This window comes from Paracidovorax oryzae ATCC 19882, from assembly GCF_000687165.1.
GTDB lineage: Bacteria > Pseudomonadota > Gammaproteobacteria > Burkholderiales > Burkholderiaceae_C > Paracidovorax > Paracidovorax oryzae.
In genome coordinates, this window is the sequence record NZ_JMKU01000033.1 from 1 (window position 1) to 48664 (window position 48664).

42 protein-coding genes and 1 pseudogene are annotated in these 48664 nt (G+C 67.4%); 30 read left to right on the forward strand and 13 right to left on the reverse strand.

Going from position 1 to position 48664, the window contains the following annotated elements:
• From T336_RS0119950 to T336_RS0119960, 4 genes and pseudogenes are all read right to left on the reverse strand, one after another.
• Nucleotides 1-284 (reverse strand): IS5 family transposase (locus tag T336_RS0119950; RefSeq protein WP_026433849.1); only part of this gene is annotated, 284 nt, incomplete at its 3' end.
• Nucleotides 285-460: 176 nt separating this feature from the next.
• A pseudogene (locus T336_RS0119955) lies at nt 461-691 on the reverse strand (transposase); the annotation flags it as partial.
• Nucleotides 692-753: 62 nt separating this feature from the next.
• Complete coding sequence (locus T336_RS26295) at nt 754-1884, reverse strand: protein kinase family protein (RefSeq protein ID WP_084151476.1); 1131 nt, start codon at nt 1882-1884, stop codon at nt 754-756.
• A 189-nt stretch (nt 1885-2073) separates the two neighbouring features.
• The gene (locus tag T336_RS0119960; protein ID WP_051647359.1) at nt 2074-3051 is read right to left on the reverse strand and encodes a ketopantoate reductase family protein; all 978 of its coding nucleotides are present in this window, start codon (nt 3049-3051) and stop codon (nt 2074-2076) included.
• Between the two features lie 298 nt (nt 3052-3349).
• Between T336_RS0119960 and T336_RS0119965 the strand changes: the two genes are divergently transcribed.
• The 7 genes from T336_RS0119965 to T336_RS0119995 all read left to right on the forward strand — a co-directional run bounded on the left by T336_RS0119965 (nt 3350) and on the right by T336_RS0119995 (nt 7547).
• Nucleotides 3350-4285, forward strand: a complete 936-nt coding sequence (locus T336_RS0119965; RefSeq protein ID WP_026433852.1) for a hypothetical protein — start codon at nt 3350-3352, stop codon at nt 4283-4285.
• A 30-nt stretch (nt 4286-4315) separates the two neighbouring features.
• Nucleotides 4316-4813: a DUF1240 domain-containing protein gene (locus T336_RS0119970; RefSeq protein WP_026433853.1), complete on the forward strand. Its 498-nt coding sequence runs from the start codon at nt 4316-4318 to the stop codon at nt 4811-4813.
• 35 nt (nt 4814-4848) lie between these two features.
• Nucleotides 4849-5346 carry a hypothetical protein gene (locus tag T336_RS0119975; RefSeq protein ID WP_026433854.1) on the forward strand — a complete coding sequence of 166 codons (498 nt, stop codon included), beginning with the start codon at nt 4849-4851 and terminating at the stop codon, nt 5344-5346.
• A gap of 94 nt (nt 5347-5440) precedes the next feature.
• A complete protein-coding gene (locus T336_RS0119980; protein WP_035226675.1) occupies nt 5441-5938 on the forward strand; it encodes a DUF1240 domain-containing protein in 498 nt (165 codons plus the stop codon).
• A gap of 11 nt (nt 5939-5949) precedes the next feature.
• Nucleotides 5950-6447, forward strand: a complete 498-nt coding sequence (locus T336_RS0119985; protein ID WP_026433856.1) for a DUF1240 domain-containing protein — start codon at nt 5950-5952, stop codon at nt 6445-6447.
• 83 nt (nt 6448-6530) lie between these two features.
• Nucleotides 6531-7028, forward strand: a complete 498-nt coding sequence (locus tag T336_RS0119990) for a DUF1240 domain-containing protein (RefSeq protein ID WP_026433857.1) — start codon at nt 6531-6533, stop codon at nt 7026-7028.
• Nucleotides 7029-7061: 33 nt separating this feature from the next.
• Entirely contained in the window at nt 7062-7547 is a 486-nt protein-coding gene (locus T336_RS0119995) for a hypothetical protein (RefSeq protein ID WP_035226677.1), read from the forward strand.
• Nucleotides 7548-7591: 44 nt separating this feature from the next.
• Here T336_RS0119995 and T336_RS0120000 read toward each other — a convergent pair whose 3' ends face one another.
• From T336_RS0120000 to dnaG, 4 genes are all read right to left on the reverse strand, one after another.
• Nucleotides 7592-9238: a methyl-accepting chemotaxis protein gene (locus T336_RS0120000; RefSeq protein WP_026433859.1), complete on the reverse strand. Its 1647-nt coding sequence runs from the start codon at nt 9236-9238 to the stop codon at nt 7592-7594.
• Between the two features lie 297 nt (nt 9239-9535).
• Nucleotides 9536-11956: a glucose/quinate/shikimate family membrane-bound PQQ-dependent dehydrogenase gene (locus T336_RS0120005; protein ID WP_035226684.1), complete on the reverse strand. Its 2421-nt coding sequence runs from the start codon at nt 11954-11956 to the stop codon at nt 9536-9538.
• Nucleotides 11957-12111: 155 nt separating this feature from the next.
• Nucleotides 12112-14454, reverse strand: coding sequence for an RNA polymerase sigma factor RpoD (gene rpoD, locus T336_RS0120010; RefSeq protein ID WP_026433861.1), 2343 nt, complete (start codon nt 14452-14454; stop codon nt 12112-12114).
• A gap of 234 nt (nt 14455-14688) precedes the next feature.
• The gene (gene dnaG, locus T336_RS0120015; protein WP_026433862.1) at nt 14689-16731 is read right to left on the reverse strand and encodes a DNA primase; all 2043 of its coding nucleotides are present in this window, start codon (nt 16729-16731) and stop codon (nt 14689-14691) included.
• 249 nt (nt 16732-16980) lie between these two features.
• Between dnaG and T336_RS0120020 the strand changes: the two genes are divergently transcribed.
• Nucleotides 16981-17895 (forward strand): EAL domain-containing protein, encoded by a 915-nt coding sequence (locus tag T336_RS0120020; protein WP_026433863.1) that lies wholly within the window; start codon nt 16981-16983, stop codon nt 17893-17895.
• A gap of 8 nt (nt 17896-17903) precedes the next feature.
• Here T336_RS0120020 and T336_RS0120025 read toward each other — a convergent pair whose 3' ends face one another.
• The 5 genes from T336_RS0120025 to T336_RS0120045 form a co-directional block, all read right to left on the reverse strand.
• Entirely contained in the window at nt 17904-18884 is a 981-nt protein-coding gene (locus T336_RS0120025) for a TRAP transporter substrate-binding protein (protein ID WP_019702198.1), read from the reverse strand.
• Between the two features lie 219 nt (nt 18885-19103).
• Complete coding sequence (locus T336_RS0120030; RefSeq protein WP_026433865.1) at nt 19104-20933, reverse strand: gamma-glutamyltransferase family protein; 1830 nt, start codon at nt 20931-20933, stop codon at nt 19104-19106.
• 103 nt (nt 20934-21036) lie between these two features.
• Nucleotides 21037-22626, reverse strand: coding sequence for an alkaline phosphatase D family protein (locus tag T336_RS0120035; protein WP_051647361.1), 1590 nt, complete (start codon nt 22624-22626; stop codon nt 21037-21039).
• The gene (locus T336_RS0120040; RefSeq protein ID WP_019700522.1) at nt 22610-24160 is read right to left on the reverse strand and encodes a GGDEF domain-containing protein; all 1551 of its coding nucleotides are present in this window, start codon (nt 24158-24160) and stop codon (nt 22610-22612) included. The genes T336_RS0120035 and T336_RS0120040 overlap by 17 nt, the downstream gene beginning before the upstream one ends.
• Before the next feature lie 145 nt (nt 24161-24305).
• Nucleotides 24306-25280, reverse strand: a complete 975-nt coding sequence (locus T336_RS0120045; RefSeq protein WP_019700523.1) for an NADPH:quinone oxidoreductase family protein — start codon at nt 25278-25280, stop codon at nt 24306-24308.
• Between the two features lie 141 nt (nt 25281-25421).
• Here T336_RS0120045 and surE point away from each other — a divergent pair, with 141 nt between their 5' ends.
• The 22 genes from surE (at nt 25422) to T336_RS0120155 (ending at nt 48161) form a co-directional block, all read left to right on the forward strand.
• Nucleotides 25422-26213, forward strand: coding sequence for a 5'/3'-nucleotidase SurE (gene surE, locus T336_RS0120050; RefSeq protein WP_019700524.1), 792 nt, complete (start codon nt 25422-25424; stop codon nt 26211-26213).
• Complete coding sequence (locus T336_RS0120055) at nt 26213-26998, forward strand: protein-L-isoaspartate(D-aspartate) O-methyltransferase (protein WP_026433867.1); 786 nt, start codon at nt 26213-26215, stop codon at nt 26996-26998. Before surE ends, T336_RS0120055 begins: the two co-directional genes overlap by 1 nt.
• Nucleotides 26999-27009: 11 nt before the next feature.
• Nucleotides 27010-27909, forward strand: coding sequence for a peptidoglycan DD-metalloendopeptidase family protein (locus T336_RS0120060; RefSeq protein ID WP_026433868.1), 900 nt, complete (start codon nt 27010-27012; stop codon nt 27907-27909).
• Entirely contained in the window at nt 27906-28925 is a 1020-nt protein-coding gene (locus T336_RS0120065; RefSeq protein ID WP_026433869.1) for an RluA family pseudouridine synthase, read from the forward strand. The genes T336_RS0120060 and T336_RS0120065 overlap by 4 nt, the downstream gene beginning before the upstream one ends.
• A 271-nt stretch (nt 28926-29196) precedes the next feature.
• The gene (gene scpB / locus T336_RS25445; protein ID WP_035226687.1) at nt 29197-30009 is read left to right on the forward strand and encodes an SMC-Scp complex subunit ScpB; all 813 of its coding nucleotides are present in this window, start codon (nt 29197-29199) and stop codon (nt 30007-30009) included.
• Complete coding sequence (locus T336_RS0120075) at nt 30006-31469, forward strand: pseudouridine synthase (RefSeq protein ID WP_026433870.1); 1464 nt, start codon at nt 30006-30008, stop codon at nt 31467-31469. The genes scpB and T336_RS0120075 overlap by 4 nt, the downstream gene beginning before the upstream one ends.
• 92 nt (nt 31470-31561) lie before the next feature.
• On the forward strand, nt 31562-31987 hold the full coding sequence (ndk, locus tag T336_RS0120080) for a nucleoside-diphosphate kinase (RefSeq protein ID WP_011794561.1): 426 nt from the start codon (nt 31562-31564) through the stop codon (nt 31985-31987).
• Between the two features lie 70 nt (nt 31988-32057).
• Nucleotides 32058-33179 carry a dual-specificity RNA methyltransferase RlmN gene (rlmN, locus tag T336_RS0120085; protein ID WP_026433871.1) on the forward strand — a complete coding sequence of 374 codons (1122 nt, stop codon included), beginning with the start codon at nt 32058-32060 and terminating at the stop codon, nt 33177-33179.
• Between the two features lie 26 nt (nt 33180-33205).
• The gene (gene pilW / locus T336_RS0120090) at nt 33206-34048 is read left to right on the forward strand and encodes a type IV pilus biogenesis/stability protein PilW (RefSeq protein WP_019700529.1); all 843 of its coding nucleotides are present in this window, start codon (nt 33206-33208) and stop codon (nt 34046-34048) included.
• Entirely contained in the window at nt 34041-34997 is a 957-nt protein-coding gene (locus tag T336_RS0120095) for a RodZ domain-containing protein (protein WP_026433872.1), read from the forward strand. Before pilW ends, T336_RS0120095 begins: the two co-directional genes overlap by 8 nt.
• Nucleotides 34998-35033: 36 nt before the next feature.
• Entirely contained in the window at nt 35034-36278 is a 1245-nt protein-coding gene (gene ispG, locus T336_RS0120100) for a flavodoxin-dependent (E)-4-hydroxy-3-methylbut-2-enyl-diphosphate synthase (protein ID WP_174270293.1), read from the forward strand.
• Nucleotides 36279-36360: 82 nt separating this feature from the next.
• The gene (gene hisS / locus T336_RS0120105) at nt 36361-37701 is read left to right on the forward strand and encodes a histidine--tRNA ligase (RefSeq protein ID WP_026433873.1); all 1341 of its coding nucleotides are present in this window, start codon (nt 36361-36363) and stop codon (nt 37699-37701) included.
• A gap of 21 nt (nt 37702-37722) precedes the next feature.
• Nucleotides 37723-38388 (forward strand): YfgM family protein, encoded by a 666-nt coding sequence (locus T336_RS0120110; protein WP_019700532.1) that lies wholly within the window; start codon nt 37723-37725, stop codon nt 38386-38388.
• Nucleotides 38385-39542 carry an outer membrane protein assembly factor BamB gene (gene bamB / locus T336_RS0120115; protein WP_026433874.1) on the forward strand — a complete coding sequence of 386 codons (1158 nt, stop codon included), beginning with the start codon at nt 38385-38387 and terminating at the stop codon, nt 39540-39542. Before T336_RS0120110 ends, bamB begins: the two co-directional genes overlap by 4 nt.
• Nucleotides 39543-39573: 31 nt before the next feature.
• On the forward strand, nt 39574-40917 hold the full coding sequence (der, locus tag T336_RS0120120) for a ribosome biogenesis GTPase Der (protein ID WP_019700534.1): 1344 nt from the start codon (nt 39574-39576) through the stop codon (nt 40915-40917).
• 96 nt (nt 40918-41013) lie between these two features.
• On the forward strand, nt 41014-41265 hold the full coding sequence (hfq, locus tag T336_RS0120125; RefSeq protein ID WP_011794570.1) for an RNA chaperone Hfq: 252 nt from the start codon (nt 41014-41016) through the stop codon (nt 41263-41265).
• 61 nt (nt 41266-41326) lie between these two features.
• A complete protein-coding gene (hflX, locus tag T336_RS0120130; RefSeq protein ID WP_026433875.1) occupies nt 41327-42499 on the forward strand; it encodes a GTPase HflX in 1173 nt (390 codons plus the stop codon).
• Between the two features lie 57 nt (nt 42500-42556).
• Complete coding sequence (gene hflK / locus T336_RS0120135) at nt 42557-43921, forward strand: FtsH protease activity modulator HflK (RefSeq protein ID WP_019700536.1); 1365 nt, start codon at nt 42557-42559, stop codon at nt 43919-43921.
• An 18-nt stretch (nt 43922-43939) separates the two neighbouring features.
• Nucleotides 43940-44839 (forward strand): protease modulator HflC, encoded by a 900-nt coding sequence (hflC, locus tag T336_RS0120140; RefSeq protein ID WP_026433876.1) that lies wholly within the window; start codon nt 43940-43942, stop codon nt 44837-44839.
• Nucleotides 44840-45017: 178 nt separating this feature from the next.
• The gene (locus T336_RS0120145; protein ID WP_026433877.1) at nt 45018-46172 is read left to right on the forward strand and encodes an ATP phosphoribosyltransferase regulatory subunit; all 1155 of its coding nucleotides are present in this window, start codon (nt 45018-45020) and stop codon (nt 46170-46172) included.
• Nucleotides 46173-46199: 27 nt separating this feature from the next.
• Nucleotides 46200-47579 (forward strand): adenylosuccinate synthase, encoded by a 1380-nt coding sequence (locus T336_RS0120150; RefSeq protein ID WP_026433878.1) that lies wholly within the window; start codon nt 46200-46202, stop codon nt 47577-47579.
• A gap of 57 nt (nt 47580-47636) precedes the next feature.
• On the forward strand, nt 47637-48161 hold the full coding sequence (locus T336_RS0120155; RefSeq protein WP_013593920.1) for a phosphoribosyltransferase: 525 nt from the start codon (nt 47637-47639) through the stop codon (nt 48159-48161).
• The last annotated feature ends 503 nt before the right edge of the window (nt 48162-48664 follow it).

The following is a 48664-nucleotide window of genomic DNA, read 5'->3' on the forward strand; positions in this document are numbered from 1 at the left end:
CGCGGGCCGCGCCAACCTGTTTTTTTTAAAGCCTGCTCCAGCAGGCTGCCACCCTCGCGCGGCTCGCTCCAGATCGCAAAGTACGAGTGCACGGTTCGCCACTTGGGAAAGTCGCTGGGCAGCGCGCGCCATTGGCAGCCCGTGCGCAGCAGGTACAGCACTGCACAGAACACCTCGTACAGATCCACCCTGCGGGGGGCCGTCTTCCTGCGCGCACTCTCCAGCAAGGGCCGGATCACGTCAAACTGCTCGCGCTTGATATCGCTGGGGTACCCTTTTCTCATCCAGCGAGCTTCTCATATCCGTCAGGCGAGACTTTGAACACGTTCTAAGCCCTGTGGCCGGATGAAACGGGGTGATTTTCGCGATGTGCGAGCTCAGCCTGCCCATCCAGCAGACAGATTTGGCCCGTGCTGCGGCCCCTGGGCGCGTTCTAGGCGCACTCATGCCTGCAGCGGCCGGGTCCGCTCAGGTTCCTCCACAGTTGCAGGCAGTGGATGCGCAGGATCGTCTCCAAGGCAAATGGAGGGCGTCCACCCCGTGCCTGGTGCGTGCCGCGTGCATGCGGCTGGATCCGCCCCACCAGCGCCGCCCACGGCACCACCCGGTTCATCTCTTCAAGGAATATCTCCTTGCGGGTCTTCTTGGGCAGGGGATCGAACCCCAGCATCTGCTGCTGCTCTTGCGTCATGCTCGCCATCTGCCTGCGGCTCCCTTCATGCGCCAGTCAGCGGCAGGTTTGGCAGATCTTCCTCAGAAGGGGATGTCATCCATGTCGTCAAACGAAGATTGCGATTCTTTGATTTTTGGTAGTGCATCAATACGCGCTCGCAAGTTTGCTTCGATGATGTTCTTTTGTTCCTTGCTGCATTTTCTGAGTAATTCGATAAATTCCTGTACGCATTGGACAGGGAATGTTTCTTGACTGTAGTAGCTGTAGAGGCCGTCAATGCAGCACTCAATAACAATCGAACTGCTTGGTGCTTCCGGTTCAAGCATAATTGATTTATAGGCTTCCTCAAGCTTTAAATGTATTTCTTCGATATTGAAGCAAGTTGCTTTCGTGCCAACTTTTGCAGTACGTTCCGCTAGCATTCTTGAAAACCATCGATAGCACTCTATGTCATCTTGTGAGAACTGCGTGGATCGAGGCTGCCCTATCAGCTCTTGTCGTGCTACTGCGAAAGATTTGAAGCGTTTTTCTCTGTTGGGTTCGACCATTCGTCGAAGCACCACTTCGTGCCGAAATTGGACAATTTCATGTTTCTCAATTAGCCATTCGAATAATTTTCCTACAAAATAAATTTCAGTCGCGTGGTCATAGATCCGTTGGGCAAACTCGGGAGGAAGAGCGCACCACCAATTCAAAGAAATACTTTTGTCGAAGTCGGTGCTATTAAGTGCTTGCTTTCCAAATCCGAAATCGATGATCTTAACGATGCCGCCGCCGGAGACGAGAATGTTGGATGTGCGAATGTCTCGGTGAAGAATGCGTTTGTTTTCGAGGTGATCAAATCCTTCAACTACTTGAATGAATAAGCTATTTATATCTTCAGGATGAGCTTTTAGATAATTGTCGATGTCCAAGCCATCGATATATTCCATAAAAATAAAGCCGTTGAAGCTTTCGGGGTAAATGATGTAGTTGAAAACCCGCACCACGTTGACGTGATGGACGGCGTGCATCAGCTTTATTTCTCTCAAAAATCCAGCAAAAAATTGCTCGCGCCAAGCATCTTGTGCTGGTGAATATTTCTTGCATACGAAATATTCGTCAATTGCTTCGTCGTGGAGTAGAACAGTCAAACCACATGCGCCACGCCCAAGCTCCCGTTCCAAGAAAAAACTGCGTCCGTGCTGAAATTTTACTTTTCTTCTTTCCATATCACTTTTGCTTTTAAATTTTTATGATGGGCTGATTCTGCCCCTGCGGCATTGAGTTGGAAGCTATGCGTTTGTTTTTGCCAGGAGTCTTGGGGCTTTAGGGCTGAGTTGGTGATTTTGTTAAAAATTAATGAATTCCATAGTCAGCCCGCGGCAATCCATGTGCAATTTTGGAAGTCGGCGGCAGAATTAGGGGCTAATGATTTCTAATTCCACCACCTTCACCAACACCCACAACGCCCGATTCACCGGCGTCACCACCCCCACCGCCTTCCCCCGCGCCACCACATACCCATTGAGGTGATCGATCTCGCTCGGCTTGCCCCGCGCCAGGTCCTGCGCGGTGGACGACATCTGCCCCGGCATGGTGGCCGCGATGCGGCTCACCGCCGCGCCCACATCGCCCGGAATCTGGATGCCGTCCGCTTCGGCCACCGCCAGGCATTCGGCCACCACGTCGGCAATCACGTCCGCCACGCCGGGCGTCTGCACCAGCCGGCCATAGGGCTGCTGCGCGAGTGCGGAGATCGCGTTGTACGCGCAGTTGAGCACCAGCTTGGCCCAGAGCGCGCCGCGCACGTTGTCTGAAATCTCCGTGGCGATGCCGGCGGCGCTGAACTGCTGCACCACCGTGGCGCTGCGAGGCGAAGGCGCGATCACCAGTTCACCGCGCCCGTGGTGGCGCACGTGGCCGGGGCCGGCCATTTCGGTGGCCACATAGACCACGGCGGCAGCGACGGGGTGGGTATCGCCCAGCACGCCACGCACGCGCTCGTCGTTGTCCACGCCGTTCTGCAGTGTGAGCACCAGCGCGCCGGGCGCGAGGTGCGGCTGGATCTGGCGTGCCGCGTCCTCGGTGTCGGCGGATTTCACGCAGAACATCACCACGTCCGCACCCCGCACCGCGGCGGGATCGGTGTCGGCCGCCATGGGCACCTGTTCGTCGAGCGTGGCGGTCTGCAGGCGCAGGCCGTTCGCGCGGATCGCCTTGACGTGCGCGGGCCGGCCGATCAGCGTGACCGCATGGCCGGCGCGCGCGAGCAGGGCGCCGAAGTAGCAGCCCACGGCGCCGGCGCCCATCACGGCGATGCGCAGGGGTGGGGCTGCCGGATCGAGCGGCGATACAGGCAGGCCTCCGGCAGGGGCTGCCGATGGGGATGCAGTCATGCGGTTTTTTCTCTCTCTATCTCTCGCTTCTCTGTCGAGCATCGTACGCCCGGCGGGAGCCGCTGCCTCCAGGGGTTTGCGAGATGGGGAGGGCGAATGTGTCACTGCCGCTGGTTCGGAGTCGAAAACTGCCGACTTACCCCCTTGTCAAGCAAACTGATCGCCGTCGCGCTTGTTGTTCCGTTAGGCGGAACGATTCCTGGAAAACGTCGTTTTGTTAACGCATTGTTGCAATGAGGCCGAGGGGGCAAAACTAGCATTCGCCCCCATCGAAAACGTGACAGCAAGGGGAGGAAGCATGAGCGCGGAGCTCGCAGCGACGTTTTTCAACATGGGCTATGCCCAGTCCGTGGCGCAGTCCATGGAGCAGAACCGGGTGGATGTGCTGGTGCTCACCCAGGGCCAGTACATGGGCATCCTGCAGGACAAGGCCCGGAACAACCCGGCGCTGGAATTCAGCCTGCGCAAGATCCTCGCCAGTTCAACATTCGGACAGTACTGGCAGCACACCTTCAGCCCCAACGCCAGCGAACCGTGGGTGGGGCCGGCGGCGCAAGGCGCCAACGATGCGATCGCCATCACCCGCACGCTGAATGCGATCGGCATGTCGGGCATCACCACGTATGTGAAGACGACCGCGACCGGCACCTACATCATCATCAAGGGCTACTCGGCGCGCCGCAGTTCCGCGCTGCAAGGTACGCGCTATCTCGCCACGCACCCGAAGATGATCCAGCTGGGGCTGGGCATGCAGAGCCTGCAGGGCATTGCCAAGGGCGGGTTCATGCTGGGCGTGGTCGTCTCCAGCGGCATCGAGTTGATGGACTTCATGTTCAACAACGAGAAGACGATGTATGACCTGGTGGGTGGGATTGGGGTGGAGGCGGTGAAGGGTGGGTTGGGCGGTTTGGTTGCCTATGCCGCAGCCGCGGGTGTTGCTGCCGCAACGACGGTGGCAGTACTGCCCTTGGTCGTTATGGCCTTGGTAGCCGTGTCTGGCGGTGTCGTGCTCAACATGGCGGACAACCACTACGGAATCAAACAGAAGGTGATCGGCACCCTCAAAATGCTGCCAGAAAAAATCGAGCAGGGCGTCTACACCATCGATACCAAGTCACAGGCGTGGCAAGACGATCTTCAAAACGCCATTGAGCGCAAGACGAGGGATGTGACGCATTCAATCGGCAGCGGTGCCAAGGATTGGCTTTGCCGCGTTTCCCGCATGTGCTACTAGGCCAATCGCCATCAACCTACCAGAACCGAAATGCACGACATTCCTGCGCTGCGTAAAACCATGCTGTGGAGCACGCCGCTCTTTATCGGTATCTCGGCGAGCTGCGTGTGGGCCACCTTGCATGGAGTCGTGCCGGTGTTCCAGGGTATCGCGGTAAGGGCTCCAGTCGTCCGGATTGCGCCCGCTGCCCAGCTGGCACCGTTCGTCGCCGTCGTCTGCATCATGGCCATTGTTCTCGGCGCCATGCGCGTCGCGCTGTGCCGTGAAGCCGCGATTGCGAAGTTCGAGCGCGCTTTCACGATCGCCGTGCTCGCCAGCGGCTTGGTGATGCTGCTGATCCCTGTGACCTCGTTCATCCAGCGCCTGTACATGCCGAGCATTGGCTACACGGCGTGCTACGAACTGCAGGGCAACCCGACCCTCTGGTTCACGGATTGGGTGAAAGATCCTGCGTTGTGCGTCAAAGGAAAGAGCCTGGATTGGGTCAACGAGCAGGCGCAGTTGTCCAAGTCACCCGCAACTCCATGAGCCGTGGCGCCGTGCCCTCGCTACCCCGGTCATCCATGCATGACATCCATCACATCCGAAAGCTTGCCCGGTGGGGCATTCCGCTGTATCTCGGGCTCGTGGCAGGAGCGTTGCTGATGACGCGCCATGCCTTGGTGCCGATGGTTCAGGACATCGTGTTGAAAGCACCCGTGGTGCGGATCACGCCGGGTATGCACCTCATGCCGTGCGTCGTCGCTTTCGGCTCACTGGCAATCGTCGTCATGGTGATGCGGGCGATCCCCTGCCGCGCCAGCCTCATCAAGCAATTCGAGCTTGCGGCCAACCTGGCTGTCGCAGCCAGCGCCATTGCGCTCCTGTTGGTCCCCGTGGTCGCTATCGCCCAGCGCTACTACATGCCCAGCATCGGCTACACCCAATGCCATGTCCTGCAGGGCCAGCCCACGCTGTGGTTCACGGACTGGGTTCGCGATCCGGCATGGTGTGTGAAGGGTAAGAGTCCGGAATGGTTGAACGAGCAGGCGCAGCAGTCCAGGTCGATCGCGCCTCTGTGAACAGCCTAATGGTGCCGCTACTGGCTCCTCGCGGCCTGGTGGTGCTTGGTGTGTCAGATCAGGTATCTCACTCGAACACCCGAACCTGCCTTCCATGTTTGATGTCGCCGGAATTCGAAAAACTCTGATCTGGGGTATCCCGCTCTACCTGGCCTTGGCCACAGGTTCGATCCTGATGGTCGCCTACATCCTGGTTCCGACGATGGAGGGAGTTTCCGAGCGTGCCCCAGTAGTTCGCATCGGACCTGCCGTGCTGGTAGCGCCATTTGTCGCTGCGTTTTGTCTCCTCGGCGTCGTCGTCGCTTCCATGCGCGCGATTCCCTGTAGCGACCGCATCATCAAGCCTTTCGAGCGTGCGTTCATCGCCACAGTGCTTGCGTGTGTAGTGGCGATGCTGTTGATTCCGGTCACCGCTGCGTTGGCACGATCTCGGATGCCGAGCATCGGCTACACCCAATGCCATGTCCTGCAGGGCCAGCCCACGCTGTGGTTCACGGATTGGGTTCGTGATCCTGCGTGGTGTGTCAGGGGCAAGAGCCTGGATTGGGTGAATGAGCAGGCGAGGTTGTCCGTGGCGCGCCCAGTTCCTTGAGTCGCGCTGCCATGCACGACATCCGGCAAATCCGTAAATCACTGCTTTGGGGCATACCTCTCTGCGTTCTCGTCGGTGCGGGGTGCCTATGGCTCGGCTTTGAAGCCGTGGTACGAACGATCCAGCAGGTCGCCGCTGGAGCAGCGGGCGTCCGGATTGCACCTGCCGCGCAATTGACACCCTTCGTCGCTGTTCTGTGCATCCTCGGCATCGTTGTCGGGATCATGCGGGCGATACCTTTGAGCGACGGGCCGATCCGGCGTGCCGAGCGTGCCTTCAACATCACGGTCGCAGTCAGTGCCATCGCGTTTCTGCTGGTTCCCGTGACATCCATAGCCCAGCACTACTACATGCCCAGCATCGGCTACATCCAATGCCACATCCTGCAGGGCCAGCCCATGCGGAGGTTCACTGACTGGGTTCGCGACCCGGCATGGTGCGTTAAGGGCAAGAGCCTGGATTGGGTCAACGAACAGGCGAAGGCGCTCGCGTCGCATGGGGTGCGCTGAAGCGAGTAGCGGAGCAAGCGACGGGGCTGGCCTGGTTTCCCGCATGTTCACCGGCCCCTCTGCCGTCAACTACCAGACCCGAAATGCATGACATTCCCGCACTGCGCAGAACCATGCTGTGGAGCACGCCGCTTTTTCTTGGCATCGCTGCCAGCTGCGTGTGGGTCACCCTGCATGGGGTCGTGCCGGTCTTTCAGGGCCTCGCGGCAAGGGCTCCGGTCGTCCGGATTGCGCCCGCTGCCCAGCTGGCACCGTTCGTCGCCGTCGTCTGCACCATGGCCATCGTGCTCGGCGCCATGCGCGTCGCGCTGTGCCGTGAAGCCGCGATTGCGAAGTTCGAGCGCGCTTTCACCATCGCCGTGCTCGCCAGCGGCTTGGTGATGCTGCTGATCCCGGTGACCTCGTTCATCCAGCGCCTGTACATGCCGAGCATTGGCTATGCGGCGTGCTACGAACTGCAGGGCAACCCGACCCTCTGGTTCACGGATTGGGTGAAAGATCCTGCGTTGTGCGTCAAAGGCAAGAGCCTGGAATGGGTGAACGGGCAGGCGCGATTGTCCACGTCACGCGCAACTCCCTGAGCACTGAAACTGTGCCTCGCTACCCGGCCATCCATGCACGATATCCATCACATCCGAAAGCTTGTTTGGTGGGGCATTCCGCTGTATCTCGGCCTCGTGGCAGGAGCGTTGTTGATGACGCGCCATGCCTTGGTGCCGATGGTCCAGGACATCGTGTTGAAAGCGCCCGTGGTGCGGATCACGCCGGGCGTGCACCTGATGCCGTGCGTCGTCGCTTTCGGCTCACTGGCCATCGTCGTGATGGTCATGCGGGCGATCCCCTGCCGTGCCGGCCTCATCAAGCCATTCGAGCTCGCGGCCAACCTGGCGGTCGCAGCCAGCGCCATCGCGCTCCTGCTGATCCCCGTGGTTTCGATCGCCCAGCACTACTACATGCCCGGCATCGGCTACACCCCATGCCACGCCCTGCAGGGCCAGCCCACGCGGTGGTTCACGGACTGGGTTCGCGATCCTGCGTTTTGCGTGCAGGGCAAGAGCCCGGACTGGGTGAACGAACAAGTCCGCCGATCGCCTCCATGAGGCACTGAGCGGCCCCGGAAGGGACCGCCACCGGATCCGCCCACTCAGGCGACGGCCAGCAGGAGACCGTCCCGGGCGCCCGCAGGGGCGCGCCGTGCCGGGGCTGCCGTGGCGCCCGCCACGTCCGCACCCGTCGGCAGCCGGAACTGCGCCACGGTGCGCGCCAGCGTTTCCGCCTGGAACTTCAGGCTGTCGGCGGCCGCGGCGCTTTCTTCCACCAGGGCGGCGTTCTGCTGCGTGACCTGGTCCAGCTGCTGCACGGCATCGCCCACTTGGCCGATGCCGCTGGATTGCTCCGCGCTGGCGGCGCTGATTTCCGCGACCAGGGTGGACACCTCGGCCACCTGGGCCACGATGTCTTCCATCGTGCGGCCCGCCTGGGCCACGAGTTCGCTGCCGGCGTTCACGCGCGACACGCTGGTCTCGATCAGGCCCTTGATTTCCCCGGCGGCCTGCGCGCTGCGCTGCGCGAGGCTGCGCACCTCGGCCGCCACCACGGCGAAGCCGCGGCCCTGTTCGCCCGCGCGGGCGGCTTCCACCGCGGCGTTGAGCGCCAGGATGTTGGTCTGGAAGGCGATGCCGTTGATGGTGCCGATGATGTCGGCCATGCGGTCCGAGCCCTGGCGGATCGAGTCCATGGTGCGCACCACGTCCTGCACCACCGTGCCGCCCCGGGCCGCGACGGACGAGGCGCCCGAGACCAGTTGGTGGGCCCGGCGGGCCGATTCGGCGTTCTGCTGCACGGTGGAGGTCAGTTCCTCCATCGAGGCGGCGGTTTCCTCCAGGTTGCTGGCCTGTTCTTCCGTGCGCTGGCTCAGGTCGGCATTGCCGTTGGCGATCTGCACGGTGCCGGTGGCGATGGAGTCGGAGCCCGCGCGCACGCTGCCCACGATGCGCACCAGGCTGTCGTTCATGCGCGCCAGGGCGGAAAGCAGCTGGCCCACCTCGTCGCGCCGCCCCGTGGGGATGTGCGAGGTCAGGTCGCCGCCGGCCACGGCCTCGGCCACCTGCACGGCGGTGTGCAGCGGGCGGGTGATGGAGCGGGCGATGAGCCAGCACAGCGCCACGGCCAGCACGGCGGCCACCGCGCCGATGGCGATGACGGTGACGCGGCCGGTGCTCACCTGCGCGTCGGCCCGGTCGCTGTCCTCGGCCATCACCTTCTGCTGGTGATCGGACAGGCGGTTGAGGGCATCCAGGTATTTCTGCTGGACGGGCCGCAGGCGGGTTTCCAGCAGGTCCCGGGCCTCTCCCGAGTGGTCCTCGCGCATCAGCTGCAGCAGCCGGTCCATTTCAGCGACGTAGTCCGCGCGTGCCGCCTCGCAGGCCTTGAGCATCTGGACGCCCGAGGCGGAGCGGACCAGCGGCGACAGCTGAGAGAACAGTTGGTTGACGGCCTCGCGGCTTTCCTGGATGCGGCGGGTTTCCTTCGCGCGGCTGTCCGCGCTCTCGAAGATCAGCATGTTGCGCGTGTAGCGCGACTGGGCCTCCGTCTCGTTGGCGATCTGCGTCAGCAGCCTGACCTTCGGGTAGGCGTCGCGCGTGACCTTGGTGAGGGCGCGGTTCACGTCGCCCAGCGCCCCGAGCGACAGGCCGGCCAGCAACGCCAGCACGGCGATCACGGCGAGGAAGGCCAGGCCGATGCGGTGGCTGATCCGCAGGTTGCCGAAGAAGGAGGTGTTTTCGCTCATGGCGGGAGGTAAAGGTGGGGCTGGCAGGAACGGGTGGGCGCCTGCGACACCTCCCGCATGACAGTGCCGGGAGACCGCCTTGCGGTTGTCCCATGGTCGAGCACCTGTCGGGAATCTTATTTTCTTATTGAAACTTTTGAAATCTTTTATTTGCAAATTTAATGAAGTTGACACATGTTTGTGGCAGATGCGCACTGCCGGGCAGGTCGGTCGCCAGACCATGAAAAAAGCCCCGGCCGGCGGGCGCGGGGCTTTCGGTGATGCCAGGGGCGGAACATCCGCCGGCCCGGCACCGGTTCAACGCTGCGCGGGCAGCGCGTAGGCGATGACGTAATCCCCCCGGTCGGGCGACTGGCGCGCGCCGCCGGCGGTGATCACCACGTACTGCTGTCCGGTCTTCGGCGACTGGTAGGTCATCGGGCCGCCCTGGCTGCCCACGGGCAGGCGGGCTTTCCAGGCCTCCTTGCCGTTGCTGCTGTCGAAGGCGCGCAGGTAGTAGTCCTGCGTGCCGGCGATGAACACCAGGCCGCCCTGGGTTGCCAGCGTGCCGCCCAGCGTGGGCATGCCGATGGGAATGGGCATGCGCATCTTGATGCCCATCGGGCCGGTGTCCTGCACCGTGCCCACGGGCACCTGCCAGGCCACCTGGCGGGTTTTCAGGTCGATGGCCGTGAGCGTGCCGTAGGGCGGTGCCTGGCAGGGAATGCCGGCCACGGACAGGAAGCGGTTCTTGTTCACTGCATAGGGCGTGCCCTTGAGCGGCACGGCGCCCATGCCGGTGTTCACGGCCTCGCCGCCGCCGGAAGCGGCACCGCGGTTGGCCGAGGGAATCATCTGCACCCACAGGCCCAGGCGCATGTCGTTGGCGAACAGGAAGCCGTGCACCGGGTCCACCGACAGGCCGCCCCAGTTCATGCCGCCCAGCGACCCGGGGAAGCTCAGCGACACATCCGTGCCCGGCGCGGTGTACAGGCCCTCGTAGCGCATCTTCTTGAAGGCGATGCGGCACAGCATCTGGTCGAAGGGCGTGGCGCCCCACATGTCGGATTCGGTCAGGGTCTGCGCGCCGATCTGCGGCATGCCCACCGAGCGCGGCTGTGTGGCCGAATACGGCTCGTTCGGGATGTCGGCTTTCTTCACCTGCTGCTCCTGCACGTCGGTCAGCGGCTTGCCGGTGGCGCGGTCCAGCACGTAGATCTGGCCGGCCTTGGTGCCGATGGCCAGCGCCGGCACGGTGCGGCCGCCGTCCACGGGGAAGTCGATGAAGCTTGGCTGCATCGGCAGGTCGAAGTCCCAGAGGTCGTTGTGCACGGTCTGGTACACCCACTTCTCGGCACCCGTGGTGGCATCCACCGCGAGCACGGAGGCGCCGTACTTGTGGTTCAGGGCCGTGCGCTCGGCGCCGTACAGGTCGGTCGAGGGGCTGCCCATGGGCAGGAAGACGGTGTTCATCGCCGCGTCGTACGACATCGGCGCCCAGGAGTTGGGCGTGCTGCGCACGTAGGTCTTGCCTTCGGCGGGCGCCTTCTTGTCTTCCGGATTGCCCGGGTCGAAGGCCCAGCGCATCTGGCCGGTCACCACGTCGAAGCCGCGGATCACGCCACCGGGCATGTCGGCCTGCACGTTGTCGGCCACGCGGCCGCCCACCACCACGGTGGTGCCGGCCATCAGCGGCGGGGAGGTGAGCTGGTAGAACGGATCGGGCGATGCGCCCAGGCCGGCCTTCAGGTTCACCTGGCCGTTGGTGCCGAAGCCCCGGCAGAACTCGCCCGTGTCGGCATCGACCGCGATCAGTCGGGCGTCGATGGTGTTGGTGAGGATGCGGCGCTGGCAGTTGGCGCCGGCCGGCAGGGCCACCGGCTGCACGGGCGTGGCGCCCGCGGCGGTCACGGCCGGCAGCTGCGCGGCCGCGTCGAAATACGCCAGGCCGCGGCAGCGCTGCCACACGGACGACTGCGCATTGATCTCGCGCTTCCAGAGTTCGCGGCCGGTGTCGGCCTCCAGCGCGATCAGGTTGTTGTGCGGCGTGCAGAGGTACAGGCGCTCGCCGATCTGCAGCGGCGTGGTCTGGTCTTCCGCGCCGTTGCCGTTGCTCACGGCGATGTCGCCCGTGTGGTACGTCCAGGCCACTTCGAGCTGCCCGACGTTGCCCCGGTTAATCTGGTCCAGCGCGGCGAAGCGGCTGCCGCCGTTGGTATTGCCGTAGTGCTCCCAGTTTTTCTGGGCCTGGGCCGGATCGACGGGCGTCAGGCCCGGGCCGCTGCCGTTGGCCGCCACCGTGGGATGCGGCACGAACATGCCGCCGAAAGCCGCCACCAGCGCCACGGCCAGCACGGCCGCCACGCCATAGGCCCCGCGGCCGCGCGGCGCGGCCAGGCCGGGATAGGCCAGCGCCACCAGCAGGCCGAGCACGCCCAGGGCGAAGAGGCGCGAGAAGAGCGGCCAGAACGACCAGCCTGCATCGGCGAGGGCCCAGGCCACGCTGGCGGCCAGCGTCACCGCATAGAGCCAGGCACCGGCCGTGCGCCCGCGCCACAACAGAACGCCGGCCACCAGCATCGCCAGGCCGGCCGGCGCGAAGTACAGGCTGCCGCCCAGGGTGGCCAGGGTGATGCCGCCCGCGAGGAAGGCGAGGCCGAACAGCACCGCCAGGGCGCCCACGAGCCTGCCGGCCCAGCGCGGTCGCCCGGGCAGCGCCGGATCGAGTTTTGCGGTCATTGGAATTCCTTGTTGATGAACGTCAATGGTATTTTCCCGCAAGAGATGTAACTCTGCTGTAGGCAGGGTCGGCCCCATGAAAAAAGCCCCGGCCGGTGGACGCGGGGCTTTCAAGGGGGCGGGGCCGCCGGGGAGGGCGGCCAGCGCGGCGCGGATCAGAGCGAGTCGATGAAGCTGCGCAGCTTGTCGCTGCGGCTCGGGTGCTTGAGCTTGCGCAGTGCCTTGGCTTCGATCTGGCGGATGCGCTCGCGGGTCACGTCGAACTGCTTGCCGACTTCTTCCAGCGTGTGGTCGGTGGACATCTCGATGCCGAAGCGCATGCGCAGCACCTTGGCTTCGCGCGGCGTGAGGCCGTCCAGGATGTCCTTGACCACGTCGCGCAGGCCGGCCTGCATGGCGGCGTCGATCGGGGCGGTGTTGGCGCCGTCCTCGATGAAGTCGCCCAGGTGGCTGTCGTCGTCGTCGCCGATCGGCGTTTCCATGGAGATCGGCTCCTTGGCGATCTTCATGATCTTGCGGATCTTGTCCTCGGGGATCTCCATCTTCGCGGCCAGGATGGACGCATCGGGCTCGAAGCCGAACTCCTGCAGGTGCTGGCGGCTGATGCGGTTCATCTTGTTGATGGTCTCGATCATGTGCACCGGGATGCGGATGGTGCGCGCCTGGTCGGCGATCGAGCGCGTGATGGCCTGGCGGATCCACCACGTGGCGTAGGTCGAGAACTTGTAGCCGCGGCGGTATTCGAACTTGTCCACCGCCTTCATCAGGCCGATGTTGCCTTCCTGGATCAGGTCGAGGAACTGCAGGCCGCGGTTGGTGTACTTCTTGGCGATGGAGATCACGAGGCGCAGGTTGGCCTCGATCATTTCCTTCTTCGCGTCGCGCGAGGCGGACTCGCCCTCGTTCATGCGCTTGTTGATGTCCTTGAGCTCGGACAGCGGCACCACCACGCGGGACTGCAGGTCCATCAGGCGCTGCTGCAGCTCCTGCACCGGCGGGATGTTGCGCGCGAGCACGGCGCTCCAGGGCTTGCCGGCGGCGGCCTGCTTCTCGACCCACTGCAGGTTCAGCAGGTTGGGCGGGAAGTCCTTGATGAAGGTTTCCTGCGGCATGCCGCACTTGTCCACGATGATGCGGCGCAGCTCGCGCTCCTTCTTGCGCACGTCGTCCACCTGGGCACGGACCATGTCGCACAGCTTCTCGATGGTCTTGGCCGTGAAGCGGATGGTCATCAGCTCGGCCGAGATGGCGTGCTGGGCCTTCATGTAGGCCGGCGTGCCATAGCCTTCCTTGTCGTAGATCTTGTGCATCTTCTCGAAGAGCCCGCGCAGGTTGTCGAACCGGCGCAGCGCTTCGTTCTTGAGCTCTTCCAGCTTCTTGGTCAGGGCCTTGGAGCCGCCCTTGCCGTCGTCGTCGTCCTCTTCGTCGAACTCGTCGAAGTCTTCCTCGGCCACGTAGTCGTCGGCCTCGTTGGGGTTGGAGAAGCCGTCCACGATGGTGGAGATGACGACCTTGCCCTCGCGGATCTCCTCGCCCATGGCCAGGATCTCGGCGATGGTGGCGGGCGATGCGCTGATGGCCTCCATCATGGCCTGCAGGCCGCCTTCGATGCGCTTGGCGATCTCGATCTCGCCCTCGCGGGTGAGCAGTTCCACGGTGCCCATCTCGCGCATGTACATGCGGACCGGGTCGGTGGTGCGGCCGAATTCGCTGTCCACGGTGGAGAGTGCCGCCTCGGCTTCTTCCTCGGCTTCCTCGACGGTGGTGGCGGTGGGCGTGACGTTGTTCTGGAACAGCGTCTCGGCATCGGGCGTCTGCTCGTACACGGCCACGCCCATGTCGTTGAGCATGGTGACCACGACTTCCATGGTCTCGGCATCGACCAGCTTGTCGGGCAGGTGGTCGGAGATCTCGACCTGGGTCAGGTAGCCGCGGGTCTTGCCCAGCGTGATCAGGGCCTTCAGGCGCGAGCGGCGCTTGGCCAGGTCTTCCTCGGACAGGACGGTGTCGTCCAGGCCGAATTCCTTCATCAAGGCGCGTTCCTTCGCCTTGCTGATCTTCATGCGCAGGGGCTTGACCTTCTCGGCGGTGGGCGCCGCCTCGGCCGGCTCGGCCTCGACCTCGCCCTCGAGTTCGGATTCGATGTCCGACAGGTCGGCGTCGTCGCCCGCGGACTCGTCCTCGGAGGCCTTGGGCTTGCGGCCGCGCTTGGCGGGGGCCTTGCCTGCGGCGGCGGTGGTGGCGGCCTTGGCCGGGCGGCCGGGGCGCTTCTTGGGCGTTTCGTCGTCATCGGCCGCCGCAGGGGCCGCGGCCTTCGCGCGGCTCGCCTTCTTGGCAGTGGTTTCTTCGGAGGCTTCGGGCTTGTCGGCGGACTTGTTCACGGGCACGGATGGAGCTTTCTTTGCGGCAGGAGCGGCCTGGGTTTTCGAGGAGGAGGCGGCCTTCGCAGCGGTATCGGGGACGGACTTGGGCGACTTCGCGGACTTTTGAGCGGGCATGGACGACCTCAGATTCAAAAACGGACACACAAAGAAAACGCAAGCGCGTCGGCTACCGGCGCGGGTGGCAGGGCGAAGGCGGTGCCTCCGCGGTTCGAGGGGCGGGCCCCCGTGGGCAAGATGTGTGGGCGATCATTTGGTGTGCAGTCCTTGCGGTGTGGGGGGCGGTGTGCGTGTGTGTCACGGTTGCCCGGCCCGGAGGTGCTGCTGTCGCTCTTGCCGATGAACCCTATATTATAGCCCGCCCGCCTTTTTCAAGTTCGCGGGCGCAATGCCCAGCAGGGCCTGCCGCCGCTGCTGCAGCGCGCGGTACTTCTCCAGCGCGGACGGATCGGTCGCCGCCTGCAGGATGAGTTCCTTCTCCTGGCGCTTGATGTCTTCCATCAGCATGCGGTCGAGCAGGTCGCGCAGTTCGCTCCGCAGCTCGGCCGCGTCGCCCTCGGTCTGGGCGTGCGAGCCGGTCATCACCCGCACCGCCAGCGCCTCCGCGTCGTGCCCGCGCAGGCTCTCGCGCAGCACGGCCCAGGCCTGCGGCCCATGCTCGTGCCACTGCGCCTCCAGCCAGGTGAAGAGGGGGCCGTGGGGCGCGGGCAGGGCGCACAGCGTGGCGTGGTCCTCGTGCGAGAGGTCTTCCAGGAACTCCGTGTGCGACAGCAGCAGCCGCGCCGCGTGGTCGTCCCGTCCTGCGGCGGGCGTGGAGGGCAGGGGCGGCTGCGGCGGGCGCTGGTCCTCGCCGCGGCCGCGCCACTTGCCCTTGCCCTTGCCCTTCCAGTCGCCGCCGTCCTTGCGCCAGGGCTTGGGGCTGCCCGTGCCCATGCTGCCCTGGCCGTGTCCGTAGCCATCGTCCCGCGCAGGCGCCCAGCCGCCGCCGTCCGGTGGCCCGCCCCAGGGAGGCGCATCGTCGGCGGCCGGCGCCCCCTGCGCTGCTGCGGTGCCCTGCGGCCTGGCACCGCCGCCGTGCCGCCCGGCGTCCTGTGCGGCAGCCTGGTTCCAGAGGTCGGAAAGATCGGCCGACGTGAGCTGGGCGAGCTCGGCCAGTTCGCCCAGCAGCTGGCGCTTGAGCGCGCCGTCGGGCAGGGCGCTCCACAGCGGCCGGGCGTTCGCCGCCATGCGGGCACGGCCTTCGGCCAGCCCCAGGTCGCAGCCCTCGCCGGCGGCCTCCACCAGGAAGCGGCTCAGCGGCATGGCGCCCTGCACGTGCCGGGCGAACGCGTCGGTGCCATGGGCGCGCACGAAGCTGTCGGGGTCGTGCTCGGCGGGCAGGAACAGGAACTTCACGCTGCGCGTGTCGGTGGCGTAGGGCAGGGCGCCGTCGAGCGCCTTGCGCGCCGCGCGCCGGCCCGCCGCGTCGCCGTCGAAGCTGAAGACCACCGTGTCGGTGAAGCGGAAGAGCTTGTGCACATGGTCCGGCGTGCAGGCCGTGCCCAGCGTGGCGACGGCGTTCGGAAAGCCCAGCTGCGCGAGCGCGACCACGTCCATGTAGCCCTCGGTGACGAGCGCGTAGCCGTGCTCGCGGATGGCGGTGCGCGCCTCGAACAGGCCGTAGAGCTCGCGCCCCTTGTGGAAGACGGGGGTTTCGGGCGAGTTGAGGTACTTGGGCTTGTCATCGCCCAGCACCCGGCCCCCGAAGCCGATGCATTCGCCCTTCACGTTGCGGATCGGGAACATCACCCGGTCGCGGAAGCGGTCGTAGCGCTTGCCGTCTTCCTCGTTCACGATGACCAGCCCGCTCTCGTGCAGCAACGGGTTGTCGTATTCGGGGAACACGCTGGCGAGCGACCGCCAGCCTTCGGGCGCGTAGCCCAGGCCGTAGCGCTTGGCGACCGCCCCCGATACGCCGCGCCCCTTGAAGTACGCAATGGCCCGCTGCGACTCGCGCAGGTGGCGGCGGTAGGCCTCGCCCGCCTTCTCCAGCACGTCGGTGAGGGTGGCCTGCTTCTGGCGCTGCGCTGCCGCGCGCTCGCGTTCCTGCGGGGAGACGTCGTCCTGCGGCACCTGCAGCCCCACCTGCTGGGCCAGGTCCTGCACGGCCTCCACGAAGCCCATGCCGGCATGCTCCATCAGGAAGCTGATCGCGTTGCCGTTCTTGCCGCAGCCGAAGCAGTGGTAGAACTGCTTGGACGGGCTGACGCTGAACGAGGGCGACTTCTCGCCGTGGAAGGGGCACAGCCCCATGAAGTTGGCCCCGCCCTTCTTGAGCTGCACGTAGCGGCCGACCACATCGACCACATCGACGCGCGAAAGCAATTCCTGGATGAAGGACTGGGGGATGGACACGCCGGGGATTTTCGCCGGAATGCCGCCGGCCGGTCCCTGTATCTCGGTGTGCTATTGAATTTATAGCAGCATGGGGCGCCGGGCCTGATTCCGGGAAGGATTCGATGCCTGAAGGTGCCGCACGCGCCAGGCCGAGCCCGGTGGGCGCCGGCGTAGGACGCCACCGCTTGCTGCGGCCGGGGCCCCCGCGCGGGCGCGCGGCTGCACTAAGCTGCCTGGGCCACTTCCGGGAACGCTCCCCTGACTGCCATGCACGCGCACGCTTCTTCCGCCCGCGCCTGCTCCGCGTGCCGCAACGGTACCGCGGAGCTGGATTTCGACTTCACCATGGCCTTCCAGCCCATCGTGGACCTGCGCCACGGCGGCAGCGTGTTCGCTTACGAGGCGCTGGTGCGCGGCGCCGACGGCAGTTCGGCCGCGTCGGTGCTGGCCCGCGTGAACGACGGCAACCGCTATGCGTTCGACCAGGCCTGCCGGGTGCGCGCGGTGGAGTTGGCGGCCCGGCTGGGCATCGACTGCCGGCTGAGCATCAACTTCCTGCCCAATGCGGTGTACCAGCCCGAAACCTGCATCCAGGTCACCCTGCAGGCCGCGCGGCGCAACGGCTTCCCGGTCGAGCGCATCATCTTCGAGGTGGCGGAGCACGAGAACGCCCACGACCGCGAGCACCTCAACCGCATCCTGCGCGCCTACCGCCGCCAGGGCCTGCGCACGGCCATCGACGATTTCGGTGCGGGCTATGCGGGGCTGGGCCTGCTGGCCGACTTCCAGCCCGACATGCTGAAGATCGACATGGCGCTGGTGCGCGGCATCGGCACCGACCCGGTGCGCCAGGCCATCGCCCGCGGCGTGGTCTCGATGGGCGAGTCGCTGGGCATCGCGGTGATCGCCGAGGGCGTGGAGACCGAGGACGAACTCCGCCCCCTGCGGGCCATGGGCGTCCACCTGTACCAGGGCTACCTCTTCGCGCGCCCCGCGCTGGAGGCGCTGCCGGCCGTGCAATGGCCCCAGGGCGCCGGCTTCGGGGGCAGTTTCGGCAATGCGGCGGATGTGCCGGTTGGCGATGCGGCGGGTACCGGCGTGCCTCCGGCGGCGCAACGCGCCATGGCCGGTGCACGGTCACGCGGCGGCGCGGGCATGGCGCTGGGATTCGGGCTCGGCTGAGCGCCCGGTCACTGGTTGGAGATGATGGTGAGCAGGTCGCCCCGCACCTCGGGGTTGTCGGTGTACTTCTTGTAGAGCGGTGCCATGCGGCGCACGTAGGGCGAGAAGTCGGCCACGGGGGCGAACTGCACGCCCTCCTTGGCCAGGGCGGTGCGGGCCGCGAGTTCACGTTTTTCCCAGAGGCTGCGCATCAGCAGCGCGGAGTCCTTGCCGGCCTTCAGGAAGACCTTGCGGTCCTCTTCGCTCAGCCGCTTCCACAGCTGGGTGGAAACCACCAGGGCCTCGGGCGCGATCATGTGCTGGTCCAGCAGCATGTATTTCGCCAGCTTGTACTGGCCGGTGGATTCGTACGAGACGATGTTGCCTTCCGCGCAGTCGATCTTGCCGGTGCGGAAGCTCTCGGGCACGTCCTTGTAGGGCACGACCACCGGCGTGGCGCCCAGCAGCTTCACCATCTCGATGTGCGATTCGACCTGCTGCACCCGGATGCGCAGCCCCGCCAGGTCTTCGCGGCGGCTGATGGGCTTGTCGGCGCAATAGAACGAGCGGGCGCCGCCGTTGTACCAGCCCAGCACCACGTAGCCGGACGCCTTGAGCTTCTCCGCGAGCCGTTCGCCCATCGGGCCGTCCAGGTAGCGGAACATGTGGGCGGCGTTGCTGAACAGGAAGGGCAGGTTGAACGCCTGCAGCGCCGGCACCGCTTCCGCGAGCGGGCCCATGTTGAATTCCGCGGCGTCGATCTCGCCGGCCTTGAGCATCTGCACCGCCTTGGCCTGGTCGCCCAGCACGGCATCGGAAAAGAGCTGGATCCGGTAGCGGCCCTGGGTGCCGGCCTGCACCTCGGCGGCGAAGCTCTTCATCGCCTCGGTGACGGGATAGCCGTCGGGATGGATGTTCCAGGCCCGCAGCGGCGCGGTGGTCTGGCTGGTGGCGGGCGCTGCCCAGAACGCCAGCACGGTGGCGAATGCTGCCCAGAAACGCTTGCCCATGTGTTCTCCCCGTCCTCGCGGAAATTGGTCGTGGCGGAGGCCGGCTGCGCAGGCAGCCGCCGTGTCGCCATCGCCCAGCATTCTCCGGGCGACTCTTCCGTGGGAGCAAGCGATTTTCAGGCGGGCACGCGCCGCCAAAACCACAGCCCCGCCGCGCGGGGCTTGGCACTGCCCATGCGATGTGCTAGCCCGGCCGTGGCCGCCGGGCAGCGTGGCCGGTCAGTCGCCCATCACGATGCCCTCGCGGCGCGGATCGGCGCCGCCCAGCCACATCGGCTGGCCGTGCACGTTGGCGCGGGTGATGGCCTGCAGCCCGCTGGTCATGTTCATCTCGCGCACCTCGGCGCCGCGCGTGCGCAGCTGCTCCACGGTGGCGGGCAGGAAACGCTTTTCCTCCAGCATGGTGGGGCCGTTGAGGTTGCCGAAGTTCGGCAGGTTGATGGCCTGCTGCGGCGTCAGCCCCCAGTTGAAGATGCCATGCAGCGTCTTGGCGGTGTAGTGGATGATGAGCGCGCCGCCCGGGCTGCCGCCGCTCGCCGCGAGCTGGCCGGTGGCCTTGTCGAAGACCAGGGTCGGGGCCATGGAGGAGCGGGGGCGCTTGCCGGGCTCGACGCGGTTCGCGATGGGCCGGCCGGCCGCGTCGCGCGGCGCGAAGCTGAAGTCGGTCAGCTCGTTGTTCAGCAGGAAGCCCTTGACCATCTGGCGGGAGCCGAACTGGTCCTCGATGGTCGTCGTCATCGCCACGGCATTGCCGCGGGCGTCCACCACGCTGATGTGGCTGGTGCCGTGCTCGATCTGGTCGGGCATCGGTGCCAGGGCCGTCTTCACGGCCCCCGGCGTGCCGGGCTGGGCCACCTTCAGGCTCTGCGGGCCGATGAGGCGCGCGCGCCGGGCCAGGTAGGCGGGATCGAGCAGGCTCGACCAGCTGCCCGCCGGCGGCTGCACGAAGTCTGGGTCGGCCACATAGAGTCCGCGGTCGGCGAAGGCCAGGCGCGCGGCCTCGTTGTAGTAGTAGAGCCAGTCGGCGCCGGGCTGCAGGTCCTGGGGGCCGTTCGGACCGGCCTGCAGCGGCATGCCGGCCGCGGGCGTCTGCTGCAGGATGCCGAGGATCTGTGCCACGGCGATCGCCCCGGAGCCGGGCGGCGGGAACCCGCACATGCGGTAGGCATGGGCCGCCACGGTGTAGTCGCTGCACAGGGCTTCGCGCTTCTTCGGCTGGTAGCCTGCCAGGTCCGCCAGGCTCAGCCGGCCGGGATTCGTCGGGTGGCCCTGCACCTTGGCCACGATGGCCTGGGCGACCTCCCCCTCCAGCAGGGCCCTGGAGCCGTTCTGCGCGATGGCCCGCAGCACGGCCGCGAGTTCCGGATTGCGCAGCACGTGCCCCACGGGCCAGGGCTTGCCCGCGGGATCGAAGAAGTAGGCCCGCGCGGCCGGGTCCTGCGCCAGGTATTTCTCGTTGGCGAGCAGGCTGTTGAGCCGGGCGCTCACCTTGAAGCCGCCCTCGGCCAGGCGGATGGCGGGCTCGAACAGCTGTGCCCAGGGCAGCACCCCGTGCTCGCGGTGCGCCATCTCCAGCATGCGCACGGCGCCGGGCACGCCGACCGAGCGGCCGCCGACCACGCCGTCGTAGAACGGCACGGGCTTGCCGTCCCGGCCGAGGAACAGGTCCTCGCTGGCGGCGGCAGGGGCGGTCTCGCGCCCATCGTACGCTTCCACCTTGCTTCCCGCTGCATGCAGCAGGAATGCGCCGCCGCCGATGCCGCTGGACTGGGGTTCGACCAGCGTGAGCACCATCTGCACCGCGATGGCCGCGTCGATGGCCGACCCGCCGGCCTTGAGCACCTGGTAGCCCGCATCGGTGGCCAGCGGATTGGCCGCGGCGACCGCGAACTCGCGCGTGGCCCAGCCGGGCTTCTCCGTATACCCCGACGACCCTTCGGGCTGGTCGGGCACCGAATAGGCGAGTTGCGGGGCGGTGGAGCAGGCGGCCAGCAGGGCCGTGGCGGCAGCCAGCGCCAGGGCGGTGCGGCGGGTGGACGGGAACTTCATGCGGGTACGCCTCCTTCGTCGTGCAGTGGAATGATCTCGGGGTAACGCCGGGCATCCTATCGGCCCGCCCCGGCCCGTGGCGGCTTTGTTACAAGCGGGTACGTCAGTCCCGTACCGGGCCCGGACAGCCGTCTTCCACCACGAAGCGCGCCAGCGTGGAGCAGGCGCTGTCGGACCGCAGCGGGTCAGTCACCGTCCGCAGCACCGTGGTCCAGCGCTGCGGCGTGACGTCGGCCAGGCCCCAGCCGCGCAGGTCGCTGCGCGCCAGCAGCACGTGCGGGTTGAGCCGCGCGATGGCGTCCACCCGTTCCTGGGTGGTGCCGGCCCGCGAGCTGATCGATGTGCCGCAGAACTCGCTGGCCAGCGTGGGGGCGTCCGGCGCCGGGCCGCGCACCTCGCAGACGTAGTTCTGGTGGATGTCCCCGCCGAGGAACACGGTATTGCGCGGCGCCCGGCCCGCGAGGGAGGCGAGCAGCCGTTCGCGCGCCGCGGGATAGCCGTCCCAGCTGTCGGTGCCCTGCCGTCCGGAGGGCGTGCGGCGCGGCGAGAACAGTGTCTGCTGCGCGATCACGCTCCAGCGCGGGGTGCTTCCATCGCCGGCTGGCGCGGCATCCTCGGCCAGCCCCGCATCCAGCCAGCGCTCTTGGTCCATGCCGAGAAAGCTGCGCGCCGGGTCCGCCAGCTCGGCGCACGCCGCGGGCCGCACCGCGCCCGCGCCGCCGGACCCCGGCGGGCGGCAGGCCTGGCGGTTGCGGAACTGGCGCGCATCGAGCAGGTGCAGGCGTGCCAGCCGCCCCCAGGCGAGGCGCCGGTACAGCGGCAGGCCGCCGAAGCCGCCCCCGGCCTGGAGCGCCGCCGCGCGCAGCGGCATGTGCTCGTAGAACGCCTGGTAGGCGGCGGCCCGCAGGTCGCCGAAGGCGGCCTCCGGCTCCCGCCCGGACAGCCCGGCGTAGTCGTTCTCCACCTCATGGTCGTCCCAGGTCACGGCCCAGGGGGCTGCGGCGTGGGCCGCCTGCAGGGCCGGGTCGCTGCGGTGCAGCGCATAGCGGTCGCGGAAGTCGGCCAGTGTTCGCGCGTGGCGCAGCGCATGCACGCGCGCCAGGCCCGATGGATCGGCAGGGCTCGCGTATTCGTAGATGTAGTCGCCCAGGAACAGCACGAGGTCGGGCGCATGGCGGCAGACGTCGTTCCAGGCGGCGTAATACCCGTGCTCCCAGCGCTGGCACGAGGCGAACGCCAGGCGCAGGTGCGGCTGCGGGTCTGCGAGGGATGGCGCGGTGCGCGTGCGGCCTGTGGGGCTCGCGGCGTCGCCGTGCAGGAAGCGGTAGAAATACCAGCGCCCCGGCTCCAGTCCCCGCAGTTCCACGTGCACGCTGTGCGCCAGCTCCGGCAGGGCCGTGGCCGTGCCCTGGCGCACGATGCGGCGGAACCGGTCGTCGTGCGCCAGCTCCCAGCGCACCGTCGCCGGGCCGGCCGCGCCGCCGGGCTCCGGCGGCATCAGCCGGGTCCAGAGCACGAAGCCGTCGGGTGCAGGGTCTCCGCTCGCCACGCCGAGCGCGAAGGGATCGTTTCCCCAGCCGGATGACGACCATGCCCGGCGGGGCAGGGCGCCGGGCACCGCCAGCGCGGCAGCGAGCCGCAGCAGCGTGCGGCGGTCCGTGGCCTGCCGGGGCGGGTCAGGCCGCCATGACACGGTTCTTGCCCGAGCGCTTGGCGAGGTACATGCCCTGGTCCGCCCGCCGGATCGCTTCCGCCGTCGTCTCCTGCGGCGCGAGCTGCGCCACGCCGGCGCTGAAGGTGATGAGCACCTTTTCCTGGTCCTTGAGGAAGTAGCGCGTGGTCAGTTCGCGCTGCAGGCGTGCCATGGCCTCCACGCCCTGGGCCAGGGAGGTGTCCGGCAGGATGATCACGAACTCCTCGCCCCCGTAGCGGGCGAGCTGGTCCTGCGGGCGCATCACCTCGCGCGTCACGCCCGCGAGGTGCTTGAGCGCCTCGTCACCGCCCGTATGCCCCAGCCGGTCGTTGATGGCCTTGAAATTGTCCAGGTCCAGCAGCGCGACGCACAGCGGCGCGTCGTTGCGCAGCGCGCGTGCCACTTCGCGGTCCAGTGCCTCGTCCAGGCCCTTGCGGTTCAGCGAGCCGGTCAGCGGATCGTGCCGCGCCTGGGCGCTGGCCCGGTCCAGTTCTTCCTGCAGCTTGGCGATCTCGGCATGCCTGGCCTCGGAGCGCTCGCGCAGCTCCTGCAGTTCGTCGCGCGTCAGGCGCGTGTCGAGCGCCATGGCGCGGGTGGCCCCCATCACCTCCTCGAGCAGCGGCGTGATCTGGTCCAGGCTCGTGGCCTGCCCGATCTGCTCGGCGCAGCGCTCCATCTTCTCGTGGTAGGTGCTGCTGGATGCGGTGATCTGCGCGAGCCGCTCGATGAACGTGGCCAGCAGCTCCTTCATCTGCTGCTGGGCCTGCACGGTGCGCTCGCGCGCCTCGTTCTGCTTGAAGATCACGTCCTTGAGCCGGCGCTGCACGTCGTCCAGCCGCCGCAGCGTGAGCGGCGGCGTGGAGGCCGCCTTGAGGGCCTCGGCCTGCCCCTGCAGCCACTGGTCGTCCTGGCTCAGCACCGCGATATTCTCGAACACCATGTGCAGCAGGGTCAGCAGGCCGGAGCGGATCGCCGCCTGGTCCTCGGTGGCGAAGGAGAGCCGGTAGCTGAAATTGTTGAGCATCAGCGCCAGCGTGGAAACCGGCGGTGCGGGCTGTCGCAGGAACTGCGTGAGTTGCGCCGCCAGCTCATGGACGCGCGCATCGTCCTCGCCCAGCGCCGGCAGCGTGTTGTCGACCAGCCGGGCCAGTTGCTCCGCCATGTCGTCGGGCAGCACCGTGGCGGCGCCGGCCGGGGCGGCCGTCAGCGGTGCCGGGGCCGTCTCCACGGGGGTGGCGCCGCCGGCATGCAGGCCGAGGTTCGCATAGCCCACCAGCACGCCCTGAAGCTGTGACCAGTCCCCCTGCTCGATGGCCGCCTCGAACTGGCCGAGCAGCCGCTTCTGGGCAGGCGTCTGGCCGGGGAGCACCCGCAGGATGTGGCGCAGTTGCGCATCGGGAAAGGCCGGGGCCGTGCGCGTGCCGGCGATCTCCTCGTACAGCGCCTGGTAGTTGTCCGGGGTGGGCGCGAGGCGGCGGGCCGCCAGCTGTTTGAGGGTTTCTCGCGCGATCTCTGAAGGGGGGCGGTCGGCCATCGGGCATGCACGGCAGAGGATGGGGCCCCGAGTGTGACAGACGGCGGACGCCTTGAACAGCGCGGCCGGGGCGGCCCCGCAGGCCGGCGCGGCGGTTCCGCGGGGCGGCACGCGGCGCCGTGGCCGGGCCGCCGCCGCCGGAAGGTCAGTTCACCAGCACCAGCTTGCCCTGCACGGCCCGCGACGCCATCCGCTCGTAGGCCGCATGCAGCTGCGCCATGGGCATGGTGCGGTCGATCACCGGCTTGACCGCGCCTTCGCCGTACCAGCGCGCCAGCTCCGCCATCATGGCCGCGTTCGCCTTCGGCTCGCGCCGGGAGAACTCGCCCCAGAACACGCCCACGATCGATGCCCCCTTGAGCAGCGCCAGGTTCAGGGGCAGCGAGGGGATCGGGCCGGCCGCGAAGCCCACCACCAGGTAGCGCCCGCGCCAGGCGATGGAGCGGAAGGCCGGCTCGGTGAAGTCGCCGCCCACGGGGTCGTAGATCACGTCCGGGCCCTTGCCGTCCGTGAGGCCCTTGATCGCCTCGCGCAGGTTTTCCGCGCTGTAGTTGATCACCGCATCGGCACCGGTCGAAAGGCACAGCGCGCATTTCTCGTCCGAGGAGGCTGCCGCGATCACGCGCGCGCCCATCTTCTTCGCGATCTGGATGGCCGCGGTGCCCACGCCACCGGCCGCGCCCAGCACAAGCACCGTCTCGCCGGCCCGCAGCTGCGCCCGGTCCACCAGTGCGTGGTGCGAGGTGGCGTAGATCATGATGAAGGCCGCGGCGTCCACGTGCGGGAAGCCGTCCGGCAGCGGCATGCACAGCGCCGCGGGCGCGATGGCATGGGTCGCGAAGCCGCCGGTGCCTGTCAGGCAGGCCACGTTCTGGCCCACGCGCAGGTGCTCCACGCCTTCGCCCACGGCCTGGACCACGCCGGCGTACTCCGAACCCGGCACGAACGGCGGATCGGGCTTCATCTGGTACTTGTTCTGCACGATCAGCAGGTCGGGGAAGTTCAGGCTCGCGGCGCGGATCTCGATCAGCACCTCGCCACGCTTCGGGACGGGCGTCGGCAGCTCGGTCCAGGCGAGGTTGTCCACGCCCGTGGGCTGGGTGCAAAGCCATGCATGCATGCGGGGTCTCCTTCGGTGGTTGCGCGGGCATCATAGGCGCCCGGCGCGCAGGGCCGATGTCCCTGGAGCGACGGCCCCCCGCCGGCGGCCGCCCGTGGGGCGGGCCCTACAATCTTCGCGCACTCCGCACTCAGCGACCCCATGAAGATCCTTCTTTCCAACGATGACGGCTACCAGGCGCCGGGCATCGTGGCGCTCCATGCCGCACTGCGCGAGATCCCCGGCGTCGATGTCGACGTGGTGGCTCCCGAGCACAACAACAGCGCCAAGTCCAACGCGCTCACGCTGCATTCGCCCCTGTACGTCCACCAGGCGGCCAACGGCTTCCGCTACGTGAACGGCACCCCCGCCGACTGCGTGCACATCGCGCTCACCGGGCTGCTGGGCTTCCGGCCCGACCTGGTCGTCTCCGGCATCAACAATGGCGCCAACATGGGAGACGACACCATCTATTCCGGCACCGTGGGCGCGGCCATGGAGGGCTACCTGTTCGGCGTGCCGGCCATCGCCTTTTCCCAGGTGGACAAGGGGTGGGGCGAAATCGAGGCGGCCGCGCGCAAGGCCCGTGAAATGGTCGAGCAGATGCACGCGCAGCACCTGGTCGGGGAAGTGCCCTGGCTGCTGAATGTCAACATTCCCAATCTTCCGTTCGATCAGTTGCGCCCGGTGAGGGTCTGCCGCCTGGGCCGGCGCCATGCGGCCGAGCGGGTGATCGAGCAGGAGAGCCCGCGCGGCGAGCGCATGTACTGGATCGGCGGCGCGGGCCCGGCCAAGGACGACTCCGAGGGCACGGATTTCCATGCCACCGCGCTCGGCCACGTGGCGCTCACCCCGCTGAAAGTGGACCTGACCGACCACGAGGGCCTGGCGTACTGGTCCGACACGGCGGGGCGCCTCGCCCAGCCATCGGCCGCGGCCGCCGGGGCGCTGTAATGCATCGGCGGCCCGGTTTTCCCGCCCGGCTCGACACGCCGCCCGCTCCCGGCGCTCCACGCGCACCGGCGTCCGTGCGCGCCCCGCTGCCGGGCGGCGCGCCGGCGGCCGGGCCGGTGCCGCACGGACTGGGCCTGGATTCGGCCGCCGTGCGCGCACGCATGGTGCAGCGCCTCGCCGCCGGCGGGATCACGTCGCCCGCCGTGCTCCAGGCCATGGGCACGGTGGAGCGGCACCGTTTCGTGGACACCGCGCTCGTCAACCAGGCCTACGAGGACACCAGCCTGCCCATCGGGCTCGGGCAGACGATCTCCAAGCCCAGCATCGTGGCCCGCATGACCGAGCTGCTGCTGGGCGCCGAGGGCGCCCGCGCGGGCGGCCTGGGGCGCGTGCTGGAAATCGGCACCGGATGCGGCTACCAGGCCGCGGTGCTCGCCCGGGTGGCGCGGGAGGTGTACACCATCGAGCGGCTGCGCGCGTTGCATGAGAAGGCCCGCGACAATCTGCGCCCCTGGCGGTTGACCAATGCGCACCTGATCCTGGGCGACGGCATGGCCGGTTACGCCAAGGGCGCACCCTATGCCGCCATCATCGCCGCCGCGGGCGGTGAAACCATTCCCGACGCCTGGGTCCAACAGCTCGCCGTGGGAGGGCGCCTCGTCGCCCCCATGGCCGCGGCGGGCGGGCGGCAGGTCCTCGTCGTGATCGACAGGACTCCCCACGGGCTTCAGCAGAGCACGTTGGAGGCCGTACATTTTGTCCCCCTAAAATCGGGGATTGCCTGAAGGAATTGCTTATGCTGGTATCGCGTGGTCTTGTGGCTTGGAGTTCGGTGGCGTTGGCGGTCGTGGTGCTGGCCGGCTGCGGAACCCGCGTCAACAGGGCTCCGGTGGAAGACCGCGGCACCGCCGCATCTTCCTCGTCCACTGCGCCGCAGTCCGGCGTCGTCGTCGGCACGCCGCCGAAGCCCCTGCCGGGGGCCGAGAACGCCGGCAAGCCCGGCTACTACAGCGTGAAGCCCGGCGACACCCTCATCCGCATCGGGCTCGAATCCGGCCAGAGCTGGAAGGACATCGCCCGCTGGAACAACCTGGACAACCCCAACCTCATCGAGGTCGGCCAGGTGCTGCGGGTCGTGCCGCCCGGCACCACGCCGCCCGCGCAGATGGCCGCCGATACCGGCGTGGTCACACGCCCCGTGACCTCCACCGCCATCGCACCCGCCCCGGCGGCGTCCGGTGCGAGCGCGCCGCGCGGCGGTGCATCCGCCGTGGCGGCAGCGCCGGCTCCGGCACCCGCCCCGGCCCCGGCTGCCGGCGGCGGCGATGACGACATGGCCTTCATCTGGCCGGCGTCCGGCTCGCTGGTGGCCGGCTTCGACGAGGCCCGCAACAAGGGCTACGACATCGCCGGCAAGGCGGGCGACCCGGTGCTGGCCGCGGCCGACGGGCGCGTGGTGTATGCCGGCGCGGGCCTGCGCGGCTACGGCAACCTGGTGATCCTCAAGCACAACAACACCTACCTGACGGCGTACGCCCACAACCAGACGCTGCTGGTCAAGGAAGACCAGTCGGTGCGGCGCGGCCAGAAGATCGCCGAAATGGGCAGTTCCGACACCGACCGCGTGAAGCTGCACTTCGAGATCCGCCGCCAGGGCAAGCCCGTGGACCCGGCGCGCTACCTGCCCGCGCGTTGAGTCCCGTCGCGCCCCCATCCGCCAATGGCCTCCCCGAGGGCCTGGCGGACGATCCGGCCGAGGCGGAAGACGGCTCCGACGCCGCGGAAACCCGGGTCGTGCAGGCATCCCCTGCGCAGCACGGTGCCCGGCTCGACAAGGCGCTGGCGGAACTCGTGCCCGAGTTCTCCCGCAGCTATCTCCAGCAGTTGCTGGGCGAGGGCGGGGTGCTGGTCAACGGCCGCGCGGCGGCCAAGCCGTCGGCCCGCGTGCAGGCCGGCGACGTGCTCTCGGTCGAGCTGCGGCCCACGCCCCAGAGTCAGGCATTCCGCCCGGAAGCCATGGCGCTGGACACCGTGTACGAGGACGAGCACCTGCGCATCGTCAACAAGCCGGCCGGACTGGTCGTGCATCCCGCCCCCGGCAACTGGAGCGGCACGCTGCTCAACGGCCTGCTCGCGCTGGATCCGCGGGCCGGCAACGTACCCCGGGCGGGCATCGTCCACCGGCTCGACAAGGACACCAGCGGCCTCATGGTCGTCGCGCGCGAGCGCTCCGTGATGGACGCGCTCGTGCGGATGATCGCCGCGCGCGAGGTCAGCCGCCAGTACCTGGCCCTGGGGCACCGTGCCTGGCAGGGGGCGCAGACCCGCGTGGTGGAAGAGGCCATCGGACGCGATCCGCGCAACCGGCTGCGCATGGCGGCGGTGGACCTGGCCGCGCATGCCGGCAAGCCGGCCCGCACCGACATCGCCGTGCTCGACACGTGCCAAGACGGCTGCCTGGTGCACTGCACGCTCCACACGGGGCGCACCCACCAGATCCGCGTTCACATGGCGTGGCTGCGGCATCCGCTCGTGGCCGATGCGCTCTATGGCGGCGAGCCGGCGGCGGGCCTGTCCCGTCAGGCGCTGCACGCCTACCGCCTGGCGTTCGCCCATCCCGTTACCGGGCAGCCCCTGCTTTTCCATGCGCCGCTGCCCGGCGACATGGCCGGCGCGCTCCAGGCCTGGGGCCTACGCTACAATCCGGCCTGAACGCGGCCTTCCGGCCGCCCGGCCTCATCGGGCCCCGCCGCGCGCCGTGCCGTCCCGATCGAATGCCCCGCCGCTCCCGCGGCCCACGCCTGCCACCAGAGCGGCTGACAAAACTGTATCGCTGCCTTCCCGTCCGCACCCCTCGCGGGCCGTGCCCCTTTCGGCATGGGCCTGCATGGCGGGCCAGCAGAGTTCTGCCAGCCGCTGGAGCCTCCCCAACCTCGTGCGGTGCCCCGCGGCCAGCGGCACCGCCAACCGCCATCGCTGAACCATGAATACGGTGGATGCCAAACGGGTCCTCGAAACCGCGCTGATCTGTGCGCCGCAGCCCGCGACGCTGCGGGAGTTGCGCACGCTCTTTCAAGATGCGCTGGGCGCCGACACCATCAAGCAGTTGCTGGTGGAGCTGCAGCAGGAGTGGTCCCAGCGCGGCGTCGAGCTCGTGCAGGTGGCATCGGGCTGGCGTTTCCAGAGCCGGCCCGAGATGCGCGAGTACCTCGACCGGCTCCATCCCGAGAAGCCCCCGCGCTATACCCGCGCCGCCCTCGAGACACTGGCCATCATCGCCTACCGGCAGCCCGTCACCCGTGGCGATATCGAAGAGATCCGCGGCGTGACCGTCAACAGCCTGATCCTCAAGCAACTCGAGGACCGGGGCTGGGTGGAGGTGATCGGGCACCGCGAGACCGTCGGCCGTCCCGCCCTGTTCGCGACCACCCGCCAGTTTCTCGACGACCTGGGGCTGAAATCCCTGGACGAGCTGCCCATGCTGGAAAATCCCGCTGTCCAGTCCAGCGTCCTGGAGGCCCTGGAGCGCGGGGCCGCGGAGCCAGGAGACGACGGACCGCAGGATGCCGCCGAGGCGCCTCCCGCCTCGCCCGCGGCGCCCGACTCCGCCGATGCACCGGGCGGCCCCGGTCCCGGCCCCCATCCTCCGGAGCCCGCCGGCAGCGATGCCGGCTCCACCGATGCCGCCTCTGCCGTCCCGGAAGACGCCGCACCCACAGAATCACCGACGACCGCCGATGACGATCCGGAGCCCCGGCGCCCCGAACCTCCGGTCCCTCCCGAAAGCACGCCATGAATCCATCCGAGCCCGATCACGACGGAGCCGCCGCTGCCCCGCAACCCGCAGCCGACGACGCCTCCGCGGCCCAGAAGCCCGCCCGCCGTGCGCCGCGCAAGCGGGCCGCGGCCCCCGTTGCCGGGCCCGAATCCGCCACGGCTCCCGATCCTGTGTCCGGTGTGCCCGCCGATGGCGCCGCCATCGCCCAGGCCGCGTCCGAACCCGCTCCGCCGGAAGCCACCCCGGACGACGGCGATACCGCTGCGCCCGGGGTGCACTCGGCCGCGCCTGCCCGGAAGCCGCCGCGGGATCGCAGGGAGCAGGCACCGCGTGGGCCGCGCGGCCGCCCGAACCCGGCCACGCCGGAGGGCTACCGGTTCGACGACGTGGTCTCGGGCCAGCTCGACGCCGATGAAGACCGCGCCGACGTCGCGCCCGCCAAGCGCGTTCTGCCGCCGCAGGTGGAAATGCCCAAGCTGCACAAGGTCCTGGCCCAGGCCGGACTGGGCTCCCGGCTGGAGATGGAGCAGCTCATCCTCGAAGGCCGCATCTCCGTCAACAACGAGCCGGCCCACATCGGGCAGCGCGTCCAGTACGGGGACCAGGTCAAGGTCAACGGCCGGCCCATCCGCTACCGCATCGACCCGCCCGCACCCCGGGTGATCGCCTACCACAAGCCCGTCGGCGAAGTCGTCACCCACGACGATCCCCAGAACCGGCCCACCGTGTTCCGCAAGCTCCCGCGCCTGGCCCACGGCAAATGGCAGTCCGTGGGGCGCCTGGACCTGAACACCGAAGGCCTGCTGCTCTTCACCAGCGCGGGGGAGCTGGCCAACAAGCTCATGCACCCCCGGTTCGGCCTGGAGCGGGAATACGCGGTGCGGGTGCTGGGCGCCCTGAGCAACGAGGAAAAGCAGCGCCTGCTCGACGGCGTCCAGCTCGAGGACGGCATGGCCGCCTTCGGCTCCATCGAGGACGGCGGGGGCGAGGGCTCGAATTGCTGGTACCGCGTCACCATCTCCGAAGGCCGCAATCGCGAGGTGCGGCGCATGCTCGAGTCGGTGGGCCACGCCGTCAGCCGCCTCATCCGCATCCGCTACGGCTCCATGATGCTGCCGCGCGGCCTCAAGCGCGGCGCGTGGCTGGAACTGGACGAGCGCGACATCCGCGCGCTGATGCAGGCCGCCGGCGCCGAGATGCCGCGCCCCGCCGGGCCGGGCGCCGCCGCGGGCGACCGCAAGGGAGGCGGCCCGCGCAAGGGCGGCGGGCGTGGCCAGAGTGGCCCCGGTGGCCCGGCGCCCCGGGGCGACTATTTCAATTCGCCCGCTGGCGGCCGGGGCAAGCGCGACGCGCCGGCCTCCAGCCAGCCCGATCCGATGAAGACCTCCGTGGGCTACATCGGCAGCGACAGCCTCGCGCGGCACCGCCAGGACCAGAAGCAAAAACGCAAGGCCTTCCAGAAGCGCGGCGGGCGCTGAGTGCCCTGCCACATTGTGGACAAGTCCTGCCGATTAGAATCGAGGGCTTTGTCCGCAGGGCAAAAGTCTTTCTCACCATCCAAGGAAAAACCATGGCTATCGAACGCACCCTCTCCATCATCAAGCCCGACGCAGTCGCCAAGAACGTGATCGGCCAGATCTACGCCCGCTTCGAAGCCGCCGGCCTGAAGATCGCCGCCGCACGCATGGCCCACCTGTCGCGCCAGGAAGCCGAGCAGTTCTACGCCGTCCACAAGGAGCGTCCCTTCTTCAAGGACCTGGTGGACTTCATGATCTCCGGCCCCGTGATGATCCAGGTGCTCGAAGGCGAGAACGCCATCCTGAAGAACCGTGAACTGATGGGCGCCACGGACCCGAAGAAGGCCGCCCCCGGCACCATCCGCGCCGACTTCGCCGACAGCATCGACGCCAACGCCGTGCACGGTTCGGACGCCGCCGAAACGGCCCAGGTGGAAGTGTCCTTCTTCTTCCCCGGCCTGAACATCTACGCACGCTGATCCCGCTGGCGGCCCGGCGCGGCGCCTGCGCCATGCCCCGGGCCCTGCCGGCCGGAACGGCTCCCCGACGATGACCAAGAACCTTCTCGACTTCGACCTGGACGGGCTCGCCGCCTTCTGCGAGCAGCTCGGGGAGAAGCGTTTCCGCGCGGTCCAGCTTTTCCGCTGGATCCACCAGCGTGGCGCCAGCGATTTCGCCCGGATGAGCGACCTGGCGAAGTCGCTGCGCGAGAAGCTCTCGGGCTGCGCCCATGTCGCGGCCCTGCCGGTCATCAGCGAGCACGTATCCGCTGACGGCACCGTCAAGTGGCTCTTCGACGTCGGCGACGGCAATGCGGTCGAGTCCGTGTTCATCCCCGAGGATGACCGCGGCACGCTGTGCATTTCCTCGCAGGCCGGCTGCGCGGTGGGCTGCCGCTTCTGCTCCACGGGGCACCAGGGTTTCAGCCGCAACCTCACCAGCGGCGAGATCGTCGCCCAGCTGTGGTTCGCCGAGCACGCCCTGCGCGCGCGCCTGGGAACCCAGGAGCGCGTCATCTCCAACGTGGTCATGATGGGCATGGGCGAGCCCTTGCAGAACTACACCGCACTGGTGCCGGCGCTGCGCACCATGCTCGACGACCATGGCTATGGCCTGTCGCGGCGGCGCCTCACGGTGTCCACCTCCGGTGTCGTGCCCATGATGGATCGCCTGTCCCAGGACTGCGCCGTGGCGATGGCCGTGTCGCTGCATGCGCCGAACGACGCCCTGCGGGACCAGCTGGTTCCCCTGAACCGCAAATACCCCCTGCGCGAACTGCTCGACGCCTGCACGCGTTACCTGGAGCATGCGCCGCGGGATTTCATCACCTTCGAATACTGCATGCTCGATGGCGTCAACGACCAGCCCGAGCATGCGCGCCAGCTCATCGATCTCGTGCGCCCGCGCGGCGCGGAGGGCGTGCGCTGCAAGTTCAACCTGATTCCCTTCAACCCGTTCCCCGCTTCCGGACTGCACCGTTCCAACCCTCAGCAGGTGGCGGCTTTCGCGAAGATGCTCAGCGATGCGGGTATCGTTACGACCGTGCGCAAGACACGCGGCGATGACATCGACGCGGCCTGCGGGCAGCTCGCCGGCGATGTGAAGGACCGCACCCGGGCGGCCGAACGCATGGCCAGGCAGCGCACGATCGTTCTCAAACCGGTGGCATGAAGGCCGCCCCGTTCTGGAGGCTTGAGATGGTGGAACCCCGATCGTTCCTGCGGCATGCGTCCCGCCACGTCCTCGCGGCCGGTGCAGCCGTGTGCCTAGCACTGGTCCTGGGCGGATGCGCTGCCCGGCCCGACACCGGCGCCAGCACGGCTGCCGCCCTGGCGCCCGAGGCCAACCCGTCGTCCGAGGCGGCGGAGCTGCGCCGCCGCGCACGCATCCGGCTGGAGCTCGCCGCCAACTACCTGGAAATGGGCCAGACCCAGGTCGCGCTGGAAGAGGTCCAGCAGGCCATCTCCACCGATCCCTCGTTCGGGGACGGCTACAACCTGCGCGGCCTGGTGTTCATGCGCCTGGGCGACTGGCCATCGGCCGACGACAGCTTCCGCCGCGCGCTCGACATCAATCCGCAGGAGCCCTACCTGCTGCACAACTACGGCTGGCTGCGCTGCCAGCAGAAGAACTACGCGGAAGCCGAGCGCTTCTTCGACCGCGCGCTGGCCGTGCCTTCCTACACCGCCCGCTCGAAGACGCTCATGACGCAGGGGCTCTGCCAGGAACGCGCGGGGCGGGTGGCCGAGGCCGAGAAGACGCTTGCCAAGGCCTACGAACTCGATGCCGGCAATCCGGTGGTGGGCTACAACCTGGCGTCGATGGCGTTGCGCCGCGGCGACGCGAAGCGGGCGCAGTTCTACAGCCGGCGCCTGAACAACAGTGAACTGGCCAACGCGGAATCGCTCTGGCTGGGTATCAAGATCGAGCGCGCCCTGGGCAATGCCCTGGAGATGCGCCAGCTGGGTGAACAATTGCACAAGCGTTTCCCTGACTCCAAGGAAGTGTTGGCATTCGATCGGGGGGCATTCAATGAGTGAGCCGGTGGCGCAGGACGCACAGATTTCCAGCGCGGAAGTGGAACGGGCATTGGCGGATGCCGCCGCGGCGGGCGCGATGCTGAGGCAGGCGCGCGAGCAGGCGGGCATGCATGTCGCCGCGCTGGCGGTGTCGCTCAAGGTGCCGGTGCACAAGCTCGAGGCCCTGGAGGCCGGCAACCTCGGCGTGTTCCCGGATGCCGTCTTCGTCCGTGCGCTGGTGTCCAGCATCTGCCGCACCCTCAAGATCGACGCGGCGCCCGTGCTGGCGCTGCTGCCGCAGAACCAGGCACCCCGGCTGTCCTCGCACGAGGGCATCAACGCATCGTTCAAGCCGGGATCCGCCAAGCTCGCATCTTCCTCTGCCGCGCCCGGCTCGCGCAAGGTCGCATTCGCCGTCGCCTTCCTGCTGGTGGCTGCCGTTGCCCTGGTGTTCGTTCCCCGGGAATGGTTCGACCGCCTGCAGGGCGCACCGTCGGTCGCGACCAGCGAGCCTTCGGGTGCCCAGGAGACCGCACAGGCCGGCGGCGCGCCCTCGGCCTCGCCGGCCGGAACGGTGTCCGAGCCTGTGCTGCTGCGCCAGGAAACCCTGGTGGGCGGCGCACCGCTGCCGCCCGCTCCCGTGGCGTCGTCGGCCGTGGCTGCGTCCAGCGCGCCCGCGGCGGCACCGGTCGTCGCTGCCGCCGCATCGGCTCCCGCCAGTGCGGAGGCCGCGCAGAGCGCCCTCGTCATCCGTGCCCGCGGCGACTCCTGGGTCCAGGTGCGCGCGGCGACGGGCGCCACCGTCCTGCAGAAGCTGGTGCGCGCCGGAGAAACCGTGGCGGTTCCCGGCTCGCCCCCATGGTCGGTCGTGGTCGGCAAGGCCGACGCCACCGAGGTCCTCGTGCGTGGCCAGCCCATGGACCTGGCGCCCGTCGCGCGAGAGAACGTTGCCCGGTTCGAGGTGAAATAAGTGATCCACACTCCCAACGCCGAATCCCCCATCGCCATGGCATCGCCGCTGCCGCGGCGTTCGCGCCAGGCCCGCATTGCCTGGGGCGACCGGGTGGTGACGGTCGGTGGCGACGCGCCCGTGCGCGTGCAGTCCATGACCAACACCGATACCGTGGACGCGATCGGCACGGCCATCCAGGTCAAGGAACTGGCGCAGGCCGGTTCCGAGTTCGTGCGCATCACCGTCAACACGCCCGAGGCGGCCGCCGCCGTTCCTTACATCCGCGAGCAGCTCGACCGCATGGGCGAGACCGTGCCGCTGGTGGGCGATTTCCATTACAACGGGCACCGCCTGCTCACCGAATACCCGGACTGCGCCCAGGCGCTCTCCAAGTACCGCATCAACCCCGGCAACGTCGGCAAGGGCGACAAGCGCGACCGGCAGTTCGGCCAGATGATCGAGGCGGCCATGCGCTGGAACAAGGCCGTGCGCATCGGCGTGAACTGGGGCAGCCTCGACCAGGAACTGCTCGCCGGCCTGATGGACGCGAACAGCCGGCGCGCGGTCCCCTGGGATGCCCGGCAGGTCATGTACGAGGCCCTGATCACCTCCGCCATCGAATCGGCGCAGCGTGCCGAAGCCATGGGCCTCGATGGCAACCAGATCATCCTGTCCTGCAAGGTCAGCGGCGTGCAGGACCTGATTGCCGTCTATCGCGAACTCGCCCGCCGCTGCGACTATGCCCTGCACCTGGGCCTGACCGAGGCGGGCATGGGCACCAAGGGAACGGTCGCTTCCGCGGCCGCGCTGTCGGTGCTGCTGCAGGAAGGCATCGGAGACACCATCCGGGTGTCGCTCACGCCCCAGCCCGGCGAGGCCCGCACCCAGGAGGTCGTCGTGGCTTCCGAGATCCTGCAGGCCCTCGGGCTGCGCGTCTTCGTGCCCAGCGTCACCGCCTGCCCCGGCTGCGGGCGCACCACCAGCACGACCTTCCAGGAACTGGCCAAGCAGATCGACGATTTCCTGCGTTCGCAGATGCCCGTGTGGCGCACCCGCTATCCTGGCGTCGAGAAGATCAAGGTGGCCGTGATGGGCTGCATCGTGAACGGCCCGGGCGAAAGCAAGCACGCCGACATCGGCATCAGCCTGCCCGGAACGGGCGAGGCACCGTCCGCGCCGGTCTTCATCGATGGAGAGAAGGCGATGACCCTGCGCGGAGAGCACATCGCCCGCGACTTCCAGCAGGTGGTCGAAGACTATATTTCCCGCCGCTTCGGCAGCACCGCCGAAGTTCTCTGATCCGTTCAGGGCAGGGGTGCCGCATCCTCTCGTGGATGCCGGCCATGCCCGCACCGGGGCCCGCGCCCCCATCTTCCGACGTATGTCCGCAAGCAATCCCTCCAACCCGTCCCAGGCCTCCAGGCCCGCCAAGCTCGCCGCCGTCAAAGGCATGAACGACATCCTGCCGCCCGAGTCGTCCCGCTGGGAATGGCTGGAAGGCAAGGTGCGCGGCCTCATGGGGCAGTTCGCCTACCGGAACGTCCGCACGCCCATCCTGGAGCACACCGCGCTGTTCGTCCGCGGCATCGGCGAAGTCACCGACATCGTCGAGAAGGAGATGTACTCCTTCCACGACCGTTCCGACAAGTACGGCGACAACGACCACCTCAGCCTGCGGCCGGAGAACACTGCCGGCGTGGTGCGCGCAGCCATCGAGCACAACATGCTCTACGACGGCCCCAAGCGCCTCTGGTACACCGGCCCCATGTTCCGCCGCGAAAAGCCCCAGCGCGGACGCTTCCGGCAGTTCCACCAGATCGGCGCCGAGGCGCTGGGCTTCGCCGGCCCCGACGTCGATGCGGAACTGATCCTCCTGGCGGATGCGCTCTGGAAATCCATCGGGCTCACCGACGTGCGGCTCGAACTCAACAGCCTTGGCCAGCCCGCGGAGCGCGCACGCCACCGCGAGCAGCTCATCGCCCACTTCGAGCGCCATGCGGACCTGCTCGACGAGGACGGCAAGCGCCGCCTGCACACCAACCCGCTGCGCATCCTGGACACCAAGAATCCCGCGATGAAGCCCGTGGTGGAGTCGGCCCCCCGGCTGATGGATTTCCTCGGCGAGGAGTCGCTCGCCCACTTCAATGGCCTGCGCGCCATCCTGGACGCCAACGGCATCGCCTACACCATCAACCCGCGCCTGGTGCGGGGACTGGACTACTACAACCTCACGGTGTTCGAGTTCATCACCGATCGCCTCGGCTCCCAGGGCACGGTCTGTGCCGGTGGTCGCTACGACGATCTCATCGTCCAGGTGGGCGGCAAGCCGGCCCCGGCCGTCGGTTGGGCCATCGGCGTCGAGCGCGTGCTGGAACTGCTCCGGGAGCAGGGCGCTGCCATTCCCGAGGCCCGGCCCGATGTCTACGCCGTCGTGCCCGACGCGTCTGCTGCCCCGGTCGTGCTGCGCACCCTGCGGCAATTGCGCGAGGCGGGGCTCAGCGTGCAGATGTACGCCGCCAGCGTCGAAGGGCAGGGCAGCTTCAAGTCCCAGTTCAAGCGCGCGGACGCGAGCGGTGCGGCATTCGCCCTGGTGTTCGGCGCGGACGAACTGGCCCGGGGCGCCGTCACCGTCAAGCCGCTGCGGGAGCAGGGTGCAGAGCAGGTCGAGCGGCGCCTCGACGACATCCCCGCCTGGGCCGCCACCCTACAATCCCCCCGCTAATCCTGTCGCGAACCCTTATTCATGGCAAAACACCTCGACCTCGAAGAACAAGAACAGATCGACCAGCTCAAGCATTTCTGGAATGCCTGGGGCACCCTCATCAGCGGGGTGATGGTCGTGATCTTTGGCGGTGTGGCCGCCTGGAACGGCTACCAGTACTGGCAGAACCGGCAGTCGGGGCAGGCCGCCGCGCTGTCGGATGCCGTGCAGGTCGCTGTGCAGGGCGGCGACGCGGCCCGCGCCACCCAGGCCTTCGATGACCTCAAGTCCCGCTACGGCGGTACCGTCCAGGCTGCGCAGGCGGGCCTGCTGGCCGCGAAAGCCATGGTGGACAGCGGCAACCCGGACGGGGCCAAGCCCATCCTGCAATGGCTGGCCGACAACGCGTCCGATGACGGCTACAAGGCCATCGCCTCGCTGCGGCTGGCGGGCCTGCTCATCGACCAGAAGGCCTACGACCAGGCCCTGGCACGCCTTTCCGGCAAGTTCCCCCCGCAATTCGATCCGATGGTCGCTGACCGCAAGGGCGACGTGCTGGCGCTGCAAGGCAAGAAGGCCGAGGCGATCGCCGAGTACCAGAAGGCATACAAGGGCCTCGAGGACGGGACCGAATACCGTCGCGTCGTCGAGGTGAAGCTGGGCAGCCTGGGCGTCCAGGCGCGTGCAGACGGAGAGGCCGCAAAGTGACACAGCAGCACAACTTCGAGCGCGGCGCCCGCCGCGCGGGCCTGGCCCTCCTCGTGGCCGCCGCCATGCTGGCTTCCGGGTGCTCCCTGTGGGGTGGCTCCTCCAAACCCAAGCCCGCCGAACTGGGGCCCGTGGTTCCCGTGATCGGCGTGCGGCAGGCCTGGACGTCCAGGATCGGAGAGATCGGCCGCCTGCCCCTGTCCGTCAACGTGAGCGGTACCCAGGTCACCGTCGCGTCCGCCGAAGGCACGGTCGCTGCCATCGATGCCCGCACCGGCGGAGACATCTGGCGTGCCACGGTCGGCGAGCCGCTGTCCGCTGGCGTGGGTAGCGACGGCAAGTGGACCGCGGTCGTCACCAGCTCCAACCACCTGGTCGTCCTGTCCGGCGGCCGCGAACTGTGGCGCAAGCCGCTCGCGGCCCAGGTCTATACGGCGCCGCTGGTGGCCGGCAACCGCGTCTTTGTCCTGGCGGCGGACCGCTCTCTGTCCGCCTACGACGCGGCGGGCGGCGCCAGGCTCTGGAACCAGCAGCGGCCCGGGGAACCCCTGGTGCTGCGCCAGGATGGCCTGATCACCGCCGTCGGTGACACCCTGGTCGCCGGGCTGTCGGGCCGGATGGTGGGGTTCAACCCCGACAACGGCACCGTGCGCTGGGAAGCCCCGCTGGCCAGCCCGCGCGGCACCAACGACGTCGAGCGGCTGGTGGAACTGCTCGGCCGCGTGAGCCGCGAAGGCGACAGCGTCTGCGCCCGGGCCTACCAAGCCACGGTCGGCTGCGTGGACACCTCGCGCGGCACGGTGGCCTGGACCCATCCCGCCAGCGGCTCCGAAGGCATCCATGGCGACGCGACCATGCTGTTCGGCACCGAGAGCAATGGCACGGTGGTGGCCTGGAAGCGCGCCGACGGCGCCCAGGCCTGGTCGCTCGACAAGCTGCGCTACCGCAAGCTGAGCGCGCCCCTGCTGCTGGGGCGTTCGGTGGTGGTGGGCGACGATTCCGGCCTCGTGCACCTGCTGTCCCGCGAGGACGGCTCCTTCCTGAACCGCCTCACGACGGATGGCTCGGGTGTGGCTGCCCCGCCCGTGGCCGCCGGCGACACGCTGGTGGTGGTCACGCGCAACGGCGGCATCTACGGGTTCCGTCCCGAATGACCGGCCCCATGCCAACGAGGAAAGTGTCCGGATGAAGCCAGTCATCGCCCTGGTGGGCCGCCCCAACGTGGGCAAGTCCACCCTGTTCAACCGGCTCACGAAGTCGCGCGACGCCATCGTCGCCGATTTCGCGGGCCTCACGCGTGATCGGCACTACGGCAACGGCAAGCTGGGCAAGCACGAATACATCGTCATCGATACCGGTGGTTTCGAGCCCGATGCCTCATCTGGCATCTACCGCGAGATGGCAAAGCAGACGCAGCAGGCCGTCGCGGAAGCGGACGTCGTCATCTTCGTCGTGGATGCACGCGCGGGCCTGTCGGCCCAGGACCACGACATCGCCAACTACCTGCGGCGCCTGGGCAAACCCTGCCTGCTCGTGGGCAACAAGGCCGAAGGCATGCGCGAGGGCGCGCAGCTGGCCGAGTTCTACGAACTGGGCCTGGGCGAAGTCCTCCCGGTCTCCGCAGCCCACGGCCAGGGTGTCCGCAGCCTGCTGGAAACGGCCCTCGAAACGTTGCAGCTCCCCGAACCCGAGGACGAAGAGGAAGACGGCGACGACAAGCCCATCCGCCTGGCCGTCGCCGGCCGGCCGAACGTGGGCAAGTCCACGCTCATCAACACCTGGCTCGGCGAGGAACGCCTCGTCGCCTTCGACATGCCGGGCACGACGCGGGACGCGATCTCCGTGCCCTTCGAGCGCAACGGGCAGCAGTTCGAGCTCATCGACACCGCAGGCTTGCGGCGCAAGGGCAAGGTGTTCGAGGCCATCGAGAAATTCTCGGTGGTCAAGACCCTGCAGGCCATCGAGTCCGCCAATGTCGTGCTGCTGCTGCTGGACGCCACCCAGGGGGTGACCGACCAGGACGCGCACATCGCCGGCTACATCCTCGAAAGCGGGCGTGCGGTGGTACTTGCCGTGAACAAATGGGATGCCGTGGACGACTACGGCCGCCAGATGCTCGAGCGCTCCATCGAAACGCGCCTGTCGTTCCTGAAGTTCGCCTCGCTGCATTTCATCTCCGCGAAGAAACGCCAGGGCCTGGGCCCGCTGTGGACGTCGATCGCTCAGGCGCACAAGTCCGCCACGTGCAAGATGCCCACTCCGGTGCTGACCCGGCTGCTGCTGGAGGCGGTGCAGTTCCAGACGCCCAAGCGTTCGGGCATGTTCCGCCCCAAGATGCGGTATGCCCACCAGGGTGGCATGAACCCTCCCGTGATCGTGATCCACGGCAATTCGCTCGAGCACGTCACGGACGCCTACAAGCGTTTCCTCGAAGGGCGGTTCCGCAAGGAGTTCAACCTGGTGGGTACGCCCCTGCGCATCGAAATGAAGACTTCGCACAACCCGTTCGCCGACGACGGCGACTCGTAGGCGCACATCCCGTCAATGCCCTGACTTTGTTCGGGGCGACGGAAGGCTGTGGTAAGGTGCAGCTTTACAACAATATTCCTGAACACGGAGAATATCGTGAGCAACAAAGGTCAACTTCTTCAAGACCCCTTCCTGAACGCACTGCGCCGCGAGCACGTGCCTGTCTCCATCTACCTGGTCAACGGTATCAAGCTGCAGGGGCAGATCGAATCTTTCGACCAATACGTCGTGCTGCTGCGCAACACGGTCACCCAGATGGTCTACAAGCACGCCATCTCCACCATCGTTCCGGGTCGTGCCGTCAACTTCTCGACGGCCGAACCCGCGGATGCCGAATCCGGCAATTGACACTCCTGCGCCCGTGTAGGTACACCCTGGACAGGGCGCATGCCCCGTCCAGGCTGCTGTCTTGAGTTCTTCCTCATCCCCTGAATCGCAATCCACTCCCGTCATCCTGGTGGGGGTGGATTTCGGCCTTCCCCATTTCGACGCCGAGCTGGAAGAGCTGGGCCTGCTGGCGCAGACCGCGGGCCTCGCTCCCGTGGCCCGGCTGACCTGCAAGCGCAAGGCACCCGATGCCGCGCTGTTCGTCGGCAGCGGCAAGGCCGATGAAATCCGCATGCTCGCGCAGATGCACGGCGCGGTGGAGGTGCTGTTCGACCAGGCCCTCAGCCCGGCCCAGCAGCGCAACCTCGAGAGGCATCTCGAGCTGCCGGTCACCGACCGCACCCTGCTCATCCTCGAGATCTTCGCGCAGCGCGCCCGGAGCCACGAGGGCAAGCTGCAGGTCGAACTCGCCCGGCTGCAATACCTGAGCACCCGCCTCGTGCGCCGCTGGTCCCACCTGGAGCGCCAGCGCGGCGGCATCGGCGCGCGCGGCGGCCCCGGCGAAACCCAGATCGAGCTCGACCGCCGCATGATCGACGACGCGATCAAGCGCACCCGCGAGCGCCTGCAGAAGGTCAAGCGCCAGCGCGCCACCCAGCGGCGCCAGCGTGCCCGCCGGGACACCTTCAACATCTCCCTGGTCGGTTACACCAATGCGGGCAAGTCCACGCTCTTCAACGCGCTCGTGAAGGCGAGGGCCTATGCCGCCGACCAGTTGTTCGCCACGCTGGATACGACCACGCGCCAGCTGTACCTGGCCGAACTGGGCGGCACCGTGTCCCTGTCCGACACGGTGGGCTTCATTCGCGACCTGCCCCACGGCCTCATCGACGCCTTCCAGGCCACCCTCCAGGAAGCCGTCGATGCCGACCTGCTCCTGCACGTCGTGGATGCGTCCAATCCCGATTTCCCCGAGCAGATCGCCGAGGTCGAGAAGGTGCTCGGCGAGATCGGCGCCGGCGAGATCCCCCAGGTCCTGGTTTTCAACAAGCTGGATGCCGTGCCCGCCGACCAGCAGCCGCTGGCCATGCAGGACACCTACGAGTGGGACGGGCGCCAGTTGCCGAAACTCTTCGTCAGTGCCCGCACCGGGCAAGGGTTGCCTGAGTTGCGCATCCAGTTGACCGCTGCGGCGCTGGCCGCCCGCGAAAGCCCCATGACCCCAGGCGCCGATGCTGAATTTCCAGCGCCTTGAGGCCAGTTGGGCACAATGCCGCGAGACCCATCTTCTCGAAAACTAGAGATCTATCGCATGAATCATCCTTTCAGAGCCTGGCGTCCGGCATCGCTGCCCGGGCGGATCCGGGGCATGTTCAATCTGAATGATCCCCGCTGGGGCCGCGGCGATGACAAGGCTGATGGTGCGAACCGCCCGGATTCCGATCGTCCGAACCCGCCTCCCGGGGGAAACCGAGGCCGCGATCCCCAGGGCCAGCCGCCCGACCTGGACGAGCTGTGGCGCGACCTCAACCGCAAGCTCGGAGGCCTCTTCGGCGGGCGCAACGGCGGCGGGCGCGGTCCCGGCAACGGATCGGGCGGTGGATTCCAGCCCGACATGAAGAACACCGGCGTGGGCGTGGGCCTCATCGCCGCGGTGGCCGTGCTGATCTGGCTGGGCTCCGGATTCTTCATCGTCCAGGAAGGGCAGCAGGCCGTCATCACCCAGTTCGGCAAGTACAAGACCACGGTCAACGCCGGCTTCAACTGGCGCCTGCCGTACCCCATCCAGCGGCACGAACTGGTGTTCGTCACCCAGATCCGCTCCGCCGACGTCGGCCGGGACAGCATCATCAAGAGCACCGGCCTGCGCGAATCGGCCATGCTCACCGAGGACGAGAACATCGTCGAGATCAAGTTCGCCGTCCAGTACCGCCTGAACGATGCCCGGGCCTGGCTGTTCGAGAGCCGCAACCCCGGTGAAGCCGTGATCCAGGTGGCCGAGACGGCCGTGCGCGAGATCGTCGGCAAGATGCGCATGGACACCGCCCTGGCCGAGGAACGCGACCAGATCGCCCCCCGGGTCCGCACCCTCATGCAGACCATCCTGGATCGCTACAAGATCGGCGTCGAGGTGGTCGGCATCAACCTGCAGCAGGGCGGCGTGCGTCCGCCCGAGCAGGTGCAGGCCGCGTTCGACGATGTGCTCAAGGCCGGCCAGGAGCGCGAGCGCGCTAAGAACGAGGCCCAGGCCTATGCCAACGACGTGATTCCCCGCGCGGTCGGGTCCGCGTCCCGGCTTACCGAGGAAGCCGCTGCCTACAAGGCGCGGATCGTCGCCCAGGCACAGGGCGATGCCCAGCGCTTCAGCTCCGTGCTCACCGAGTACCAGAAGGCGCCGCAGGTCACCCGCGACCGCATGTACCTCGAAGCCATGCAGCAGATCTACTCGAACGTCACCAAGGTGCTGGTGGATTCGCGCCAGGGCTCGAACCTGCTGTACTTGCCGCTGGACAAGATCATGCAGAACGTCGCCCAGGGCGGCGCCGCGTCGGCGCCCACCCCGGAAGCCCCTCCGGCATCGTCGTCCTCGTCCATACCTTCCAGTACCACCCAGGCATTTCCCATCGATCCCCGCGCGCGCGACACCAGCCGCACCCGGGACCGTGAAGCCCGCTAGCCCGAGGGAGAGACAGTCGTGAACAGAGTCGGATTCATCGTTTCCTCCCTGCTGGTGGTGCTCGCCCTGCTCAGCTCCACGTTGTTCGTCGTGGACCAACGCCAGTTCGGCGTGGTGTACCAGCTCGGGCAGATCAAGGAAGTCATCACCGAGCCGGGCCTCAATTTCAAGCTGCCTCCGCCGTTCCAGAACGTGCGGTACATCGACAAGCGCCTGCTCACGCTGGACAGCACCGACACCGAGTCCATGCTGACCGCGGAGAAGCAGCGCGTGGTGATCGACTGGTACGTGCGCTGGCGCATCTCCGACCCTTCGGAATACATCCGCAATGTCGGCCTCGACGAGAACGCCGGCGCCCTGCAACTGAACCGGGTCGTCCGCAACGCCTTCCAGGAAGAGATCAACCGCCGCACGGTCAAGGAGCTGCTGTCCGCCAAGCGCGACGCGCTCATGTCGGACGTGAAGAAGGAGGTCCTGGAAGTCGTCAAGGGCACCAAGCCCTGGGGCGTGGACGTCGTCGATGTCCGCATCACCCGCGTCGATTACGTCGAGGCCATCACCGAGTCGGTCTATCGCCGCATGGAAGCCGAGCGCAAGCGCGTCGCGAATGAACTCCGCTCCACCGGTGCCGCAGAAGGCGAGAAGATCCGTGCCGATGCCGACCGGCAGCGCGAGATCACCATCGCCAATGCCTACCGTGATGCCCAGAAGCTGAAGGGCGAGGGCGACGCCGAGGCCGCTCGCATCTATGCGGATGCGTTCGGGCGTGATGCCCAGTTCGCCCAGTTCTACCGGAGCCTCGAAGCCTACAAGTCGAGCTTCAGCAAGAAGAGCGATGTGGTGGTGGTCGATCCGTCGTCCTCCGAGTTCTTCAAGAACTTCCGCGGAAACGCGGCGTCTCCCGCTCCCCGCAACTGAGTCCATTCCGACCGGGAGGGCCGGCCGCTGCTGCCGGCGCCTCCAGCCGCCCGGGCTGACAAAAAAAGGGCGATTCCATCGCCCTGTCACGCCTGTGCCGTATTCCGCGCGTCCGCTGCGAGACGGCGCCACCGGCAGTGCCCGGTAGAATTGCATTTTTAACAGACACCCCCTTCCCATGTCCGCTTGGGTCCTGCCGGATCACATTGCCGATGTCCTGCCTTCGGAGGCCCGGCACATCGAAGAACTGCGTCGAGGGCTCATCGACACCGCCCGGGGCTATGGCTATGAACTGGTCATGCCCCCGATGTTGGAGCACCTGGAATCCCTGTTGTCCGGAACGGGGGAGGCGCTGGATCTCCAGACGTTCAAGCTGGTGGACCAGTTGTCCGGCCGGTCCATCGGCCTGCGTGCCGACATGACCCAGCAGGTCGCGCGGATCGATGCCCACCTGCTGAACCGCTCCGGCGTGACTCGCCTCTGCTATTGCGGCCCCGTGCTGCACACCCGGCCGGACCGCCCCCGCGCGACCCGCGAACCCCTGCAATTCGGTGCGGAAATCTATGGCCATTCCGGCATGGAAGCCGACCTGGAATCCGTGTTGCTGGCACTCGATTGCCTGCATCTCGCGGGCGTCGAGGGCGTCAGCGTCGATCTGTCCGATGCCCGCATCGTCCGCACCCTGCTGGAACCCATCGCCGCAGATGCCGCCGCGGTCCGGAGAATCTACGGAGCACTCGCAGCCAAGGATGCCTCCGAGTTGTCCCAGGCGTCGGCCGGGTTGCCGTCCGATACCCGTCGTGCATTGTCCGCGGTGCTGGAGCTCTATGGCGATGCCCGCGTCCTGGACGAGGCCCGGACCGCGCTCAGCGGCGTGGCCGGCGTCGATGAGGTGCTCTCCAACCTGAAATCCATCGCCGCCCACCTGGAAGGCCGTCCGGTGTCGTTCGACCTTGCGGATCTGCGCGGCTATTCCTATTACAGCGGCGCCCGCTTCACCATCTACGCCCGGAACGCGACGGATGCGGTGGTGCGGGGAGGGCGCTACGACGAGGTGGGTGCAGCCTTCGGCAGGACCCGGCCTGCCGCGGGCTTCAGCCTCGATATCAAGCAACTGGTCGGCATCGTTCCCCCGCGAACGCTGAAGGCGGCGATCAAGGCCCCCTGGGCTGCCGCGCCGGACGCCCACCGCTTCATTGCGCAGCTCCGCAGCGCGGGCGAAACCGTGGTCTGCGTATTGCCGGGCCATGAAAGCGAAGTACAGGAATTCCAGTGCGACCGTGAACTGGTGCTCGAGCAGGGCCAGTGGGCGGTGCGGCCTCTTCCATATTGATGAACATTGAATCCAGGCAGGTTTGACATGCAAGCAGCGATCAAAGGGCGAAACGTCGTCGTGGTGGGCACCCAGTGGGGTGACGAAGGCAAGGGCAAGCTCGTGGACTGGCTCACGGAAAGCGCCCAGGGCGTGGTGCGCTTCCAGGGCGGCCACAACGCAGGCCACACCCTCGTCATCAACGGCGTGAAGACCGCCCTGCATCTGATTCCCAGCGGCATCATGCGGCCCGGGGTCAAGTGCTACATCGGCAATGGCGTCGTCCTCTCGGCAGCCAAGCTGTTCGAAGAAATCGAAGGCCTGGAGAAGGCCGGCGTGGAAGTGCGTTCCCGCCTGCGCATCAGCGAGGCGTGCCCGCTGATCCTGCCGTTCCACGCCGCACTGGATGTCGCCCGCGAAGCGGCGCGCGAAACTGGCGGCAGCGAGAAGATCGGCACGACCGGCCGTGGCATCGGCCCCGCCTATGAAGACAAGGTGGCCCGGCGTGCCCTCCGCGTCCAGGATCTCAAGCATCCCGAGCGTTTTGCCGCGAAGCTCAAGGAACTGCTGGCGCTTCACAACCATGTACTGAAATCCTTCCTGCACTCCGAATCCTTCCAGTTCGGCAGCGCACTGCAGCCCTACCTGAAGGATGGGGAGGTGCAGTACGACGCGGTCTATCAGGAAGCGATGCGCCATGCCGAGCTGCTCAAGCCCATGATCGCCGACGTATCCCGCGAACTGAACGAAGCCCACAAGGCGGGCGCCAACCTTCTGTTCGAAGGCGCGCAAGGCACGCTGCTGGACGTGGACCATGGCACCTATCCCTATGTGACTTCCAGCAACTGCGTTGCCGGCAACGCGGCGGCAGGGTCCGGCGTGGGGCCTGGCATGCTGCATTACGTGCTGGGCATCACCAAAGCCTATTGCACCCGGGTGGGCGGCGGGCCGTTCCCGACCGAACTGGAATGGGAAAAGCCCGGCACCCCGGGTTACCACATGAGCACCATCGGAGCTGAAAAAGGCGTGACCACCGGCCGCAGCCGGCGCTGCGGCTGGTTCGATGCCGCACTGCTCAAGAGAAGCGCCCAGGTGAATGGCCTGACCGGCCTGTGCATCACCAAGCTTGACGTGCTGGACGGCCTGGAAGAGCTGAAGCTCTGCGTTGGCTACGAGCTCGATGGCGAGCGCATCGACATCCTGCCCATGGGGGCCGAGGAAATCGCCCGCTGCGTCCCCGTGTATGAAACCCTGGCGGGCTGGAGCGATTCCACCGTCGGCGTCACCCGATACGACTCGCTTCCTGCCCCTGCGCGCCGCTACCTGGAGCGCATTGCCGAAGTGACCGGCGTGCCCATCGCCATGATCTCCACCAGCCCCGACCGGGACCATACGATCATGATGCAGCATCCTTACGCCGCACAGTGAGCGCGGTTCGACGCGTCCACCCCTGTTTTATCCGCACGAGCCCATCCGGAGCCCCCCATGTTGACTGAAGACGGCAAGCACCTTTACGTAAGTTACGACGAATACCACGGCCTGATCGAAAAGCTGGCCCTGAAGGTGCACCAGTCCGGATGGCAATTCGACACCATCCTGTGCCTGGCCCGTGGCGGCCTGCGGCCGGGAGACATCCTGAGCCGCATCTTCGACAAGCCGCTGGCCATCATGTCCACCAGTTCCTACCGTGCAGAGGCCGGGACGGTGCAGGGACATCTCGACATTGCCCGGTTCATCACCACGCCCAAGGGGGAAATCGCTGGCCGCGTTCTTCTCGTCGATGACCTGGCCGATTCAGGCCACACCCTGAACGCCGTCATCTCGCTCCTGAAGTCCAACTACGCCCCGATCACGGAGCTGCGCAGCGCGGTCATCTGGACGAAGGCGATGTCCACCTTCTCGCCGGACTACTCGGTGGAGTTCCTGCCCACCAATCCGTGGATCCATCAGCCGTTCGAGGGGTACGACCACCTCACTCCGGAAAAATTGATGGAAAAATGGACGCTGTAAGCAAAAAATCTGTGTATACTAGCGGGCTTCGCTACTGAGATTGCTGTGATTCCTGAAGGGGTTGCGGTGGAGGCAGGTGGCGAAGGCGGTAGAAGAGAAAAGTTTTGCTGAGAGTTGCGCTGGTGCTAAAAACTGGTGTAGAATTCAAGGCTTCGCTGATCTGAAGTGCTGCAAGAGATTGCGGTGGTTGAGGTTGGTGGGTGGTTGGAAGTCGAAAGATGAATAACCACAAAGTTTGACAGGACTTTAAAAACTCTGTTAGAATTCAAGGCTTCGCTGATTGCAGCGAGTCAAGAAGAAAAGAGAAATCTGATCTTCTGGTTCCTTAAAAATATACAGCCGATAAGCGTGGGCGTTTGATGGCGAGTGCCAAGTTCTTCGGAACTAGTGCTTAGCACTACAAACGCTCATGAGAATAGAAGTGAAGTTCACTTCAATTCCGTTTTTATGAGTGAAGTCGAAAGACTTTAAATTTCAAGATCGAACTGTAGAGTTTGATCCTG

Bases quoted from the DNA above. Each gene is read 5' to 3' on its own strand.
- T336_RS26295 (WP_084151476.1), bottom strand. From the start codon at position 1,884: ATGGAAAGAAGAAAAGTAAAATTTCAGCACGGACGCAGTTTTTTCTTG.
- T336_RS0119960 (WP_051647359.1), bottom strand. From the start codon at position 3,051: ATGACTGCATCCCCATCGGCAGCCCCTGCCGGAGGCCTGCCTGTATCG.
- T336_RS0119965 (WP_026433852.1), top strand. From the start codon at position 3,350: ATGAGCGCGGAGCTCGCAGCGACGTTTTTCAACATGGGCTATGCCCAG.
- T336_RS0119970 (WP_026433853.1), top strand. From the start codon at position 4,316: ATGCACGACATTCCTGCGCTGCGTAAAACCATGCTGTGGAGCACGCCG.
- T336_RS0119975 (WP_026433854.1), top strand. From the start codon at position 4,849: ATGCATGACATCCATCACATCCGAAAGCTTGCCCGGTGGGGCATTCCG.
- T336_RS0119980 (WP_035226675.1), top strand. From the start codon at position 5,441: ATGTTTGATGTCGCCGGAATTCGAAAAACTCTGATCTGGGGTATCCCG.
- T336_RS0119985 (WP_026433856.1), top strand. From the start codon at position 5,950: ATGCACGACATCCGGCAAATCCGTAAATCACTGCTTTGGGGCATACCT.
- T336_RS0119990 (WP_026433857.1), top strand. From the start codon at position 6,531: ATGCATGACATTCCCGCACTGCGCAGAACCATGCTGTGGAGCACGCCG.
- T336_RS0119995 (WP_035226677.1), top strand. From the start codon at position 7,062: ATGCACGATATCCATCACATCCGAAAGCTTGTTTGGTGGGGCATTCCG.
- T336_RS0120000 (WP_026433859.1), bottom strand. From the start codon at position 9,238: ATGAGCGAAAACACCTCCTTCTTCGGCAACCTGCGGATCAGCCACCGC.
- T336_RS0120005 (WP_035226684.1), bottom strand. From the start codon at position 11,956: ATGACCGCAAAACTCGATCCGGCGCTGCCCGGGCGACCGCGCTGGGCC.
- rpoD (WP_026433861.1), bottom strand. From the start codon at position 14,454: ATGCCCGCTCAAAAGTCCGCGAAGTCGCCCAAGTCCGTCCCCGATACC.
- T336_RS0120020 (WP_026433863.1), top strand. From the start codon at position 16,981: ATGCACGCGCACGCTTCTTCCGCCCGCGCCTGCTCCGCGTGCCGCAAC.
- T336_RS0120025 (WP_019702198.1), bottom strand. From the start codon at position 18,884: ATGGGCAAGCGTTTCTGGGCAGCATTCGCCACCGTGCTGGCGTTCTGG.
- T336_RS0120030 (WP_026433865.1), bottom strand. From the start codon at position 20,933: ATGAAGTTCCCGTCCACCCGCCGCACCGCCCTGGCGCTGGCTGCCGCC.
- T336_RS0120040 (WP_019700522.1), bottom strand. From the start codon at position 24,160: ATGGCCGACCGCCCCCCTTCAGAGATCGCGCGAGAAACCCTCAAACAG.
- T336_RS0120045 (WP_019700523.1), bottom strand. From the start codon at position 25,280: ATGCATGCATGGCTTTGCACCCAGCCCACGGGCGTGGACAACCTCGCC.
- surE (WP_019700524.1), top strand. From the start codon at position 25,422: ATGAAGATCCTTCTTTCCAACGATGACGGCTACCAGGCGCCGGGCATC.
- T336_RS0120055 (WP_026433867.1), top strand. From the start codon at position 26,213: ATGCATCGGCGGCCCGGTTTTCCCGCCCGGCTCGACACGCCGCCCGCT.
- T336_RS0120060 (WP_026433868.1), top strand. From the start codon at position 27,010: ATGCTGGTATCGCGTGGTCTTGTGGCTTGGAGTTCGGTGGCGTTGGCG.
- scpB (WP_035226687.1), top strand. From the start codon at position 29,197: ATGAATACGGTGGATGCCAAACGGGTCCTCGAAACCGCGCTGATCTGT.
- T336_RS0120075 (WP_026433870.1), top strand. From the start codon at position 30,006: ATGAATCCATCCGAGCCCGATCACGACGGAGCCGCCGCTGCCCCGCAA.
- ndk (WP_011794561.1), top strand. From the start codon at position 31,562: ATGGCTATCGAACGCACCCTCTCCATCATCAAGCCCGACGCAGTCGCC.
- rlmN (WP_026433871.1), top strand. From the start codon at position 32,058: ATGACCAAGAACCTTCTCGACTTCGACCTGGACGGGCTCGCCGCCTTC.
- pilW (WP_019700529.1), top strand. From the start codon at position 33,206: ATGGTGGAACCCCGATCGTTCCTGCGGCATGCGTCCCGCCACGTCCTC.
- T336_RS0120095 (WP_026433872.1), top strand. From the start codon at position 34,041: ATGAGTGAGCCGGTGGCGCAGGACGCACAGATTTCCAGCGCGGAAGTG.
- ispG (WP_174270293.1), top strand. From the start codon at position 35,034: ATGGCATCGCCGCTGCCGCGGCGTTCGCGCCAGGCCCGCATTGCCTGG.
- hisS (WP_026433873.1), top strand. From the start codon at position 36,361: ATGTCCGCAAGCAATCCCTCCAACCCGTCCCAGGCCTCCAGGCCCGCC.
- T336_RS0120110 (WP_019700532.1), top strand. From the start codon at position 37,723: ATGGCAAAACACCTCGACCTCGAAGAACAAGAACAGATCGACCAGCTC.
- der (WP_019700534.1), top strand. From the start codon at position 39,574: ATGAAGCCAGTCATCGCCCTGGTGGGCCGCCCCAACGTGGGCAAGTCC.
- hflK (WP_019700536.1), top strand. From the start codon at position 42,557: ATGAATCATCCTTTCAGAGCCTGGCGTCCGGCATCGCTGCCCGGGCGG.
- T336_RS0120145 (WP_026433877.1), top strand. From the start codon at position 45,018: ATGTCCGCTTGGGTCCTGCCGGATCACATTGCCGATGTCCTGCCTTCG.
- T336_RS0120150 (WP_026433878.1), top strand. From the start codon at position 46,200: ATGCAAGCAGCGATCAAAGGGCGAAACGTCGTCGTGGTGGGCACCCAG.
- T336_RS0120155 (WP_013593920.1), top strand. From the start codon at position 47,637: ATGTTGACTGAAGACGGCAAGCACCTTTACGTAAGTTACGACGAATAC.